At 70.3% G+C, this 56,171-nt stretch carries 50 protein-coding genes, 1 tRNA gene and 1 pseudogene (2 of these 52 running past the window's edge); 36 read left to right on the top strand and 16 right to left on the bottom strand.

Going from position 1 to position 56,171, the window contains the following annotated elements:
- Together upp and PSEJ35_RS0100500 are read right to left on the bottom strand one after the other, a co-directional pair.
- Window positions 1–134: the 5' end (the start) of a uracil phosphoribosyltransferase gene (gene upp / locus PSEJ35_RS0100505; protein ID WP_028916069.1), read on the bottom strand. It extends 499 nt beyond the left edge of the window; only the first 134 of its 633 coding nucleotides appear in the window; its start codon is at window positions 132–134; its stop codon lies off the left edge, out of view.
- A 110-nt stretch (window positions 135–244) separates the two neighbouring features.
- Complete coding sequence (locus PSEJ35_RS0100500; RefSeq protein ID WP_028916068.1) at window positions 245–1,741, bottom strand: aminotransferase class III-fold pyridoxal phosphate-dependent enzyme; 1,497 nt, start codon at window positions 1,739–1,741, stop codon at window positions 245–247.
- A gap of 135 nt (window positions 1,742–1,876) precedes the next feature.
- Between PSEJ35_RS0100500 and PSEJ35_RS0100495 the strand changes: the two genes are divergently transcribed.
- The 6 genes from PSEJ35_RS0100495 to secF all read left to right on the top strand — a co-directional run bounded on the left by PSEJ35_RS0100495 (window position 1,877) and on the right by secF (window position 7,994).
- Complete coding sequence (locus tag PSEJ35_RS0100495; protein WP_028916067.1) at window positions 1,877–2,308, top strand: Lrp/AsnC family transcriptional regulator; 432 nt, start codon at window positions 1,877–1,879, stop codon at window positions 2,306–2,308.
- A gap of 67 nt (window positions 2,309–2,375) precedes the next feature.
- Window positions 2,376–3,407, top strand: coding sequence for a tRNA preQ1(34) S-adenosylmethionine ribosyltransferase-isomerase QueA (queA, locus tag PSEJ35_RS0100490; RefSeq protein ID WP_028916066.1), 1,032 nt, complete (start codon window positions 2,376–2,378; stop codon window positions 3,405–3,407).
- Between the two features lie 76 nt (window positions 3,408–3,483).
- Window positions 3,484–4,632 carry a tRNA guanosine(34) transglycosylase Tgt gene (gene tgt, locus PSEJ35_RS0100485; protein ID WP_028916065.1) on the top strand — a complete coding sequence of 383 codons (1,149 nt, stop codon included), beginning with the start codon at window positions 3,484–3,486 and terminating at the stop codon, window positions 4,630–4,632.
- 140 nt (window positions 4,633–4,772) lie between these two features.
- Window positions 4,773–5,114 (top strand): preprotein translocase subunit YajC, encoded by a 342-nt coding sequence (gene yajC, locus PSEJ35_RS0100480; protein WP_028916064.1) that lies wholly within the window; start codon window positions 4,773–4,775, stop codon window positions 5,112–5,114.
- 56 nt (window positions 5,115–5,170) lie between these two features.
- Window positions 5,171–7,012: a protein translocase subunit SecD gene (gene secD, locus PSEJ35_RS0100475; protein ID WP_028916063.1), complete on the top strand. Its 1,842-nt coding sequence runs from the start codon at window positions 5,171–5,173 to the stop codon at window positions 7,010–7,012.
- 16 nt (window positions 7,013–7,028) lie between these two features.
- A complete protein-coding gene (gene secF, locus PSEJ35_RS0100470; protein ID WP_028916062.1) occupies window positions 7,029–7,994 on the top strand; it encodes a protein translocase subunit SecF in 966 nt (321 codons plus the stop codon).
- Between the two features lie 892 nt (window positions 7,995–8,886).
- On the opposite strand, the gene PSEJ35_RS0100465 is transcribed toward secF, so the two are convergent.
- On the bottom strand, window positions 8,887–9,711 hold the full coding sequence (locus tag PSEJ35_RS0100465; RefSeq protein WP_028916061.1) for an inositol monophosphatase family protein: 825 nt from the start codon (window positions 9,709–9,711) through the stop codon (window positions 8,887–8,889).
- Between the two features lie 93 nt (window positions 9,712–9,804).
- Here PSEJ35_RS0100465 and PSEJ35_RS0100460 point away from each other — a divergent pair, with 93 nt between their 5' ends.
- From PSEJ35_RS0100460 to PSEJ35_RS0100450, 3 genes are read left to right on the top strand one after another with little or no spacing between them, the layout of a single operon-like run.
- Entirely contained in the window at window positions 9,805–10,599 is a 795-nt protein-coding gene (locus PSEJ35_RS0100460; RefSeq protein WP_051412383.1) for an RNA methyltransferase, read from the top strand.
- Between the two features lie 45 nt (window positions 10,600–10,644).
- On the top strand, window positions 10,645–11,568 hold the full coding sequence (locus tag PSEJ35_RS0100455) for a phosphate/phosphite/phosphonate ABC transporter substrate-binding protein (RefSeq protein ID WP_028916059.1): 924 nt from the start codon (window positions 10,645–10,647) through the stop codon (window positions 11,566–11,568).
- Between the two features lie 38 nt (window positions 11,569–11,606).
- Window positions 11,607–13,694 (top strand): EAL domain-containing protein, encoded by a 2,088-nt coding sequence (locus PSEJ35_RS0100450; RefSeq protein WP_051412382.1) that lies wholly within the window; start codon window positions 11,607–11,609, stop codon window positions 13,692–13,694.
- A 21-nt stretch (window positions 13,695–13,715) separates the two neighbouring features.
- On the opposite strand, the gene PSEJ35_RS0100445 is transcribed toward PSEJ35_RS0100450, so the two are convergent.
- Window positions 13,716–14,360 carry an exopolysaccharide biosynthesis protein gene (locus PSEJ35_RS0100445; protein WP_051412381.1) on the bottom strand — a complete coding sequence of 215 codons (645 nt, stop codon included), beginning with the start codon at window positions 14,358–14,360 and terminating at the stop codon, window positions 13,716–13,718.
- A complete protein-coding gene (locus tag PSEJ35_RS0100440; protein ID WP_028916056.1) occupies window positions 14,344–15,660 on the bottom strand; it encodes a hemolysin family protein in 1,317 nt (438 codons plus the stop codon). Before PSEJ35_RS0100440 ends, PSEJ35_RS0100445 begins: the two co-directional genes overlap by 17 nt.
- Window positions 15,661–15,912: 252 nt before the next feature.
- Between PSEJ35_RS0100440 and PSEJ35_RS0100435 the strand changes: the two genes are divergently transcribed.
- Both PSEJ35_RS0100435 and PSEJ35_RS0100430 read left to right on the top strand, forming a co-directional pair.
- Entirely contained in the window at window positions 15,913–16,539 is a 627-nt protein-coding gene (locus PSEJ35_RS0100435; protein WP_028916055.1) for a DUF47 family protein, read from the top strand.
- A gap of 12 nt (window positions 16,540–16,551) precedes the next feature.
- Window positions 16,552–17,670, top strand: coding sequence for an inorganic phosphate transporter (locus PSEJ35_RS0100430; RefSeq protein ID WP_028916054.1), 1,119 nt, complete (start codon window positions 16,552–16,554; stop codon window positions 17,668–17,670).
- Window positions 17,671–18,053: 383 nt separating this feature from the next.
- On the opposite strand, the gene PSEJ35_RS0100425 is transcribed toward PSEJ35_RS0100430, so the two are convergent.
- Complete coding sequence (locus PSEJ35_RS0100425; protein WP_028916053.1) at window positions 18,054–18,464, bottom strand: hypothetical protein; 411 nt, start codon at window positions 18,462–18,464, stop codon at window positions 18,054–18,056.
- 39 nt (window positions 18,465–18,503) lie between these two features.
- Here PSEJ35_RS0100425 and PSEJ35_RS0100420 point away from each other — a divergent pair, with 39 nt between their 5' ends.
- Together PSEJ35_RS0100420 and PSEJ35_RS0100415 are read left to right on the top strand one after the other, a co-directional pair.
- Window positions 18,504–18,878, top strand: coding sequence for an MGMT family protein (locus PSEJ35_RS0100420; RefSeq protein ID WP_051412380.1), 375 nt, complete (start codon window positions 18,504–18,506; stop codon window positions 18,876–18,878).
- 116 nt (window positions 18,879–18,994) lie between these two features.
- On the top strand, window positions 18,995–19,663 hold the full coding sequence (locus PSEJ35_RS0100415) for a rhomboid family intramembrane serine protease (protein ID WP_028916051.1): 669 nt from the start codon (window positions 18,995–18,997) through the stop codon (window positions 19,661–19,663).
- A 61-nt stretch (window positions 19,664–19,724) separates the two neighbouring features.
- Here PSEJ35_RS0100415 and PSEJ35_RS0100410 read toward each other — a convergent pair whose 3' ends face one another.
- Window positions 19,725–21,725, bottom strand: coding sequence for a M13 family metallopeptidase (locus PSEJ35_RS0100410; RefSeq protein ID WP_028916050.1), 2,001 nt, complete (start codon window positions 21,723–21,725; stop codon window positions 19,725–19,727).
- A gap of 140 nt (window positions 21,726–21,865) precedes the next feature.
- Complete coding sequence (locus tag PSEJ35_RS0100405; protein ID WP_028916049.1) at window positions 21,866–23,932, bottom strand: M13-type metalloendopeptidase; 2,067 nt, start codon at window positions 23,930–23,932, stop codon at window positions 21,866–21,868.
- A gap of 228 nt (window positions 23,933–24,160) precedes the next feature.
- On the opposite strand from PSEJ35_RS0100405, the gene PSEJ35_RS0100400 reads away from it, so the two are divergent.
- Window positions 24,161–25,534, top strand: coding sequence for an MBL fold metallo-hydrolase (locus tag PSEJ35_RS0100400; protein ID WP_028916048.1), 1,374 nt, complete (start codon window positions 24,161–24,163; stop codon window positions 25,532–25,534).
- Here PSEJ35_RS0100400 and PSEJ35_RS0100395 read toward each other — a convergent pair.
- A complete protein-coding gene (locus PSEJ35_RS0100395) occupies window positions 25,473–26,999 on the bottom strand; it encodes a CHASE2 domain-containing protein (protein ID WP_028916047.1) in 1,527 nt (508 codons plus the stop codon). The two genes, PSEJ35_RS0100400 and PSEJ35_RS0100395, sit on opposite strands and share 62 nt — an antisense overlap.
- A gap of 149 nt (window positions 27,000–27,148) precedes the next feature.
- On the opposite strand from PSEJ35_RS0100395, the gene PSEJ35_RS0100390 reads away from it, so the two are divergent.
- Window positions 27,149–28,750 carry an NAD(P)/FAD-dependent oxidoreductase gene (locus tag PSEJ35_RS0100390; RefSeq protein WP_028916046.1) on the top strand — a complete coding sequence of 534 codons (1,602 nt, stop codon included), beginning with the start codon at window positions 27,149–27,151 and terminating at the stop codon, window positions 28,748–28,750.
- 87 nt (window positions 28,751–28,837) lie between these two features.
- Here the strand turns inward: PSEJ35_RS0100390 and PSEJ35_RS0100385 are convergent, their stop codons facing one another.
- The 6 genes and pseudogenes from PSEJ35_RS0100385 to PSEJ35_RS0100360 all read right to left on the bottom strand — a co-directional run bounded on the left by PSEJ35_RS0100385 (window position 28,838) and on the right by PSEJ35_RS0100360 (window position 34,423).
- Window positions 28,838–29,638 (bottom strand): M1 family aminopeptidase, encoded by an 801-nt coding sequence (locus PSEJ35_RS0100385; RefSeq protein ID WP_232207549.1) that lies wholly within the window; start codon window positions 29,636–29,638, stop codon window positions 28,838–28,840.
- A gap of 18 nt (window positions 29,639–29,656) precedes the next feature.
- Window positions 29,657–29,764 (bottom strand): annotated as a pseudogene (locus PSEJ35_RS17370) (ABC transporter ATP-binding protein); the annotation flags it as partial.
- A gap of 106 nt (window positions 29,765–29,870) precedes the next feature.
- Complete coding sequence (locus PSEJ35_RS0100375) at window positions 29,871–30,902, bottom strand: serine hydrolase domain-containing protein (protein ID WP_051412416.1); 1,032 nt, start codon at window positions 30,900–30,902, stop codon at window positions 29,871–29,873.
- 80 nt (window positions 30,903–30,982) lie between these two features.
- Window positions 30,983–32,824: a DUF885 family protein gene (locus PSEJ35_RS0100370; protein WP_028916043.1), complete on the bottom strand. Its 1,842-nt coding sequence runs from the start codon at window positions 32,822–32,824 to the stop codon at window positions 30,983–30,985.
- Window positions 32,825–32,905: 81 nt separating this feature from the next.
- Window positions 32,906–33,721, bottom strand: a complete 816-nt coding sequence (locus tag PSEJ35_RS0100365; RefSeq protein WP_051412379.1) for a queuosine precursor transporter — start codon at window positions 33,719–33,721, stop codon at window positions 32,906–32,908.
- Between the two features lie 27 nt (window positions 33,722–33,748).
- Window positions 33,749–34,423: a DUF502 domain-containing protein gene (locus PSEJ35_RS0100360; RefSeq protein ID WP_028916041.1), complete on the bottom strand. Its 675-nt coding sequence runs from the start codon at window positions 34,421–34,423 to the stop codon at window positions 33,749–33,751.
- A 65-nt stretch (window positions 34,424–34,488) separates the two neighbouring features.
- On the opposite strand from PSEJ35_RS0100360, the gene PSEJ35_RS0100355 reads away from it, so the two are divergent.
- Window positions 34,489–35,853, top strand: coding sequence for a hypothetical protein (locus PSEJ35_RS0100355; RefSeq protein ID WP_028916040.1), 1,365 nt, complete (start codon window positions 34,489–34,491; stop codon window positions 35,851–35,853).
- Here the strand turns inward: PSEJ35_RS0100355 and PSEJ35_RS0100350 are convergent.
- A complete protein-coding gene (locus PSEJ35_RS0100350; protein WP_028916039.1) occupies window positions 35,829–36,308 on the bottom strand; it encodes a DUF4442 domain-containing protein in 480 nt (159 codons plus the stop codon). The two genes, PSEJ35_RS0100355 and PSEJ35_RS0100350, sit on opposite strands and share 25 nt — an antisense overlap.
- Window positions 36,309–36,459: 151 nt before the next feature.
- On the opposite strand from PSEJ35_RS0100350, the gene accD reads away from it, so the two are divergent.
- The 20 genes from accD to nuoN all read left to right on the top strand — a co-directional run.
- Window positions 36,460–37,353: an acetyl-CoA carboxylase, carboxyltransferase subunit beta gene (gene accD, locus PSEJ35_RS0100345; RefSeq protein WP_028916038.1), complete on the top strand. Its 894-nt coding sequence runs from the start codon at window positions 36,460–36,462 to the stop codon at window positions 37,351–37,353.
- Window positions 37,350–38,705: a phosphoglucosamine mutase gene (gene glmM / locus PSEJ35_RS0100340; RefSeq protein ID WP_028916037.1), complete on the top strand. Its 1,356-nt coding sequence runs from the start codon at window positions 37,350–37,352 to the stop codon at window positions 38,703–38,705. The genes accD and glmM overlap by 4 nt, the downstream gene beginning before the upstream one ends.
- An 84-nt stretch (window positions 38,706–38,789) precedes the next feature.
- Window positions 38,790–39,728, top strand: coding sequence for a 2-oxoglutarate and iron-dependent oxygenase domain-containing protein (locus PSEJ35_RS0100335; RefSeq protein ID WP_028916036.1), 939 nt, complete (start codon window positions 38,790–38,792; stop codon window positions 39,726–39,728).
- A 120-nt stretch (window positions 39,729–39,848) separates the two neighbouring features.
- Entirely contained in the window at window positions 39,849–40,616 is a 768-nt protein-coding gene (gene tpiA / locus PSEJ35_RS0100330; RefSeq protein WP_028916035.1) for a triose-phosphate isomerase, read from the top strand.
- Between the two features lie 18 nt (window positions 40,617–40,634).
- On the top strand, window positions 40,635–41,075 hold the full coding sequence (gene secG / locus PSEJ35_RS0100325; RefSeq protein ID WP_028916034.1) for a preprotein translocase subunit SecG: 441 nt from the start codon (window positions 40,635–40,637) through the stop codon (window positions 41,073–41,075).
- Window positions 41,076–41,118: 43 nt separating this feature from the next.
- Window positions 41,119–41,203, top strand: a tRNA-Leu gene (locus tag PSEJ35_RS0100320).
- A 321-nt stretch (window positions 41,204–41,524) separates the two neighbouring features.
- Entirely contained in the window at window positions 41,525–41,881 is a 357-nt protein-coding gene (locus PSEJ35_RS0100315) for an NADH-quinone oxidoreductase subunit A (RefSeq protein ID WP_028916033.1), read from the top strand.
- Window positions 41,872–42,444 (top strand): NADH-quinone oxidoreductase subunit B, encoded by a 573-nt coding sequence (locus tag PSEJ35_RS0100310; RefSeq protein ID WP_028916032.1) that lies wholly within the window; start codon window positions 41,872–41,874, stop codon window positions 42,442–42,444. Before PSEJ35_RS0100315 ends, PSEJ35_RS0100310 begins: the two co-directional genes overlap by 10 nt.
- A gap of 31 nt (window positions 42,445–42,475) precedes the next feature.
- Complete coding sequence (locus PSEJ35_RS0100305; protein WP_028916031.1) at window positions 42,476–43,228, top strand: NADH-quinone oxidoreductase subunit C; 753 nt, start codon at window positions 42,476–42,478, stop codon at window positions 43,226–43,228.
- Between the two features lie 8 nt (window positions 43,229–43,236).
- Complete coding sequence (locus tag PSEJ35_RS0100300) at window positions 43,237–44,541, top strand: NADH-quinone oxidoreductase subunit D (RefSeq protein WP_051412378.1); 1,305 nt, start codon at window positions 43,237–43,239, stop codon at window positions 44,539–44,541.
- Window positions 44,538–45,065 carry an NADH-quinone oxidoreductase subunit NuoE gene (nuoE, locus tag PSEJ35_RS0100295; RefSeq protein WP_028916029.1) on the top strand — a complete coding sequence of 176 codons (528 nt, stop codon included), beginning with the start codon at window positions 44,538–44,540 and terminating at the stop codon, window positions 45,063–45,065. Before PSEJ35_RS0100300 ends, nuoE begins: the two co-directional genes overlap by 4 nt.
- Window positions 45,066–45,076: 11 nt before the next feature.
- Window positions 45,077–46,447, top strand: a complete 1,371-nt coding sequence (gene nuoF, locus PSEJ35_RS0100290; RefSeq protein WP_028916028.1) for an NADH-quinone oxidoreductase subunit NuoF — start codon at window positions 45,077–45,079, stop codon at window positions 46,445–46,447.
- The gene (gene nuoG / locus PSEJ35_RS0100285) at window positions 46,444–48,687 is read left to right on the top strand and encodes an NADH-quinone oxidoreductase subunit NuoG (protein WP_028916027.1); all 2,244 of its coding nucleotides are present in this window, start codon (window positions 46,444–46,446) and stop codon (window positions 48,685–48,687) included. The genes nuoF and nuoG overlap by 4 nt, the downstream gene beginning before the upstream one ends.
- Window positions 48,684–49,775 carry an NADH-quinone oxidoreductase subunit NuoH gene (gene nuoH / locus PSEJ35_RS0100280; RefSeq protein ID WP_028916026.1) on the top strand — a complete coding sequence of 364 codons (1,092 nt, stop codon included), beginning with the start codon at window positions 48,684–48,686 and terminating at the stop codon, window positions 49,773–49,775. Before nuoG ends, nuoH begins: the two co-directional genes overlap by 4 nt.
- Window positions 49,776–49,779: 4 nt before the next feature.
- Complete coding sequence (nuoI, locus tag PSEJ35_RS0100275; RefSeq protein WP_028916025.1) at window positions 49,780–50,268, top strand: NADH-quinone oxidoreductase subunit NuoI; 489 nt, start codon at window positions 49,780–49,782, stop codon at window positions 50,266–50,268.
- Between the two features lie 7 nt (window positions 50,269–50,275).
- Window positions 50,276–50,917, top strand: coding sequence for an NADH-quinone oxidoreductase subunit J (locus tag PSEJ35_RS0100270; protein ID WP_028916024.1), 642 nt, complete (start codon window positions 50,276–50,278; stop codon window positions 50,915–50,917).
- Window positions 50,914–51,219 carry an NADH-quinone oxidoreductase subunit NuoK gene (gene nuoK / locus PSEJ35_RS0100265; RefSeq protein WP_028916023.1) on the top strand — a complete coding sequence of 102 codons (306 nt, stop codon included), beginning with the start codon at window positions 50,914–50,916 and terminating at the stop codon, window positions 51,217–51,219. The genes PSEJ35_RS0100270 and nuoK overlap by 4 nt, the downstream gene beginning before the upstream one ends.
- A gap of 229 nt (window positions 51,220–51,448) precedes the next feature.
- Window positions 51,449–53,554, top strand: a complete 2,106-nt coding sequence (gene nuoL, locus PSEJ35_RS0100260; RefSeq protein WP_028916022.1) for an NADH-quinone oxidoreductase subunit L — start codon at window positions 51,449–51,451, stop codon at window positions 53,552–53,554.
- A gap of 19 nt (window positions 53,555–53,573) precedes the next feature.
- Complete coding sequence (locus PSEJ35_RS0100255) at window positions 53,574–55,085, top strand: NADH-quinone oxidoreductase subunit M (protein ID WP_028916021.1); 1,512 nt, start codon at window positions 53,574–53,576, stop codon at window positions 55,083–55,085.
- A gap of 13 nt (window positions 55,086–55,098) precedes the next feature.
- A protein-coding gene (nuoN, locus tag PSEJ35_RS0100250; protein WP_028916020.1) for an NADH-quinone oxidoreductase subunit NuoN crosses the window boundary here: on the top strand, window positions 55,099–56,171 show its 5' portion. 376 nt of this gene lie beyond the right edge of the window; the window shows 1,073 of its 1,449 coding nt (coding positions 1–1,073); its start codon is at window positions 55,099–55,101; its stop codon lies off the right edge, out of view.

Below are 56,171 nucleotides of genomic sequence, written 5' to 3'. Positions count from 1 at the left end.
GCGGTGGCCTCGTAGGCGAGCAGGGTGCCCAGCTCGGTCACCAGCTCGCGGAAACCCTTGGTGCTCAGGTCCGCCGAGCGCAGCAGGCCGATCTTGTGCTGGACGAGCGGGTGGCGGACTTCGACGGCGGGCATGGCGGGCCTGTGGTTTTCCGGGGCGGAGTGGAAAGTCTGCAGCAATCAGGCCGCCGCGGAAAGAAAGAAGCCGGCTTGCGCCGGCTTCCTTCGTGGCACTGCGGGCGGGATCAGGCCACCGAGGCCTGCTCGCGGCGCGGGCCTTCGCGCAGGGCGCGCGCGACCATCGTGACCAGCAGGTCGAGCTCTTCCTCGTCCATGGCGAAGTGCGGGGTGAAGCGCAGCGAGTTCTCGCCGCCATGGATCACGTTGACGCCGTGCATGCGCAGCCATTCCTCGGTGGAGCCGGCGCCGTAGCACTTGAACTGCGGGGCCAGTTCGCAGGAGAACAGCAGGCCGGTGCCCTGGACCTTGGTGATCATTCCGCCCAGTTCGCCGCGCAGCTGTTCGAGGCGGGCGATCGCCTGCGCGCCGCGCTCGCGGATGTTGGCGCGGACCTGCGGGGTGAGCTGCTCGAGGGTGGCGCAGGCCACGTCCAGGCCGCGCGGGTTGGCGGTCATGGTGTTGCCGTACACGCCCTTGCGGTACAGGCCGGCGGTGCGCGCGTCCAGCGCCAGTACCGACAGCGGGAACTGCGCGGCGTTGAGCGCCTTGGAATAGGTCTCCATGTCCGGCGGGTCGACGCCTTCGAACCCCGGGTAGTCGACCAGCGACAGCGTGCCATGCACGCGCAGGCCGGCCTGGATCGAGTCGACCAGCAGCAGGCTGCCGTGCTCGCGGGTCAGTTCGCGGGCGGCGTTGTAGAACTCCACCGGCACCGAGCGGCCCGGGTCGCCTTCGCCCATCACCGGCTCGAGGAAGACCGCCTCGATGAACCAGTTGTTGGCCCGGGCGTCGGCGAAGGCGCGACGCAGCGCGGCCACGTCGTACGGCGGGATTGCGATCACCGAGTCCTCGCCGCGGTAGCTGGCCAGGTACTGCTGGTAGGTGCGGCGGGTGGAATCGGAGTACAGCGCCGGGCGGTCGGTACGGCCGTGGAAGCTGCCCTTGACCACCACGCGCTTGATCGCGGCGCCGGCGTGCGGCGCGCCGGGGTCGGTCTGCAGCTTGGCGTTGATGTCGACGATGCGCGCGGCCAGGCCAACGGCTTCGGAGCCGGAGTTGAGGCACATGAAGCGCTCGAACGGGCAGCCGCCGCGGCTGTGGCCGATCTCGCGGCGCAGCGCAGCGGTGAAGCGGCCCTGCGACAGGCTCGGGGTCATGATGTTGGCCATCACCTGCGGACGGGCCAGCGCTTCCAGCACCGCCGGCGGGGTGTGGCCGAAGCCGAGCATGCCGTAGCCGCCGGCGTCGTACAGCACCGCGCCCTTGAGGGTGACCACCCACGGGCCGCGCGCGGCCAGGGCCACGTACGGGTTCACGCTGTCGTCGGCGTAGAAGTTCACGAAGCCGCCCTGCAGCACCCGGATCTGCTCGGCCTCGTCGAGGTCGAGCAGGTCGGCGGCGTCCTCGCGCTGGCGCGCGTACTCGGCGGCGGCGGCCTCGATCGCCGCACCCAGGTCCGGGTGGGTGGCGGCGAGGCGGACGACGGTGGCGTCGTCCAGGCCCTGGGTCAGGCGCTGGCCGGCGTGGGCGCGCAGGGGGGCGAGGGGGGCAAGCACGGACATGGATTCTCCCGGACGTCTGGCACCTCGGTCGGGCGCCGGTTTGTCTATTATGTGGAAGGGATCGTCGTTTGGCAGCTATGATCCGTGCAGGAATCCAATGAATATCGTCGATTCGACGAAAAAACCGGCAGGCGCATGAAGATCACCGACGCGGACGAACAGCTGCTGTCCCTGCTGCGCGAGGATGCGCGCGCTTCCACCGCGCAGATCGCGCGCCGGCTGGGGCTGTCGCGGACCACGGTGCAGAGCCGGATCGACCGCCTCGAACAGGCCGGGGTGATCCGCGGCTACACGGTGCGCATCGACGACGCGGTGGAGCAGGCGCGGATCCGCGCCCACATCATGATCACCGTCTCGCCGAAGAAGATGGCCGCGGTGGTGAAGGAGCTGCACGCGATCCCCGAGGTGCGCTCGCTGCACTCGGTCAGCGGCAGCCACGACCTGGTCGCGCTGGGCGTGGTCGGCGACGTGAACCAGATGGACGTGCTCACCGACCGCATCGGCGCCCTCGACGGCGTGGAGCGCACCTCCACCGCGATCGTGCTGTCGACCAAGTTCGAGCGCTGAACGGCCGCGCCCGGCCGCGACGCCGGGCCCGGTACAATGGCCGGCTCCGCATCCCGCGCGCGCCGCCTTGAAGAAGTCCGATTTCCACTACGAACTGCCGGCCGAGCTGATTGCCCAGGCGCCCCTGCCCGAGCGTTCGGCCAGCCGCATGCTGCTGGTGCCGCCGGGCGACGGCGCGTTCTCGGACCTGCACGTGCGCGACCTGCCGGACCTGCTGCAGCCGGGCGATCTGCTGGTGTTCAACGACACCCGGGTGATCCCGGCGCGGCTGTTCGGGCAGAAGGAAAGCGGCGGGCGGGTCGAGATCCTCATCGAACGCCTGCTGGCGGACGGGCAGGCCCGCGCCCAGGTGCGGGCGAGCAAGTCGCCGAAGGAGGGCAGCCGGATCGTCCTCGACGGCGGCGGCGAGGCCGAGGTGCTGGGCCGCGACGGCGAGTTCTTCCGCCTGCGCTTCGCCGTGCCGGGCGGGCTGGAATCGTGGCTGCTGAAGGTCGGGCGCCTGCCGCTGCCGCCGTACATCCGCCGCGAACCGGGCCAGGACGATGCCGAGCGCTACCAGACCGTGTTCGCGCGCAACGTCGGCGCAGTGGCCGCGCCGACCGCCGGCCTGCACTTCGACGAGCCGCTGCTGGAAAAGCTGCGCGGGCGCGGCGTGCAGTTCGGCCACGTCACCCTGCACGTGGGCGCCGGCACCTTCCAGCCGGTGCGGGTGGAGGACGTGCGCGAGCACACCATGCACAGCGAATGGCTCAACGTCGGCGCCGAGCTGGTCGCGCAGGTGCGGCGCACCCGCGCTGCCGGCGGCCGGGTCATCGCGGTGGGCACCACCGTGGTCCGCGCGCTGGAGAGCGCGATGCGCGACGGCGAACTGCAGCCGTTCTCCGGCGAGACCCGGATCTTCATCTTCCCCGGCTACCGGATCCGCAGCGTCGACGCGCTGCTGACCAATTTCCACCTGCCGGAAAGCACCCTGCTGATGCTGGTCTCGGCCTTCGCCGGCAAGGACCGGATCTTCGCCGCCTACCACCACGCGGTGGAGCAGCGCTACCGCTTCTTCTCCTACGGCGACGCCATGCTGCTGTGGGGCAACCCGGGCTGAGTCCGGTGGAGGCCGGCGCGAGGCGCCGCCGCGCGGTATCGGCGACAATACGCGGCCCTTCGCCCCGTCCAGCTCCATGTCCCGACTGCAGTTCCAGCTGATCACCACCGATGGCGCCGCGCGCCGCGGCCGCCTCTCGTTCCCGCGCGGGACGGTGGAGACACCGGCGTTCATGCCGGTCGGCACCTATGGCTCGGTCAAGGGCGTGCTGCCTGGCCAGGTCCGCGACCTGGGCGCCGAAATCATCCTCGGCAACACCTTCCACCTGTACCTGCGCCCGGGCCTGGAGGTCATCGGCGCACACGGGGGGCTGTACGGCTTCGCCCGCTGGGACGGGCCGATCCTCACCGACTCCGGCGGCTTCCAGGTGTTCTCGCTGGCCCACCGCCGCAAGATCACCGAGCAGGGCGTGACCTTCGCCTCGCCGACCGACGGCGCCCGGGTGTTCCTGGGGCCGGAGGAGAGCATGCAGATCCAGAAGGTGCTCGACTCGGACATCGTCATGATCTTCGACGAGTGCACCCCGTACCCGGCCAGCGAGGACGTGGCCCGGCACTCGATGGAGCTGAGCCTGCGCTGGGCGCGACGCTCGCGCGACGCCCACGACGGGCTGGGCAACGATGCGGCGCTGTTCGGCATCGTCCAGGGCAGCGTCTACCACGACCTGCGCAGCCGCTCGCTGGACGGGCTGCAGGCCATCGGCTTCGACGGCTACGCCATCGGCGGCCTGGCGGTGGGCGAGCCGGAGCACGAGCGCAACGCCATGCTCGAGCACCTGCACCCGCGCCTGCCGGCCGACCGCCCGCGCTACCTGATGGGCGTGGGCCGGCCGGAGGACCTGGTCGAGGGCGTGGCCCGCGGCGTGGACATGTTCGACTGCGTGATGCCCACCCGCAACGCGCGCAACGGCCACTACTTCACCTCCTTCGGCACGGTCCGGATCCGCAACGCGAAGTACGAGAAGGACCTGGACCCGATCGAGCCCGGCTGCGGCTGCGTGGCCTGTGCCGGCGGCTACACCCGCAGCTACCTGCGCCACCTGGACCGCTGCAACGAGATGCTCGGACCGATCCTCGGCACCCTGCACAACCTCTGGTACTACCAGAAGCTGATGGCCGGGATGCGCGAGGCCATCGCCGCCGGCCGCTTCGCCGAGTTCCGCCGCGGGTTCTACGCCGCCCGCGGCGCGCAGCCGCCGGCCGACCCGGGGCAGGCGGCCGGCTGAACCCGGTCGCAGTCCCCGTCCGGGCAGCCGCTCCGGGGGGAACCCGGGGGCGTGGTCAGGGGTCCGAGGTCCTTGGAAAGGGGCGGTCCGCCCCTATGGCATAATCCGCGGCTATTTTCCGCACACTTGGACACAGACCGATGAGCTTCTTCGAATTCCTGATCCCGACCGCCCACGCCCAGGCCGCCGGCGGCCAGCCCCAGGGCGGCGGCCTCGGCATGCTGCTGTTCCCGATCATCCTGATCGCGATCATGTACTTCCTGATGATCCGCCCCCAGATGAAGCGGCAGAAGGAGCACCAGGCCATGCTCGGCAAGCTGTCGCGCGGCGACGAGGTCATCACCACCGGCGGCGTGGCCGGCACGGTCACCGACATCGGCGACAACTTCGTGACCCTCGAGGTGGCCGAGAACGTCCGCATCCGCGTGCAGAAGGCTGCCATCGGCAACGTCCTGCCGAAGGGCACCCTGAAGTCCGCCTGATCCTTCGTCCCACCGCTGAGCGTGGTCCCGGGGCCGGGGCCGCGCGGGGTCCCGCAATGCTCGAATTTCCCCGCTGGAAATACCTCGTCATCCTGGCCGTGCTGGTGTTGAGCACGCTTTATGCGCTGCCCAACGTGTTCCAGAGCGACTACGCCGTGCAGATCACCGGCAACCGCGGCGCCCCGCTGGACGACGCGCTCAAGGCGCGGGTCAGCGGCTACCTGCAGGAAGCCGGCGTGCAGCCGCGCTCGGTGGCGGTGGAGAACGACAGCCTGCTGGTCCGCGTCGCCGACGCCGACGCCCAGACCCTGGCCGCCGACACCCTGCGCGGCCAGCTCGGCGAGAACTACACCGTGGCACTGAACCTGGCCTCCAACGTGCCGGACTGGCTGGAGCGCCTGGGCGCCCGGCCGATGGTGCTGGGACTGGACCTGCAGGGCGGCGTGCACTTCGTGCTGCAGGTCGACCAGAAGGCGGCGCTGGAGAAGCGCATCGACGCCTACGTCGAGGACGTGCGCGTCACCCTGCGCGACAACCGCATCCGCTACACCGCGGTCGACCGCCGCGCCGACCACAGCATCGCCGTGACCCTGGCCTCCGACGCCGACACGGCGCGGGCCCGCGAGCAGCTGGCCAAGGTCATGCCGACCATGGCCATCGAAGGCGATGGCAACCGCCTGGTGGTGCGCATCCCCGAGGCCGAGCTGAACCAGATCGCCGGCTCGGCGATCGAGCAGAACATCGCCACCCTGCGCAACCGCGTCAACGAGCTGGGCGTGGCCGAACCGATCATCCAGCGCCAGGGCAACGACCGCATCGTGGTCCAGCTGCCGGGCGTGCAGGACACCGCGGCGGCCAAGCGCATGATCGGCGCCACCGCCACCCTCGAGTACCGCGCAGTGATCGACGGAAACGCCGCCGACGCGGTGGCCACCGGCCGCGTGCCGCCGGAAGCCAAGGTGTTCTATCGCCGCGACGGCCGCCCCGAGCTGCTGAGCAAGCGCGTCATCGTCACCGGCGACCAGATGGTGGCGGCGCAGTCGACCATCGACCAGAACGGCCAGCCGGCGGTCAGCGTGACCCTGAACAACGTCGGCGGCGACCGCATGTTCGAGTTCACCAGCGCCAACGTCGGCAAGCCGATGGCGGTGGTGTACACCGAGCGCATCCCGCAGGTGACCCTGGTCAACGGCGAGGAAGTGCGCAGCTTCCGGGTGAAGGAGGAGGTCATCTCCGTCGCCAACATCCAGGGCGTGTTCGGCAAGAACTTCCAGACCACCGGCCTGGAGAAGGCCGAGGCCGACGAACTGGCCAAGCTGCTGCGCGCCGGTTCGCTGGCCGCGCCGATGGACTTCGTCGAGGAGCGCATCGTCGGCCCGAGCCTGGGCAAGGAGAACGTGGAGCGCGGCGTCACCGCGGTGCTCTACGCGTTCGTGTTCACCCTGGTGTTCTTCGCGGTGTACTACCGCATGTTCGGCGTGATCACCGGCATCGCGCTGCTGTTCAACCTGCTGATCGTGGTCGCGGTGATGTCGCTGTTCGGCGCGACCATGACCCTGCCGGGCTTCGCCGGCCTGGCGCTGTCGATCGGCCTGTCGGTGGACGCCAACGTGCTGATCAACGAGCGCATCCGCGAGGAACTGCGCGCCGGCGTGCCGCCGAAGGCGGCGATCGTGGCCGGCTACGACAAGGCCGGCGGCACCATCCTCGACGCCAACCTGACCGCGATCATCGCCGGCGTGGCCCTCTACGCCTTCGGCACCGGCCCGCTGAAGGGCTTCGCCGTGACCCTGATGATCGGCATCCTGGCATCCATGTTCACCGCCATCACCGTCTCGCGCGCGATCGTCACCCTGGTGTACGCCCGCCGCAAGAAGCTCAAGTCCCTGGCCATCTGACGGGAGGAATACACGCATGAAGATCTTCCCGTTGACCCTCATCCCCCACGACACCCGCATCGACTTCATGAAGATGCGGTGGGTGGCGCTCATCGCCGCGGCCGTGCTGTTCGTCGCCGCGGTCGGCACCATCGTCACCAAGGGTTTCAACTACGCCCTGGACTTCACCGGCGGCACCGTGGTCGAGGTGCGCTTCGACCGCAGCGTGCCGGTGGACGCGGTGCGCGAACGCCTGGCGGCGGCCGGCTACGAAGGCGCGCAGGTGCAGAGCTTCGGCAGCGGCAGCGACGTGCTGGTCCGCCTGCAGCCCCGCGACGGGCAGACCACCACCGACGCCAACAACCGCACGGCGCAGGAAGTGCTGGAAGCGGTGTCGCTTCCGGACAACAAGGCGCACCTGCTGCGCACCGAGTTCGTCGGCCCGCAGGTCGGCGCCGAGCTGGCCCGCAACGGCGTGTACGCGGCGCTGTTCGTGGTCGTGGGCTTCCTGATCTACATCGGCGTGCGCTTCGAGTGGAAGTTCGCGGTGGTCGCCACGGTGACGACGCTGTTCGACGTGCTGATCACGGCGGCGTTCTTCTCCTGGACCGGCCGCGAGTTCGACCTGACCGTGCTGGCCGGCCTGCTGTCGGTGATGGGCTTCTCGATCAACGACACGATCGTGGTGTTCGACCGCGTCCGCGAGAACTTCCGCAGCCTGCGCGTGGAGCCGCTGGAGGTCATGAACCGCTCGATCAACCAGACGCTGTCGCGCACGATCATCACCTCGCTGGTGTTCTTCCTGTCGGTGCTGGCGCTGTACCTGTACGGCGGCGGTTCGCTGGAAGGCCTGGCGCTGAGCCAGATGATCGGTGCGGTGATCGGTACGCTGTCCTCGATCCTGATCGCCTGCCCGATGCTGACCTTCGGCCCGCTCAAGGTCACCAAGCAGGACCTGCTGCCCAAGGCCCGCGACGAGGCCGAGCTGGCCCGCCGGCCGTAAGCATCCCCGGGGCGCCGGCGTGCGCCCGATTGCCGGAAACCGGAACGCGCGTCGCCTCGTGGTGGCGCGCGTTTCCTTTTTCAGGGCTGGGAATGCTGCGGTGCCGGGGGCGCCCGGCGCGTCGGCACGCCAGGTGCTTGCCGCGCGGCGCCTCGATTCCTGGCATTCCATGGCTGGCTTACGGAGCCGCGCAGCGCGGGGCATGGTGCATCGCGCGGTTCCGCGTCCGCGCCTGGAATGCACCAGGGCACTGGCGCCGTGTAACGCGTCGCCACGCGCAAGCTTTCCAACCGCATCACCAGCGAGACGCTTCTGACTCCCCCCGCGCTACCGCGTCTTCAGGCGCGTTCCGGTCGTGGCTTCGTTCGATGTTTCCCTCTTCCGGCGGGAGGGCCTATCGGCCGCGTCGCTCTTGTAGAGCGGGGCTTGCCCCGCTGCTTTTCGCCGGCGTTGGGACTTCAGGCGTGGGAGTCGGGCAAGCCCGACTCTACGGGGGCTGCAGGCCCTCTCCCGCCCCGTCCCGTCGGGAGACGGGGGTGGGCTTTACGTGCGGTCGATAGAAGCCCCGGTCTGGACGTGTCGAAGGACGTCGTCCCAAGGGGGTCTGGCGCAAGCAGGCCATGGATGGCCTGCGCTCGCGCGTTGGAGCCACGGATGGCGGAACCGCGCGATGCGCCACACCCCCTTGGGGCGGCGGCCCCATCCGGAGCCCGTCCACTCGACGCCGTTGCCGTTGCGGCCGCCGTCGCCGCTGCCGCTGCCGCCGCCGCCGCCGCGTTTGCTGACGCCTCCAGGTCCTGGCCTCCCGCCGGCACCGACAACCAGCCGCCCAAAATGGAAAGAGCCGCCCAGGGGCGGCTCTTCGCTCATGCCACGTCGGCAGGGCAGGGCGTCAGTTGAACGCCGCCGCGTACCCCGTGTTGACCACCAGCTTCTGCAGCTCCTCGGCGACCTTCACGTTGGCCGCGATGATCTGGCGCGCTTCCGGGCCGCGCTCGTCCATACGCGGAGTGGCGGCGCCACGGAAATCGCAGACCTTGCCGCCGGCCTCGCGCACCAGCAGCACGCCGGCGGCGATGTCCCAGGCCTTCACCCCGGCCTCGAAGTAGGCGTCCAGGCGGCCGCAGGCGACGTACGCCAGGTCCAGCGCGGCCGAGCCGGTGCGGCGCACGTCCTCGGCCTGGACCAGCAGCGAGTCCACGCACTTGAGCTGGGCGCTGGCGCGGGCGCGCTCGCGCGGCGGGAAGCCGGTGGCGACCACCGTGCCGGCCAGGTCCTTGCGGTCGGCCACGCGGATCTTCTTGTCGTTGAGCACCGCGCCGGCGCCGCGGCTGGCGGTGAACAGCTCGTTGCGCAGCGGGTCGAAGATCACCGCGTCGATCGGCTCGCCGTTGTCGACCAGGGCGATGGAGACGCAGTAGTGCGGGAAGCCACGCAGGTAGTTGCTGGTGCCGTCGAGCGGGTCGATCACCCACTGGAAGCGGCCGTTGCGGCCGGCGGTGTGGCCGCTTTCCTCGCCCAGCACGCCGTAGTCCGGGTAGGCCCGGCGCAGTTCCTTGACGATGACCTTCTCCGCGTCGGCGTCCACCTCGCTGGCGTAGTCCATGCGCTGCTTCTGGACCACGTTCAGGGCGTCCAGGCGGTTGATGTTGCGCAGCAGGACGTTGCCGCCGAGGCGGGCGGCCTTGACCATGACGTTGACGGCGGGGGTTTGCATGGCGAAGGCTCCCGTAAGGGCTGGATCTGGGCGGACGAAGGAAAAGAACATTCCGGCGCTCGACGCCGGGCCGCGCAGTTTAACATCTGCAGCATGTCCGATCCCCTGAACGAAACCCCCGCGCCGGCAGACCCGGGCCTGGCGGCCCGCGTCCGCATCATCCTCGTCGGCACCCAGCACCCCGGCAACATCGGCGCGGCGGCCCGCGCGCTGAAGACCATGGGACTGTCGCAGCTGGTCCTGGTCGCGCCTGAGAAGCCGCTGGACGACGACGCCTACCGGCGCTCGGCCGGCGCCGAGGACGTGCTCGACGCCGCCCCGATCCACGCGACCCTCGCCGAGGCGGTGGCCGACTGCCGGCTGGTGCTGGGCTGCACCGCGCGCAGCCGCCGCGTCCAGCTGGAGCAGCTGGAACCGGACCAGGCCGCGCAGCGCCTCCTGGCCGCCGCGCCGGAAGGCCCGGTGGCGCTGGTCTTCGGCCGCGAGCGCACCGGCCTGACCAACGAGGAGCTGCAGCTGTGCCACGCCTCCGTGCACATCCCCTCCGACCCGGCCTTCAGCTCGCTCAACCTGGCCGCGGCGGTGCAGGTGCTGGCCTACGAGGTGCGCCTGGCCATGCTGGCGGCCGCCCCGGCCGCCCCGGCCGCGCCGCGCCCGGACGAGCTGCCGGCCACCCACGAGCAGGTCGAGGGCTTCTTCGCCCAGCTGGCCGAGACCCTGGAGGAGATCGACTTCCACAAGGGCCGGGCCCCGGATTCGGCGATGCGCAAGCTGCGGCGGCTGTTCCTGCGCAGCGAACTGACGGTCAACGAGGTGCGGCTGCTGCGGGGCATCCTGGCCGACGCCCAGCGCATGGCCCGCATCGCCACGGGGCGTCTGTCGCCCTGAGCGGTTTCCGGCTAGGCTTTGGGCACCGAGAAGGGGGAGTCTGCGTTGTCCACAGTGCGTAGATGGATCCAGGCGGCCTGGGTGGCCGCCCTCCTGGCCATCGTCTTGCCGGCGCATGCCGCCGAGGACGCGCACGTGCTGGTGCTCGGCCGCATCAGTGACGACCCCAACGAACACTACGACCAGCTCAAGCCGCTGCTCGACTACGTGGTCCCGCGCATGCGCGACGTCGGGATCACCGAGGGCCGGATCCTGATGGCGCGCGACGCGCAGCAGATGGCCAGCTACCTGCGCCGCAACCGCGTCGACTGGGTCACCGAGACCGCCAGCACCGCCGTCCAGCTGCAGCAGCGCGCCGCGGCGCGGCCGATCCTGCTGACCGAGCGCAACGGCGTCAGCCATTACCACTCCGTGTTCTTCGTCCGCAAGGACAGCCCGATCCGCAGCCTGCGCGACCTGCCGGGGCACACCGTCGCCCTGCAGAGCATTGCCTCGACCAGCGCCTACATGGTGCCGATGACCGAGCTGCTGGAGGCGGGCCTGTCGCCGGAGATCCTGCTGGCGCCCTCGGACATGCCGGCGCCGGACCGGGTCGGCTACGTGTTCGCGCGCTCGGAGCTCAACATCGCCTCCTGGGTGCACAAGCGCCTGCTCGACGCCGGCACGCTGAGCAACCTGGACTGGAACGACCCGTCGCGGCTGCCGGACGCCTTCCGCGGCGACTTCCGCGTCATCCACGAAACCCACCCGTACCCGCGCGCGCTGGAGCTGGTGCGCAGCAGCCTGGACCCGAAGGTCGAGCAGCGGCTGCGCGAGGTCCTGCTGCAGGCGGCCGACGACCCGGAGGCGCGCCAGGCGATGCGGCTGTTCTTCAACACCTCGCGCTTCCTGCCGCTGGACCCGGCGTCCGAGCGCGCGCTGGACGTGTTGCGCGCCGGGGTGCAGCGCGTGCGCTCGGAGGTCGAGTGAGACTGCGTTTCGGCCTCCAGGCCCGCTCGCTGGCGGCGATGGCGATGATGCTCGGCGTCGTGCTGCTGGTGCTGGTGGTGCTGATGGAGCGCCAGCAGCGGATGCGGGACGAGACCGAGACGATCGGCCGCGAGGGCGTGCGCAGCCTGATCGACACCTACCTGCGCGACCACGCCCGTTCGCTGGCCGTGCAGCTGGCCGAGAACCTGGCCAACCCGATGTACTACCGGGACCTGGACGCGATCGGCACGGTGCTGCGCGATAACGCGCGCGACGAACTGGTCAAGTGGATCCGCGTCTACGACCTGGAAGGGCGGCTGGTCCACGACGGCTCGGTGGAGATCGCCGGCTTCGGCCAGCCGATGACCGACCCGCTGGCGGCCGAGGCGGTCGCCAACACCGGCGTGAGCGTGCAGGCCGCGCCGGGACTGCTGGCCGGCTCGGCGCCGGTCATGGTCGGCAGCGAGCGGATCGGCGGGGTGCGCGTGGCCCTGGACCTGGACTTCGCCGACGGCTACGTGCAGCGCAACTTCGCCGAACTGCGCGAGCGCATGGACGCCCTCGCCGGGCGCCACCTGCGCTGGCTTGCGCTGCCGATGGCCCTGCTGGGCCTGGTCTGCTTCCTGGTCGCCTGGTACGTGCAGCGCACCCTGGTCAGGCCGATCCGCAGCCTCGCCGACGCGGCGCGGCGGATCGAGGCCGGCGACTACAGCGTCGAGCGCGTGGACAGCCGGCGCACCGACGAGGTCGGCGACCTGATCCGCGCCTTCGGCCGGATGAGCGAGAGCGTGGCCCGCCACGACCGCGAGGTGCGGCGCATGGCCTACACCGACGCGCTGACCGGCCTGACCAATCGCCTGGCCTTCCGCGAGAGCCTGGACCACCGGCTGATGCTGCTGCGCGGCTCCGGCCGCCAGCTGGCCCTGCTGTTCGCCGACATCGACGACTTCAAGCGGGTCAACGACACCCTCGGCCACGAGGCCGGCGACGAGGCGCTGCTGCAGTTCGCCAACCGCATCCGCGAGGCGGTGGACAAGTACGGCGGCGACGACGCGCTGCTGGCCCGCTTCGGCGGCGACGAGTTCGTGATCCTGATCCAGGAAGGCGACGTGCGCGCCGCCGCCACGCGCCTGGCCGAGGTGCTGGTGGCCGAGCTGCGCCGGCCGCTGGACATCCAGGACCGCCAGGTGTTCCTCGGCACCTCGATCGGCATCACCCTGTTCCCCGAGGACGCCTCCAGCGCCAGCGCGCTGATGAAGAACGGCGACATCGCCATGTACCAGGCCAAGGTCGCCGGCAAGAACGGCTTCCGCTTCTACAGCCGGGCGATGGACCACGCGGTCGAGCGCCGCGTGCACATGGAACAGGAGCTGCGCGGCGCCTGGGAGCGCGGCGAACTGAGCGTGGTCTACCAGCCGGTGTGCCGGACCAGCGACGGCCGCGTGGTCGGCGCCGAGGCGCTGCTGCGCTGGCAACACCCGATGCTGGGCATGATCGCCCCGTCGGTGTTCATCGACGTGGCCGAGCAGAGCGGGCTGATCGAGGGCATCGGCCCGCGCGTGCTGCGCGCGGCCTGCACCGAAGCGATGCGCTGGGCCAGCATGGGCGAGGGCAACGAGCGCCTGTTCGTGTCGGTCAACGTGTCGCCGCGCCAGCTGCGCAAGGGCGACCTGCCGGACATCGTCGCCGAGTGCCTGCGCGAGACCGGGCTGCCGGCCTCGTGCCTGCACCTGGAGCTGACCGAGACGGCGGTGATCAGCGACGAGCTGCAGGCCGCGGCGATGCTGGCGCGCCTGCACAGCACCGGGGTGAAGGTGTGGCTGGACGACTTCGGCACCGGCTTCTCCGGGCTCAGCCACCTGCGCCGCGTGCCGGTGGACGGGGTCAAGATCGACCGCAGCTTCGTCGCCGACCTGCAGCGCGATCCGGACGACCTGGCCCTGACCACCGCGATCATCGCCATGGCCCATTCGCTGGGTATCACCGTGGTGGCCGAGGGCGTGGAGAAGGAAGCGCAGTACAACCTGCTGGCCGAGCGCGGCTGCGACCTGGTCCAGGGCTACTGGCTCAGCCACCCGGTCAGCGCCACCGAGTTCGCCCACCTGCTGGCGCGGCGCGGCCGCTGACGCGGAGCGTCGCGGCGCGGCTCAGTCCCGCGCCAGCCAGCCGTGGACCAGGGTGGCCAGTTCCTCCGACAGCAGGCCCATCGCCACCAGGCCGCCGCCGGCCACCACCCACAGCGCCAGCAGCAGGGCACCGTCGCGTTCCAGCAGCGCCAGCGCGAACAGCAGCAGGGTGCCGGCGAACACGTAGTTGGTCATCGGCAGGGGCAGCGCCAGCAGCGCGCCCAGGCCGACCAGCAGCACGCCGGTGAAAGCATTGGCCAGGCGGCTTTCGGCCAGCAGCTTCAGGCGCGGGCGCACCAGGTGCTCGAGCCGCGCCATCCACGGCGCGATCCGGTTGCAGAAGCGGACCATGGTGCTGCGCTTCGGCCCGCGCCGGCCGATGAAGCCGGGCAGCCACGGCTCGCGCAGCCCGACCAGCAGCTGCAGCCCGATCAGCACCACCAGCGGGCCGCTGATCACCCCGGCGAAGCCCGGGATCGGGATGAAACCCGGCAGGATCGAGACGAACAGGAACATGCCGAAGGCCGAACGGCCCAGGCCCTGCAGCAGGCCGTGCAGGGCCAGCACCTGTTCCGCGTCGCCGGCGGAGAACGACTGCAGCAGGCGGGCGATGCCGTTGCCGGCCGCCGCCCCCGGATCGCCTGGCCGGTCAGTCCGCCGCCGCATCGTCGCCGTCCTGCGGAAGGCGGCGCAGCAGCAGCTTGTCGACGCGCGCGCCGTCCAGGTCGACCACCTCGATGCGCCAGCCGGCCCAGTCGAAATGCTCGCCGACGTTGGGGATCCGGCCGAAGTGCGCGATGCACATGCCGGCCAGGGTGTGGTAGTCGCCTTCGTCGGCGTCGGGCAGGGCGGCGCCGTCCATCAGCTCGCGCAGGTCCTCGGTCGGCAGGGTGCCGTCGACCAGCAGGGAGCCGTCGTCGCGGTGCATGACCAGCGCGTCCTCGTCGTTGTTCTCCACCGACTGCAGGCGGCCGACGATGGCGCCCATCAGGTCGGAGACGGTGACCAGTCCCTGGATCTCGCCGTACTCGTCCACCACCAGCGCCATCGACTGCTGCTCCTCGCGGAAGATCTCCAGCAGCTTCATCGCGTGGGTGGACTCGGACACGAACAGGGCCGGGCGCAGGTCGTGGTACAGGCGCTCGGCCAGGTCGCCGCCGATGGTGTGGATCAGCGACTTGACCTCGAGGATGCCGGCCACGTCCTGGTCGCTGCCGCGGTAGACCGGGTAGCGGGAGAACTGCTGCTCCCGCATCACCTTCAGGCTCTCTTCGACCGGGGCGCTGGCGTCGAGCCAGGCGATGCGGTTGCGCGGCGTCATCAGGCTGTCGGCGGTGCGGTCGCCCAGCCGGATCACGCGGTTGACCATGTCGCGCTCGTGGACGTCGATCACGCCCTGCTCGTGGCTCTCGGCCACCAGCATGCGGATCTCCTCCTCGCTGATGGCGCTGGCCTGGTCCTTGCCCAGGCCGAGCATGCGCAGGACCAGGCGGGTGCTGTGCGACAGCAGCCAGACGAAGGGGAAGGCGATCGTGGCCAGCCAGCCCATTGGCACGGCGACGACGCCGGCGATCTTCTCCGGCGCGGTGATCGCCAGGCGCTTGGGCACCAGCTCGCCGAAGATCAGCGTCAGGTAGGTGATCAGGCCCACCGCCAGGAACTTGCCGAGCGTCGCGGCGGCGTCTCCCAGCGAGGGGAACACGCGGGCCAGCCAGCCGCCGATGGTCAGGCCGATGGCCTCGCCGCCGAACAGGCCGGTGAGGATGCCGATCAGGGTGATCCCGATCTGCACCGTGGACAGGAAGTTCTCCGGCCGCTCGGCCAGGGCCAGGGCCCGGGCCGCGCGCCTGCTCGCCTGGGCCAGCTGCTTCAGCCGGCTCTTGCGCGAGGTCATCACCGACATCTCCGACATCGCGAAGAAGCCGTTGAGCAGGATCAGGGCAAGGACGATCAGCAGCTCAGCCATGGGGCGTGGCCCCGCAGGCTGGCGACAGGATCAGGAGGCCGCGGCGGCGCTGGGCGCGGGCGCGGCAGGTCGGGGAATGTGGGTCTTCGTCCATAGGTCGTGCCGGCGGCACGGGCGCATCTTAGCAAAGCCGCCCCGTGCAGGCCGCGTCACGGGCCGCGCGGGGGCAGGGGCAGGGTTACGGGGCCATGTGCGGCCTGTCATAATTCCGCCCGCATTTGCCGCCCCTCCCGAGGCGGCGGGACCCCGCCCATGTTTTCCCTGCAGACCATTTTCGGCTCCGGCAAGCAGTTCTTCGTCCTGCTGGACGAGGCCGCCGAGGCCGCGCACGACAGCGCCAAGGCCCTCTACCAGATGATGAAGGCCTCCGACCGCCAGCCGGCGCTGGACGCCTTCAAGCTGGCCCGCCAGCGCGAGCGCACCGCCTCGGAGAAGATCAGCAAGGAACTGGTCGAGAGCTTCATGACCCCGCTGGAGCGCGAGGACATCGAGGCCCTGGGCTCGGCCCTGTACAAGATCCCCAAGCAGATCGAGAAGTTCGCCGACCGCTATTCGCTGGCGACCCAGCACCTGGCCCACATCGACTTCGCGCCGCGCGCGGCGATGCTGGAGCAGGCCGCCGGCGTGGTGGTGGAGATGGTGCGCGAGCTGCGCAGCATGAACCTGGACCGGATGACCGCGCTCAACGAGAAGCTGCGCGCGATCGAGAACGAGGCCGACCGGCTGATGCTCGAGCTGTACCGCGACATCTACTCAGGCCGCCTGGACCACCTGCAGATGTTCCTGCTCAAGGAATTCTTCGAGATCCTGGAGAAGGCCATCGACCGCTGCCGCGAGGCCGGCGTCGTCGCCTACCAGATCGTGCTCAAGAACAGCTGACGGGCCGCCACCATGCTGACCCTCGTGCTGGTCGTGATCCTGGCTGCGCTCGTCTTCGAGTTCATCAACGGCTTCCACGACACCGCCAACTCCATCGCCACCGTGGTGGCCACCAAGGTGCTGTCGCCGGGCCACGCGGTGATGCTGGCCGCGGTGATGAACCTGATCGGCGCGCTTGCAGGCACCGCGGTGGCCAAGACCATCGCCTCGGGCCTGGTGGACGTGAGCGTGGTCGAAGTCACCTCGCAGGTGATCCTGTGCGCGCTGCTGGGCGGCATCGCCTGGAACCTGATCACCTGGTGGTTCGGCCTGCCGTCCTCGTCCTCGCATGCGCTGATCGGCGGCCTGTGCGGCGCGGCCCTGGCCGCCGCCCACAACGACTGGAGCGCGCTGATCTGGTCGCAGGACGTGGGCGACTGGACCAAGAACCAGGGCCTGCTGTGGAAGGTGTTCCTGCCCATGATCACTTCGCCGCTGACCGGCTTCCTGCTGGGCGTGCTGGTGATGATGGGCCTGTGGGGGATCATCGCCGCGATGGTCCGCGCCGGCGGCATCCTGCGCCGGCTGGCGCGGCCGCGCTGGGTCAACGCCTTCTTCGGCAAGGCGCAGATCCTCTCGGCCGCGTACATGGGCTTCGCCCACGGCCACAACGACGCGCAGAAGACCATGGGCATCATCGCCCTGACCCTGTTCGCGGCCGAATCGGCCGGCACCCTGGACGCGCTGCCGGGCTGGCTGGCGTTCCTGCACCCCGGCGGCGGCGAGCAGGACATCGCCAACTGGATCGTGGTCACCTGCGCCATCGTGATGGCGCTGGGCACGGCCTCGGGCGGCTGGCGCATCATCAAGACGCTGGGCCACAAGATGGTCAAGCTGCATCCGATCCACGGCTTCGCCGCCGAGACCAGTTCGGCGACGGTGCTGACCCTGGCCGCACACTTCGGCATGCCGGTGTCGACCACCCACAGCATCTCCACCGCGATCATGGGCGTGGGCTTCGCCAAGAATCCCCGCGCCCTGAAGTTCGGCGTCATCGAGCGGATCCTCTGGGCCTGGATCCTGACCATCCCGGCCGCGGCCGGCATGGCCTGGCTGATCTTCAAGGGCCTGGCCTCGCTGGGCTGGGCCTGATTCCGGCCGGGGCCCCGGGCTCCAGATGGGGCCTGATGCCTCGACGGACCCCGGGTCCGCGAGGGATCCCCGCGCCTGCGACGGTTCCTGCTGCTGCGACGGATCCTGCTGCTGCGACGGATCCCTGCTGCTGCGACGGATCCTGTAGAGCGGGGCTTGCCCCGCTGCTACCCCTCGGCGAAGCGACCACCGTGCAAAAGCAGCGGGGCAAGCCCCGCTCTACAGGGGCCGCCGGCCAGTCCGGTAGAGTCGGGCTGGCCCGACTCCCCCGCCCGCGATCCGACGCACGCGGCAGGGAGCAGCGGGGCAAGCCCCGCTCTACGGGGGCGGATGGCCGTCGGGGGCGACGTCGGGAACGGGGCAGGGCAGCGGCGGGAGACGCTTCAGAGCAGGTCGCCCTCGGCCGAGAGGGCGCGTTCCATGCTGTCGCCCAGGCCGCCGATCTCCAGCACCAGGCGTTCGACCTCGGCAGGGGTGAGGCCATCGTAGGGACGGTTCTCGCACAGCTGCAGGTAGGGCACGCCGTCCAGCTCGCCGATCGCCAGGTAGCCGACGCTGCTCTGCCAGTTGAACACCAGTGCGCGGCGCGCATCGATCCCGGTGGTGGGCGCGATCACCGTGCTCACCCGCAGCAGCGGGCGGCCGTCGTCGCCGTCCAGTTCGGAGACGAAGATCGACTGGTGGCGGCTGCCGCCCTCCAGCGACAGCTCGACGCAGGCCACGTAGGGTTCCTGCATGGTCAGGCGGAAACCGGCGCTGAGCAGGTGGCTGCGGATCTGTTCGAAATTGCGCATGGCACTCCCTCGCGATCCCCCGGGGTATGCTAGCCGCTGATGGCCGCCGCGTCTCGCAACCCGAAGGACGATCCCGTCGAGCGCATCCTCGCCGCGGTGCGCGCGATCCCGCCGGGGCAGGTGGCCGGCTACGGCGAAGTGGCCCGCCGCGCGGGCCTGCCCGGGCGCGCGCGCCTGGCCGCGCGCGTGCTGTCCGGCAACACCGATCCGCAGCTTCCCTGGCATCGCGTGCTGCGCGCGGACGGACGCATCGCCTTCCCCGAGGGTTCGAGCGGCTGGCGCGAGCAGTGCCAGCGCCTGCGCGCCGAAGGCGTGCGGGTGGAAGGTGGCCGGGTCAGGCGCAGCCCCGAAACCGAGGACATCGACGCGGCGCTGTGGGCGCCGCCGCCGTCGCGTCGCACGCGCAGCCGCTGAGGGCGCGCGCCAGACGGGCGCAGCGATCGCCATCCGCTCCGGCTGCGGGCGCGGATGCAGGCGCCTACGGCGCGGGCCGTTATCATGCCAGCCTGTCCCATCCGGAACCGCGACGCATGTTCTCGCGCCTGCCCCCCGTTACCCAGGCCCTGCTCATCGCCAACTGCGCGGTGTTCCTGCTGCAGTGGCTGCTCGGCACCGGCACCTTCGAAGCCTTCATGCTGTGGCCGCCGGCCGGGTTCGATCCGTTCTCGCCCGGCCAGAACTTCCAGCCCTGGCAGCTGCTGACCTACGGTTTCCTGCACGGGAACCTGAGCCACCTGCTGTTCAACATGCTCGCGGTGTTCATGTTCGGCGCGCCGCTGGAACTGACCTGGGGCCCGCGCCGGTTCCTGGCCTATTTCCTGGTCTGCGTCGCCGGCGCCGGCCTGTGCCAGCTGGCGGTGGGCTGGTGGTCGGTGAGCAGCGGCGGCCCGGCCTATCCCACGGTCGGCGCGTCCGGCGGCGTATTCGGCCTGCTGCTGGCCTACGGCATGCTGTTCCCGAACCAGCGGCTGATGCTGCTGTTCCCGCCGATCCCGATGCGCGCGCGCACCTTCGTGATCCTGTACGGCGTGGCCGAGCTGGTGCTGGGCTTCACCGGATGGCAGCCGGGCGTGGCCCACTTCGCGCACCTGGGCGGCATGCTGTTCGGCTGGCTGGTGATCCGCTACTGGCGCGGGCAGCCGCCGTTCGGCGGCCGGCGCCCGCCGCGCGGGCCGTCGCACCTGCGCCGGGTGAAATAGCGCAGGCAAAGAAAAAGGCGCGGGAATCCGCGCCTTTTTCGTGCTGCTCCGGAACGCGCCCTCAGCGCCAGATCCGCACCTGTTCCGCATCCGCGCGCTGCATCGGCTGGCCGGCCTTGCAGCCGAAGGCGGCGCCGAACGCCGGCAGGTTGGACAGCGGCACGTCGCTGCGCAGCGGGCCGGGCGCGTGGATGTCGCTGGCCATGCGCTCGGTGGCGACGTTCTCCGCGACCTGCTGCGCCCACAGCCCCGACCAGGCGCCGAAGAAGGCCTGGCGGTCGGCCTCGCTGGCCGTCGGCTGGGCCTTGGCGTAGGCCTCCCACGCCAGCTCGATGCCGGCCTGGTCGGCCAGCGCCACGTCGCGCACCAGCGCGCCGTTGACCCGGCCGTTCCTGACGCCTGGATAGGCCTGCGCTGCGTACTGCGCGGCGACGCGGGCGCCCAGCGCCGTCCAGGCGTTGGTGTCGGCCGGGGTCCACCAGTTGCCCAGTTCGCCGGAAGCGTTGACCTGGGCGCCCCGGGCGTCGATCGCGCGGTTGACCTGGGTGCCGACCAGGGCACCGTAGGCGCCGTAGGTGGCGGCCGGGCGGTCGACGTCGAACACCGGCGGCTGCAGCACCGCGGCGGTGACGATCAGGCGGTTCTGGGCGATGTCGTAGGCCAGCGCCGGCTGCTGCGGCAGCACGTCCCAGCGGCGGTCGGCGTTGCCCTTGCCGATCCGCTTCATTTCCTCGCGGTGGCGCCAGGTCGAGGCGATCAGCATGTTGCCGCCGAAGCTGCCACGGCCCATCGGCTGCACGGTGTAGTCGAGGTTGCGGCGCGGGGTACCGACCTCGATGTTGATCGCCTTGAGCTTCTTCGCCGCCTCGGCCTTGGCCGCGTCGCTGAGCCAGGTGTTGCGCTCGACCGCGGCCAGTAGGGCGTCGCGGACCTCGTCGGCGATCGCGCCGGCGCGGCGGCGTTCCTCGGAGGTGAGGTAGCGGTTGGCGTATTCGTGGCCGAGCATCGGGCCGGCGGCGGTGTTGATCGCGTCGAGCACCTGGCGCCAGCGCGGCGCCTGCGCCGCCTGGCCGGACAGCACCTGGCCGCGGAAGGCGAAGCTGGCGTCGCGGAAGCTGCGCGACAGGTACGGCGCCATCGCGTCGCCCACGCGCCAGCGCAGGTAGGCGCGCCACTGCTCGGGCCTGATCCGGTTGACCATCGCGTCCAGTTCGGCGAACAGGGCCGGGTCGGACAGCGAGACCAGGTCGTCCTTCACGCCCTGCGCCTCGAGGAACTTGCCCAGCTGCAGGTTCGGGTAACGCTTCGTTACGTCCGCCACCGCCACGGGGGCGTAGTTGCGGAACGGGTTGTTGAGGTCGACCAGCGACTGCGCCTTGCGCGCGATCGCCGTCTCCACCGCGAGCACCGCGTCGGCCTCGGCGTCCAGGCGCTCCCTGGCGGTGCCGGTGAGCGAGAGGATCTGGCGGACGTAGTCGCGGTAGCGCTGCATCACCGCCTGGGTGTCGGCGTCGGTGCGGGTGTAGAAGGCCGGGTCGGGCAGGCCCATGCCGCCCTGCATGAAGTAGCCGATGTGGCGGTCCAGCGCCTTCAGGTCCACGTCCGGGGCGAAGTTGAACGCCACCGGGATGCCGACCTGGTGCAACGCGGCGAACGCCGCCGGCACGTCCTTGGCCTTCTTGATCGCGTTGATGCGGGTCAGCAGCGGCGCGATCGGCTTCGAACCGTCGGCCTCGACCGCGGCCTCGTCCAGACCGCTGGCCCAGAAGTCGCCGAGGCGGGACTGGACTTCGTTCTGCGGCGAACGCATCGCCGCATCGAGCAGCTCGCGCTGCTGCTGCAACGCCAGCTCGGACAGCTGGGCCAGGGCGCTGGTCGCACCGGCCTCGCCCGGCTGCGGGTTGGCGGCCAGCCAGGCGGCGTTGGCCTGCGGGTAGAACGCGCTGCACCGCGCACTGACGGCCGGTGCCTTGGTCTTCTTGCGCTGGGCTTCGGCGTCGCCGGCGGCCAGGGTGAGCAGGCCGAGGCCAAGGGCGAGGGCGAGCGGACGGGGGAAATGCATCATCGGGGCTGCAGCCTCGGGGTCCAGGGGGGCGGCAGTGTAGCAAGGCGAATCGCGCTGGCTCCGTAACGGATACCCCGGAAAAAGCAGGAGGCCCGGACTTGCCGGGCCTCCTGTGTACTGCACCTCGTCGGACCTGCTTACCAGATCACGACCTGGTTGTCGCCCTGGCGGACCATGGGCTTGCCCGGCTCGCACTTGAACGCAGCGGCGAAGGCCGGCAGGTTCGACGGCGCACCGATGGCGCGGAACTGCGCCAGCGCATGCTCGTCGGTGGCGATGCGCTTCGTCTGCTCCTCGGGGGTGAAGTTGCGGCGCCACACGGTGGCCCAGTTGAGGAAGAAGCGCTGGTCGCGGGTCAGGCCGTCGGTCATCGGGTCCGGGGTGTCGCCCACGGCGGCCTTCATCGCGTCATAGGCCGTGGCCAGGCCGCCCAGGTCGGCGATGTTCTCGCCCAGGGTGTGGCGCCCGTTGAGCTTCTGGCCGTCGGCGGTGGTGTAGCCGTCGAACTGCGCGACCAGCTTGCCGGTGCGCGCGGCGAAGCCCTCGGCGTCGGCCGGGGTCCACCAGTTCTCGAACTTGCCGGTGGCACCGAAGCGGCTGCCCTGGTCGTCGTAGCCGTGGGTCATCTCGTGGCCGATCACCGCGCCGATGCCGCCGTAGTTGACCTCGTCGGGGGCGTTCGGGTCGAAGAACGGCGGCTGCAGGATGGCGGCCGGGAACACGATCTCGTTCTGCAGCGGGTTGTAGTAGGCGTTGACCGTCTGCGGGCTCATGCCCCACTCGGTCTTGTCCACCGGCTTGCCGATCTTGGACAGGTTCCAGCGGTAGTTGAACTCCTGCGCGGCCAGCACGTTGCCGATGTAGCTGTCGCGGCTGGTCTGCAGGCCGTCCCACTCGCGCCACTTGTCCGGGTAGCCGATCTTGGTGGTGAACGCGGCCTGCTTCACCAGGGCCTTGGCCTTGGTCTCCTCGCTCATCCACTCCAGGTTCTCGATGCGGGCCTTCAGCGCGGTGCCGAGGGTGGCGACCAGCGCCTCCATCTTGGCCTTGGATTCGGCCGGGAAGGCGACCTGGACGTACATCTGGCCCAGCGCCTCGCCGGCCTGGCTGTTGACCGTGGCCAGCACGCGCTTCCAGCGCGGCTTCATTTCCTTCTGGCCGCTGAGGGTCTTGTTGTAGAAGTTGAAGCTCTCCTGGGCGAAATCGTCGCTCAGGTACGGCGCGGCGCCGTCGACAGTGTGGAAGCGCAGGTACGCCTTCCAGGTCGCCACGTCGGTGTCGCCGAGGGCCTTGCTCACTTCCTGGTGGAACGCCGGGATGGCCAGCGAGAACATCTCCGGCGCGGCCACGCCCTGCGACTCGAAGAACTTCGACCACGGGAAGTTCGGGGTCAGCTTGTCGGCGTCGGCCAGCGACAGCGGGTTGTAGTACAGCGACACGTCGCGCGACAGATCCTCGCGGGACTTCGAGGCCTTGGCCAGTCGGGTCTCGAAGGCCATCACCTCGGCGGCCTGCTTCTTGGCCTCGTCGGCGGCGATGCCCGACAGCTCCAGCACCCTGGCGATGTGGGCGACGTAGGCCTCGCGGATGCCGGCCTTGTCGGCGTCGGTGTAGTACTTGCTGTCCGGCAGGCCCAGGCCGCCCTGCATCGCGTAGGCGATGTTCATGTCCGGGTTCTGGAAGTCGGCTTCGGCGCCGAAGTCGAACACCAAGCCCTGGCCCTTGGCGGCGCTGGTGCGCAGGTATTCGGCCACGGCCGCGCCGTCGGCCAGCGCGTCGATCGCGGCCAGGTGGCCGGCCAGCGGCTCGATGCCCTGGGCGTTGATCTTCGCCTCATCCATGCCGGTGGCCCACAGGTCGCCGACGATCTTCTTCACGCCGGTGGCGTTGGCATCGGCGCCGGCCTGCTCGGCCAGCTGGCGCTGCACGGCGTTGGAACGCTCGTCGAGCATCTCGAACGCGCCCCAGCTGGTGCGGTCGCCCGGGACCGGGTTGGCGGCCAGCCAGGTGCCGTTGGCGTAGGCGGCGAAGTCGGTGCAGGCGTCCTTGGTGGTGTCCAGGTCGGCCACGCTGAAGCGGTTCACGCCGGGCAGGCTGGCTTCGTCCAGGGTGTATTCCGGCGCGGCGGCGGTCTCGGCGGTGGCGGCCTCTTCCTTCTTCGAGCAGGCGGCCAGTGCCACGGCGATCGCCAGCGGCAGCAGCAGGGTCTGGGACTTGCGGATGTTCACGTTGCGGTTTCTCCGGCCCGGCGCGCGGGCATGGTGGGACGACCCCGGAGGGACGGGGTAGTGGGCCGACTTTACGCCCGGCGACCTGAGCGGAGGACTGCCGGAGGTCATGGCGGGGCGCCATGCGGGGCAAGGCCGGGAGGTCCGGTCGCGGGCGCCGGGGCGCGGTTGGCGCTAGGCTTGCCGCAAAGGCGGGAGGGCCGGATGCAGGTCGAATTCCACGGCGCGGCGGGCGAGGTCACCGGTTCCATGCACCTGGTCGAGGCGGCCGGGCGGCGGATCCTGCTGGACTGCGGGATGCTGCAGGGGCGGCGCGAGCTGGAGGCGCACAACTTCGACCCGTTCCCGTTCGACCCGGCCGGGCTGGATGCGCTGGTCCTCAGCCACGCCCACATCGACCACATCGGCCGGGTCCCGCTGCTGGTCGCCCGCGGCTTCCGCGGCCCGGTGTACATGCAGCGCGCCGGCGCCGACCTGCTGCCGGTGATGCTGGCCGATGCCGCCTCGCTGGCCGAGTCCGACGCCGAGCGTGCCAACCGCCACCGCGACCCGGAAGAGCCGCTGCAGCCGCCGCTGTTCACCCGCGAGGACGTGGCCGATGTGCTGCCGCTGCTGCGGCCGCTGGACTATGGCGTGCGCACCACGGTGGCGCCGGGCGTGGACATCTGCCTGCGCGACGCCGGCCACATCCTCGGCTCGAGCATCGTCGAGCTGTGGGGCGACGGCCGCAAGCTGGTGTTCTCCGGCGACCTCGGCCCGCGTGGCACGCCGATCCTGCGCGACCCCGAAGCGGTGGCCGAGGCCGACCTGGTGCTGATGGAATCGACCTATGGCGACCGCAACCACCGCGAACGCCAGGCCACCGTCGCCGAACTGGGCGAGGTGTTCGAGCATGCCTGGCGCGAGCGCGGCAACGTGCTGATCCCGGCCTTCGCCGTCGGCCGCAGCCAGGAACTGCTGTACTGGTTCGCGCGCCACTGGAAGGAGTGGGGGCTGGAGCGCTGGCGGATCTTCCTCGACAGCCCGATGGCCGGGAAGGTGGTGGCGATCTACGAGCGCCACCAGGAGCTGTTCGACGAGCAGTCCCGGGAAGTGTGGTCGCGCAAGCCTTCGCCGTTCCGCCTGCCCAACCTGCACTTCACCGCCAGCACGCAGGAGTCGATGGCGATCAACCAGGTCGGCAACGGCGCCATCGTCATCGCCGGCTCCGGCATGGCCAACGGCGGCCGCATCCTGCACCACCTGCGCCACCGCCTCGGCCGCCGCGAAACCCACGTGGTGTTCGTCGGCTTCCAGGCCGAGGGCACGCTGGGCCGGCGCCTGGTCGAGCGCGCGCCGTGGGTGCGCATCCACGGCCGGGACTATCGCGTGCAGGCGCAGATCCACACCGTCGGCGGCCTGTCGGCGCACACCGACCAGGGCGGCCTGATCGAGTGGTACGGGCACTTCAGCGGTCGCCCGCGGCTGGCGCTGGTCCACGGCGAGGACCGCGCCCGCGAGGCCCTCGCCGGGGAGCTCAGCGAGCGCGGCGCCGGGCAGGTGATCCTGGCGCGGCCGGGGATGCGCCTGGCGGTGTGAGCGGCTGCTGCGCCGGCTGCACCGGCTGCGCGCGCAGGGCCAGCCGCCACAGGCAGTCGCAGGCGCCGCTGCCGCAGGCGTGGACGCTGCCCAGCAGCGGCAGCGGCAGCGCCTGCGTGTCGGCCTCGTCGCGGATGGCGTCGAGGATGCGCTCGGCCGCCGCGGCCGAAGTGCCCGGCAGCAGCAGCGCGAAGCGGCCGTCGCCCAGGTAGGCGGCGACGTCGCCGGGCCGCCGCGCGCGGGCGCGCAGCAGGCCGGCCAGCCGGGTCGCCAGCGCCTCGGCGTCGCCGCCGGCCGGCACCCGCGCTTCGACCAGCAGCAAGGCGTGCGGCATGCCGCTGGTCCGGCTCGCCTGCAGCGCGGCGTGCAGCGAGCGCCGGGTGGCCAGTCCGGGCATGCGCCGGCGCGTGTTCCACTGCCGCCGCGCCTGGACCGCGGCCCAGGCCAGCAGGGCGAGGCCGAGCACGACCAGCGTGCCGCCCGGCGCGAACCAGTACTGGCGCTCGAACAACCAGCCGCAGGCGGCCAGGCTGACCGCCATGCCCACCAGCACCGCGGCCGGCAGGCGCCAGCCGGGCTCGCGCCTTCCCAGGCCGACGAACACCGTGCCGGCGGCCACGAGCATCGCCAGCAGCGCCTGCACCAGGGCGGGCGCCTCGCGCGGCGCGGCGCCCTGCAGCAGCATCGCCACCGTCCGGGCCTGGTGTTCGACCGGATACAGCGCCCCGCTGCCGTGCGGTCCCGGCACGCGTGCCTGCCGGGCAGGATCGGTGAGGCCCAGCAGGACCCACTTGCCGCGCAGGCGATCCGCGCCGATGCGCTCGTCCAGCACGTCGACGGCGCGCCAGGTCGGTGGACCTGGACGTGGATACGGGACCAGCCAGCGTTCGCCGGTTTCCCAGCGGCCGGCATCCGTGCTGGTGCCAGGCTGGACCAGGGCCAGCGGCAGCGAAGCCCAGCGGATGCCATCCATGGTCAGCATGTGCGGCAGGTGCCGGCGGATGCGGCCGTCGCGGTCGCGCTGCAGTTCGAGGTGGCCCAGGCGTGCGCCGTCGGCGAAGTCGACCGGCGGCAGCAGCGCCTCCGGCGGCTCCTCGCCGCGCGCGCGCAGCGGCACGCCGACCACCACCCGGCTGTCGAGCAGGGCGCGCGCCAGCTGCGCATCGCCGGCGGCCTCGCCGTCGGCGCCGGCGGCCAGCGGAAGATCCACCGCGAGGCCGCGGACGCCGGCCAGGCGCAGGCGGTCGATCAGGGCGGCGAGGCGCGCGTTCGGCCACGACGCCGAATCGTCGATGCCGAGCACGACCACGGCCGGCGCGCGCGTGGATGGTGGCTGCAATGCATGGTGGATCAGGTCGTCCAGCGGTGAAGCCAGGGCGAGCCAGCCGATCAGCGCGGCCGCCGTGCCGGCGACCAGGGCGGGGACGACGCGTCGGACGAGCGGACCGGCGACCAGCGGACTCATGGCCGGCCGCCGCGCACGCAAACGGCGAGGACGGCGGGCAGCCGGTCCCGCGCGTGGGTGGAGCCAATGCACTGCGTCGCGGCCATGCGTGTCCCCCGTCGCTGGCCCCCCTGCGCGGGCAGTATAGGCGCAGTGGTATACCTGTACAGATGACGAAGTCACACAAACGGATCGATGTACTGATCGTCGGCGGCGGCCACAACGGCCTGGTCTGCGCGGCCTACCTGGCCCGGGCCGGCCTGTCGGTGACCGTGCTCGAGCGCCGCGGCGTGGTGGGCGGGGCGGCGGTCACCGAGGAGTTCCATCCGGGGTTCCGCAACTCGGTGGCGTCGTACACGGTGTCGCTGCTGCAGCCGAAGGTGATCGAGGACCTCGACCTGCACGGCCACGGGCTGCGCGTGGTGCTGCGCAAGCACAACAATTTCCTGCCGCTGCCCGACGGCGGCTACCTGCTCACCGGCGCCGGCCGCACCGCGGAGGAGGTGGCGAAGTTCTCGCGGCGCGACGCGGAAATGCTGCCGGCCTACGAGACGCGCCTGGACGCCATCGCCGACGTGCTGCGCGCGCTGGCCCTGCAGCCGCCGCCGAACGTCACCGACGGCGGCTGGTGGAAGGCGATGCCGGAACTGCTGCGCACCGCGCGGCTCGGGCGCCAGCTGCATGCGCTGGACGAGGCCCTGCGCCAGGAACTGCTCGACCTGTTCACGATCTCCGCGGCCGAATACCTGGACCGCTGGTTCGAGAGCGGGCCGATCAAGGCCCTGTTCGGGTTCGACGGCATCGTCGGCAACTTCGCCAGCCCGTATGCGCCGGGCACCGCCTACGTGCTGCTGCACCACGTGTTCGGCCAAGCCAACGGGGTCAAGGGCGCCTGGGGCCATGCGATCGGCGGCATGGGCGCGATCACCCAGGCGATGGCACGCGCCGCGGGCGCGGCCGGCGTGGAGATCCGTACCGGCGCCGGGGTGGAGCGGATCCTGGTCGAAGGCGGACGCGCCACCGGCGTGGTCACCGCGCAGGGGGAGACGCTGCGGGCGCGGGTGGTGGTCGCCAACGTGAACCCGAAACTGCTCTACCAGCGGCTGCTGCCGGCCGACGCGGTGCCGCCGGCCACGGCCGAACGCATGCGCAACTGGCGCTGCGGTTCCGGCACCTTCCGCATGAACGTGGCGCTGTCGAGGCTGCCGGACTTCAGCGCGCTGCCGGGGCCGGGCGACCACCTGACCGCCGGCATCATCCTGGCGCCGTCGCTGGACTACATGGACCGCGCCTGGCGCGATGCGCGCGAGCACGGCTGGTCGTGCGAGCCGATCGTGGAGATGCTGGTGCCCTCGACCCTGGACGATTCGCTGGCACCGCCGGGCATGCACGTGGCCAGCCTGTTCTGCCAGCACGTGGCGCCGGAGCTGCCGGGCGGGCGCAGCTGGGACGAGCACCGCGAGGAGGTGGCCGACCTGATGGTCGCCACCGTCGACCGTTTCGCGCCCGGCTTCGCCGCATCGGTGCTCGGGCGGCAGGTGCTGTCGCCGCTGGACCTGGAGCGCGAGTTCGGCCTGGTCGGCGGCGACATCTTCCACGGTGCGCTGAGCCTCAACCAGCTGTTCTCGGCGCGGCCGATGCTGGGCCAGGCCGGTTACCGCGGCGCGATCCCGGGGCTGTACCTGTGCGGCTCGGGCACCCATCCCGGCGGCGGCGTCACCGGCGCGCCGGGGCATAACGCGGCGCAGGTGGTGATCGGGGACCTGCGCTGAGGCCGGCGGCGGTGATCGCCGCGTGGTGGCCAGCGAAGGCCAGCCTGAAGTCCGGCGGCCCTGCCGGGGCAGGGCCGCGGGCCGGCATTACTGCAGCACCGTCACCTTCTTGCGGTTGTCGCCGGAGTCGCGGTCGATGAGCTTGTTGTACGGGTCGATGCCGGCCTCGTAGGGCAGTTCGTCGACCACCAGCTCCAGGGTGGTCTCGGCCTGGTTGATACGGTGCTTCGAGAGGTAGAGCACCTTCTCGTCCGCTTCCTTGCCGCCCGGCGGCCGCGCGAACACGCCGATGTCGACCAGCACGTCGACCGGTTCCTCCGTCTCCTTGCCCTTGCCGTCGGTGGAGACCTTCTCGGCGTGGACCTTGAGGGTGACCGCGTACCTGCCGTCGTCGCGCTTGCGCACTTCGGCCGTGGTGACGCGGTGGTTCCAGAACACGATGCGCTCGAACAGGTCGCGGATGAACGGATGGTGCTGCGCGTCGGTGCGCGCGTACAGCAGGTCGAGGAAGTCGCGGGTGGTGGGGTAGGGCGGGCCCTTGAACGCCCACTGCTGGAGGAATTCGGCCAGGACCGCGTTGAGCTTCTCCTCGCCGATGGCGTCGCGCAGGGCGTAGAACACCACCGAACCCTTGCGGTAGTGGATGGCCTGCTGGTTCTCGTTTAGCGCCAGCGGCAGTTCCTGCACGCGTTCGGCGGCCCGGCTGGACAGGTAGCTGTCCAGCTCGTACTTGAGGAAGCGGCGCATCTGCCGCGGCCCGTACTCCTGTTCCATCACCATCAGCACCGAACACTGCGCCAGCGACTCGGACAGCATTGTCGCGCCCTGCACGTTGGCGCCGACCCCCTGGTGCGCCCACCACTGGTGCGCGGCCTCGTGCGCGGTCACGTAGAACACCTAGTCGATGTTGGGGCCGAGCAGGCCGAACATGCCGCGCGGGATGTCGAGGGTGACGTCCTTCAGCGCCTGCACGCCATTGGCGTAGGTCTTGGACAGCGAGCGGATCTCGAGCATTCGGCACATCCTCCAGTGACGTCGCCGGCCGATCCTGGGACCTGCAGCGCCGTCCCGCCATCGGCCGGAGGGCGGGAGCGGTGTAGGAATATTCCCCGCACGCCGCTCAGGGCGTCGCGGCCGGAGCGTATATCCGGGCGATCTCCAGGGCCAGTGGATACGGTTCCGGGCCGTTGCGGTTGGTAAGCACGACCACGGTCAGGCGCTGCCGCGGCCAGCGCACGATCACGTTGCGGAAGCCGATGCTCTCGCCGCTGTGCCAGACGCGCTCGCCCTGCAGGCGCCAGCCGAGGCCGTAGTGGGCCACGTCGTCCTCGCCGGTGGGCGTGGTGGTGGCGGGCGCGAACATCAGGCGCAGGGATTCCGGGCGCAGCAGGCGGTCGTCGTAGAGGGCCGCGTCCCAGCGCGCCAGGTCGTCGATCGAGGAATAGATGCCGCCGTCGCCAAGCACGGCGCTGGTCGGGCTCTGGTCGGTGCGGACCCAGCGGCCGTCGACCAGGCTGTGGCCGTACGCGCGGTCCGCCACCGTGTCCACGCCGTCCTGGTGGGCGACGCTGCCGGCCATGCCCAGCGGTTCGAAGATGCGCTGGCGCAGGAAGCTGGCGAAGTCGCTGCCGGAGGCCTCGCCGACCACCAGCGCCAGCAGCGCGTAGCCGCTGTTGCTGTAGCGGTAGGCGCTGCCCGGCGGGAAGTAGGTGCGGTCCTGGCCTTCGAGGATGCGCAGCACGTCGATGTCGTGGACCTGGCCCTGCAGCCCTTCGGGCAGGTGGTCCTCGTAGTCGACCAGGCCGGAGGTGTGGCTCAGCAGGTGGCGCAGGGTCACCGCGTCGGCCGCCGGTGGCAGCGAGGGCAGCCAGCGCTTCACCGGATCGTCGAGCGTCAGCCTGCCGTCCTCGGCCAGCAGCAGGATCGAGGCGGCGGTGAACTGCTTGGTGACCGAGGCCAGGCGGAAGTTCGTCCGCGGGCCGACGGGCGTCGCTTCGTCGAGGGCGGCCAGGCCGTAGCCGCGGCGCAGCACCGGCTCGCCATCGCGCAGCACCAGTACCGCCGCGCCGGGAACGTCGCCGGCGTAGTCGCGCATGAGCGCGTCGACCGCGCCCGGGTCGACGGACGGCGGCTGGACCGATGCGGCGGACATCGCCGCCAGGGCGAGCAGTGGCAACAGGCCGGTCACGCGGTTCCCCTTGGCCGGACTCCCTCCGGCGTCGCCGCCCGAGGTTAACCCGCCGGCGCCTGCCGTGTCGCGATCCAGGCGTCGATCCGCGCTTCCAGCACGTCCAGCGGCACCGAACCGTCGCGCAGCACTTCCGCGTGGAATTCGCGCACGTCGAAACGCGGGCCCAGCGCAGCCTCGGCGCGACGGCGCAGTTCCAGGATCTTCAGTTCGCCGGTCTTGTGCGCCAGCGCCTGGCCGGGCATGGCGATGGCGCGATCGGTTTCGGCCTCGGCCTCGGCGCGGCTGGCGCCGAGGTTCTCGACCAGGTAACCGATCGCCTGCTCGCGGCTCCAGCCCGCGGCGTGGATGCCGGTGTCCACCACCAGGCGGGCGGTCCGCCACAACCCGCCGTGCAGGTAGCCGAAGCGCGACCATGGATCCTGGTACAGGCCCAGGTCGCGGCCGAGCGATTCGGCGTACAGGCCCCAGCCCTCGGTGAACGCGGCCTCGCCACCGGCGCTGCGGAACGCCGGCAGCCCTTCGAGTTCCTGCTGCAGGGCCAGCTGGACGTGGTGGCCAGGGATGGCCTCGTGCAGGAACAGCGCCTCGGCGCTCCAGGTCCGGCGCGAGGGCAGGTCGGAGGTGTTGACGTAGAACACGCCGGGAGCGCCGGGCGCGGCCGGGCGCAGGTAGGAACCGGCGGCGGCCGAACGCGCGCGGTAGGCCTCGACCGGGCGGATCTCCAGCCCGGCCTTCGGCAGCAGCGAGAACTGCTGCGGCACCCTGGCCATGACCTTCGCCTGCAGCCCGCGATGGAAGCCGAGCAGCGCCTCCTCATCGGCGAATCCGAAGCGGCGGTCCTCCTGCATGTAGCGGAGAAACTTCTGCAGGTTGCCGCGGAACTTCGCCTCCTTCATCACCTGGCGGATTTCCGCCTGCAGCCGCGCCACCTCGTCCAGTCCGGCCTGGTGCAGCTGCTCCGGCGGCAGCGTGGTGGTGGTGCTCTGCCGCGCGTTCCACGCGTACCAGGCCGCGCCGTCGGGCAGGGCGCCGAGGCCGGCGGTGCTGCGCGTGGCCGGCAGGTAGCGGGTGGCGACGAAGCCGCGCAGCATGCGGTAGGCCGGCAGCAGCTGCTGTTCGATGGTGCGCCGGTAGGCCTCGGTCAGGCGTGCGCGGTCGGCCTCGCTGAAGTCGCCGGGCATGTTGCGCACCGGGTTCCAGAAGATGCTTTCCTCGGCGCTGGGGCGGATCACCGCATCCAGCTGCGGCAGGACCTTCTCCATCAGCGGCCGCGGCTGCACCACGCCGGCGGCCATGCCCTGTTCCATGTTGGCGATGGCCTGGCGGAACAGCGCCGGCACCTGGCCGGCGCGTGCCAGCCAGTTGTCGTAGTCCTGCACCGTGCGGAACGGCTGCACGCTGGCGCCGGAGCCGAGCATCGCCACCAGCGTGGCCGGATTGTTGAACGGATTCAGCGGCAGCATCCAGCCGGGGAAGCGCTCGCCTTCCAGCGCGTCGCGGGCATTGCGCACGAAGATGCGGTAGCTGAGCAGGTCCTGGCCCTGCAGTCCCTCCTCGCCGACCGCCTCCACCCTGGCCAGCCACGATGCGGTGAACTCGTGACTGCGCTGGCGGAACTCCGGCGACAGGTAGTTCGGCAGCTGGTGGTTGCCGCGGGGATCGCCCTGGAAGGTGGCCTGCAGCGGGTTCAGCTTCAGCGATTCCTCCCAGTAGCCCTGGTACAGGCGCTGCAGCTTCGCGGCCTTGTCCTCGGTCTTCGCGGGCGCGGCCTGGGTGGCGGCCGGGCGTGACGCCTTCTTCTTTTTCGCCGCATCGGCCTGCGCCGGGGCCAGCAGGGCCAGGGCGACGGGCAGGGCGAGGCAGAAGGCGCGGGACGGGGTCATGCAGGGCTTCCGTTGCAACGCGAAGCCCGGCAGAGTGCCGCATCGCGCCGGCGCAGGCCAGCGCGCCCGCTCACCTGCCGGTCAGCTTGCGGCCTGCTGGCGCAGCTCGCGTGCGCGCCCGGCGCCCAGGTAGGCGGTGATCAGGTGGCGCATCAGGTACAGCAGCGGGATCAGCGCGATCGCCGCCAGCATCTTCCACGCGTAGTTGAGCGTGCTCACCGCCAGGAACAGCGACACCGGCCACTTCTGCGGGCCGAGCACGAAGGCGATCCAGATCACCACGAAGCTGTCGACCAGCTGCGAGACCGCGGTGGAACCGGTGGCGCGCAGCCACACCCAGCGCTCGCCTGTGGCGCGGCGGATGCGGTGGAACACCGCCACGTCGATCAGCTGGCCGACCAGGAAGGCCACCATCGAACCGGTGATGGTCCACAGACCCTGGCCGAACACCACCGCGAACGCGGCCTGGTAGTCCGGCACGCCCTGCGCCACCGCGGCGTCGCGCCACCAGCCGGCCGGGGCCAGCTCGATCGCGGCGAAGGCGAACAGGAAGCCGTACACGATCAGCCCCACCGCCAGCCAGGAGATGAACTTCACCCCGCGGCGGCCGAAGAACTCGTTGATGGTGTCGGTCATGATGAACACCACCGGCCACAGCAGCGTGCCGGCGGTGAAGTTCAGCGACCCGGTCTGGCCGAACAGGTTCCATTCCAGCGGCGCGATGCCGAGGCTGTCCTCCAGGGCGAAGATCTTGACCCCGATGAACTCGGCCAGCACCGCGTTGACGCAGAAGAAGGCGCCCAGGCCGATGTACAGCCGTACCGCGCGATCGTCGAGCAGGCGCGCGGCGGGCGTGGTGGACGCGGCCTCCTGCACGGGGTCGGCTGTGGGCTTCATGGCCGGGGCAGCGGGGCGAGCCCCGCTCTACCGCTCGCCCGCGCGGGTGAAGGGCATGCTCTCCGGGGCGACCGCGCCGCCGGAAATGATGAAGCCCATGGCCTGGTCGACGGTCCAGTCGGTCGGGGTCAGCAGCTCCACGGGCACCACCTCGAGGTAACCGGAGGTGGGATTGGGCGTGGTCGGCACGTACACCGCCGCCAGCTCGCGGCCGCTGCCTTCCTCCTTCAGCACGCGGGTGACCAGGCCGATGGACTTCATCTCCCGGTGCGGGAAGTCGATCAGGACCACGCGCTGGGTGCTGCCGGGCTTGGTCTGCAGGATGTCCAGCAGCTTGCGGGAGCTGGTGTAGATGGTGTTGGCCAGCGGCACGCGGGCGATCAGGGCCTCGAACCAGCGCAGCAGGTGCTGGCCGATCACGCGCCGGGCCAGCATGCCCACGCCGAGGATGACCAGCACCGTCGCCAGCATGGCGATCGTGTTCTGCACCCACAGCGCCTTGCCCCAGTGGGCGTAGGCGGGGAACGACTCGGCGATGCGTTCGGACAGCGGCACCACCCACGGCGCGCTGATGCTCGACAGCAGCACGAACACGAACTTGATCACGACCCAGGTCAGCCAGATCGGCAGCAGGGTCAGCAGGCCGGTGAGGAACAGGCGTTGCAGCGAGGCGCGCTGCGGCGCGGAGGGGTCGGGGGACATGCCGGGATTGTAGCGCCGGCGGCTGTTATGCTGCCGGCCGGCAAGGGGGGCCGACTGGGGGATGCATGCTCCGTTTCCTGAAGTGGCTGCTCGGCGCAGCCGTGGTGCTGGTGCTGTGCGTGGTCGGGGCGTACGTGCTGTCGCGGGTCCTGGGGGCCTTGGCGGCCGAGCGCGAGGCGCTGGCCCTGCTGGACGAACCGCCGGCGCCGCCGGAGCGGGACGGTTTCGCGGCGCTGTACACCGCGTCCCACGACATCCCCGAGGCCGGGCAGGCCAGCCTGGTGGCCGAGGAAGTGCGCCGCTTCAAGGCTACCCCGCTGGGCCGCGATGGCAGCAGCGACTGGAGCAGCCTGCTGCAGGAGCGGCCGTCGCTGGTCGTGGCGCGCGACGGCGACCCGGCCTGGTGCAACCTGCGCAGTGCCGACTGCCTGGAGCAGGTCCGCGGGGCCCGTGATGCCTACGCCGGCCTGCTCGAGCGCAACGCCCGCGCCCTCGAACGCGCCGGGGCCCTGCACGGGTACGACGGCTTCCCCAATCCCTTTCCGCCGCGACTGGACATGCCCTTGCCGGGCTTCCAGGTCCTCACCCGGCTGATGACGCGCACCGCCTGGCGTTTCGCCGAAGGGCAGGCCGACCTGGCGCTGGCCGATGCCTGCCGCGACGTGGCCATGGGCCGCCAGCTCATCGAAAGCGGCGACTCGCTGATCGGCAGCATGATCGGCGCGGCCATGGTCCAGGGCAACGCGCAGCTGCTGGCGCAGATGCTGGCCGAACTGCCGCGCGAACATGCGCTGCCGGAGCAGTGCCGGCAGGCCTTCGGGCGGCCGGTCGCGCTGGAGCAGGGCGTGTGCCGGACCATGCTCAGCGAGGGCCGCTTCGTGGCCGGCGGCCTGCGCACCCAGATCAACGCCGAAGTCGCCGCCAGCGCGGTGGAGCGCGAGGTCCCGGCGTGGGCGCTGCGGCTGCTGTTCGATCCGGAACGTACCGCCGCGCGGATGGCGCCGACCTTCGCCTGGTACTGCGGCGAGGAGGCGCGCGGGCAGCTGGCGCAGGACCAGCTGCTGCGCGCGCCGCCGGCGAATCGCTCGCACCGCTCGTTCCGCTGCCTGTCCAACGCGATCGGCTGTGTCCTGGCCGACATCGCGTCGCCGGCCTACGCCGACTACGGCATGCGCATGCAGGACGCCGACGCCCGGCTGCGCACCGTGGCCGCTCTGCTGTGGCTGCGCGACCAGGACGGGCCGATCGACGCGGCGGCGCTGGAGCGGGTGCCGGTGGCGCTTCGCAGCCCGGCGCGCCCGTTCCAGCTGGACCCGGAAGCCGGCACGCTCGGCACGGAAGTGTTCTGGGCGAAGGGGGCCGGCGCCAACGGCACCTGGCCGGTGCCGCTGCCGGCCAGCCGGCTTCAGCCGGCCGCGCCCTCGCCCTGAGCAGGGCGGCGGTCCGGCTTGCGCCGCACGTAGACCTGCTTGCGCACCCGCGCGACCACGTCGCCGGCGGCGTCGAAGATCTCGTTCTCGAACCAGTGCAGGTACTTGGCGCCGCCGGCGGTGGCGGCGCGGACCTCGGCCAGGGTGTCCGGGCCGACGTCGAAGCGGGTCCAGACCGTGCCGCGGCCGGGCTTGAGGAAGTCGATCGAGCCGCTCTGGTCCCAGACGTAGTAGTCGCGGCCCAGCTGCTGCATCAGCAGCAGCATCCAGAACGGGTCGCTCATCGAGAACAGGCTGCCGCCGAAGTGGGTGCCGACGTAGTTGCGGTTCCACGGGCGCATGCGCAGCTCGACCCGGGCATGGCTCCAGTCCGGGGCGATGTCCGCCACATGAATGCCGGCAAACAGGAACGGCGGCCACAGGTTCATGCCGTGGCGCAGGACGGAAGGCTTCATCTGCTTGGACGGGCAGGATTCAACGGGGGCAGGAGAGCCTACCATACGTGCTGGTACGGAAAAGTGGGCGCGGCGCGGCCGGGCAGGGCGCTGAGCTAGACTGTCGACCTTTTCCGGCCGCCTGGCCCCTGAACGGAACCGACCTTCCCGAATGAGCTGGCTCAGCAAACTGATGCCCTCCGGCATCCGCACCGACAACGCCGCCAACCGCAAGCGCAGCGTCCCCGAGGGCCTGTGGGAGAAATGCGACCGCTGCGGCGCGGTCCTGTACCGCCCGGAGCTGGAGGAAAACCTGGAGGTCTGCCCGAAGTGCGACTTCCACATGCCGATCCGCGCCCGCGCCCGCCTGGCCTCGCTGTTCGACCCGGGCAGCACCACCGAGATCGCCGCCACCCTGGCGCCGACCGACGTGCTGCGCTTCAAGGATTCCAAGCGCTATTCCGACCGGATCAAGGCCACCCAGAAGGCCACCGGCGAGTACGACGCGCTGGTGGCGATGGAAGGCCGGCTGAAGGGCCGTCCGCTGGTCGCCAGCTCCTTCGACTTCGCCTACATGGGCGGCTCGATGGGCTCGGTGGTGGGCGAGAAGTTCACCCTGGCCGCCGAGCGCGCGCTGGAGATCGGCTGCCCGTTCGTGAACTTCTCCGCCAGTGGCGGCGCGCGCATGCAGGAAAGCCTGTTCTCGCTGATGCAGATGGCCAAGACCTCCGCGGCGCTGGGCCGGCTGCGCGCGGCCGGGCTGCCGTACATCTCGGTGCTGACGCACCCGACCACCGGCGGCGTGTCGGCCTCCTTCGCGATGCTGGGCGACCTCAACATCGCCGAGCCGGAGGCGCTGATCGGTTTCGCCGGTCCGCGCGTGATCGAGCAGACCGTGCGCGAGAAGCTGCCCGAGGGCTTCCAGCGCTCGGAGTTCCTGCTCGAGCACGGCGCCATCGACCAGATCTGCGACCGCCGCCAGCTGCGCGACCGCCTGGCCGACCTGCTGGCGCTGATGATGCGCCAGCCGCCGGCGAAGGACGGCGACGCGGTGGAGGCGGCATGACTGCAGCCCGGCGCTGGTTCGGCACCGACGGCATCCGCGGGCGGGTCGGGCAGGGGCCGATCTCGGCCGACTTCGTGCTGCGCCTGGGCAACGCCCTGGGCCGGGTCCTGGCCGGGCAGAAGCCGGGCCGGCGCTCGGTGGTGATCGGCAAGGACACCCGCATCTCCGGCTACATGTTCGAGGCGGCGCTGGAAGCCGGGCTGGTCGCCGCCGGGACCGACGTGCAGCTGCTGGGGCCGATGCCGACCCCGGCGGTGGCGTTCCTCACCCGCACCCTGGGTGCGGACGCCGGCATCGTGATCAGCGCCTCGCACAACCCGCACCACGACAACGGCATCAAGTTCTTCTCCGCCGAAGGCGAGAAGCTCGACGACGCCACCGAGCTGGCGATCGAGGCGGCGCTGGAAGGCGAGTTCGCCACGGTCGAATCCGGCCAGCTGGGCAAGGCCGTGCGCGCCCGCGACGCGGTCGGCCGCTACATCGAGTTCTGCAAGTACACCGTCCCGCGCGGCTTCGACCTGCGCGGCATGAAGCTGGTCCTGGACTGCGCGCACGGCGCCAACTACCACATCGCCCCGCTGCTGTTCCGCGAGCTGGGCGCCGAGGTGGTGGCCATCGGCGCCGCGCCGGACGGGCTGAACATCAACGCCGGCGTCGGCTCGATGCACACCGACAACCTGGCCGCGAAGGTGCGCGAGGTCGGCGCCGACCTGGGCATCGCCTTCGATGGCGACGGCGACCGCGTGCTGATGGTCGACGGGCATGGCGTGCCGGTCGACGGCGACGGCCTGCTCTACGTGCTGGCCCGCGACTGGCAGGCCAGCGGCCGCCTGCGCGGGCCGGTGGTCGGCACGCTGATGACCAACTACGGCCTGGAAAAGGCGCTGGCCGAGGCCGGCATCCCGTTCCAGCGGGCCAAGGTCGGCGACCGCTACGTGCACCAGGCCCTGGTCGAGGGCGGCGGCGTGCTCGGCGGCGAGGCCTCCGGCCACCTGCTGTGCCTGGACCGCGCCACCACCGGCGACGCCATCGTCAGCGCGCTGCAGGTGCTGGACGTGCTGCGGCGTACCGGGCGCAGCCTGCGCGAAGCCGTGCAGGGCCTGCAGATGCTCCCGCAGAAGACCGTCAACGTGCGCCTGGACGGGGCCTCGGCCAAGGCCGTGGTCGACGCCGACAGCGTGCGCGCCGCGCTGCAGGGCGCGCAGGCCGCCGTGCAGGGCAGGGGGCGCGCGTTCCTGCGCCCGTCCGGCACCGAGCCGGTGGTGCGGGTCACGGTCGAGGCCGACGACGCCGCGCTCATGCACGACACCCTCGAGCGCCTGGCCGACGCCGTCCGCCACGCCGCGGCCTGAGCCCGTTTCCAAGAACACCGGCGCACGGCGTGGCGGGAACCACGCCGCCCGCCACGCAAGCCGAAATACCCGGAGCAGAACCCCATGGCAGCACGCATTCCCACCCTCGACATCACCCGCTTCGAGACCGACCGCGAAGGGTTCGTCGCCGACCTCGGCGCGGCCTACCGCGAATGGGGCTTCGCGGGCATCCGCAACCACGGCATCCCGCAGGACTACATCGACAAGGCCTACGACGCGTTCAAGCGCTTCTTCGCCCTGCCGGAGGAGACGAAGAGGAAGTACCACGTGCCCGGCGGCGGCGGCGCGCGCGGCTACACCCCGTTCGGCGTGGAGACCGCCAAGGACTCCAAGCACTTCGACCTGAAGGAGTTCTGGCACATCGGCCGCGAGATCCCGGACGACTCGAAGTACCGCGAGGTGATGCCGCCGAACCTGTGGCCGGAGGAAGTGCCGGAATTCCGCGAGTACGGCTACGGCCTGTACCAGAAGCTCGACGCGCTCGGTTCGCGCGTGCTGGCGGCGCTGGCCCTGCACATCGGCCTGCCGGAGGACTACTTCGCCGACAAGACCAACTTCGGCAACTCGATCCTGCGCCCGATCCACTACCCGCCGATCACCGCCGACGACATCCCCAACGTCCGCGCCGGCGCGCACGGCGACATCAACCTGATCACCCTGCTGGTCGGCGCCAGCGCCGCCGGCCTGGAGGTGCGTTCGCACGAGGGCGAGTGGGTGCCGTTCACCGCCGACGAGGACACCATCGTGGTCAACATCGGCGACATGCTGCAGCGCCTGACCAACCACGTGTACCCGTCGACCATCCACCGCGTGGTCAACCCCCCGGGCGAGCTGGCCCGCCAGCCGCGCTACTCGGTGCCGTTCTTCCTGCACCCGAACCCCGACTTCCTGATCGACGTGCTGCCGTCGTGCATCACCCCGGATAACCCGAGCCGCTATCCGGAGCCGATCACCGCCCAGGGCTACCTCGAGGAACGCCTGCGCGAGATCAAGCTGAAGTAAGCGGGGATCAGGGGAGCGGGCGCGATGCCTGCTCCCCTTGCTGCTTCACGGCGAGCGGAAGACCCGCGCGACGCGGTATCCTGTAACGCTATACCAGCTATGCAGGGGGAGGGGTCGGCAATGCGTCGTAGGATCGTGGCGGGCAACTGGAAACTCCATGGCACCCGTGATTTCGCCACCGCGCTGGTGGCCGGGATCGCCGACCACGTCCCGGTACCGGGCGTGGAGGTCGTGGTGCTGCCGCCGCTGCCCTACCTGGGCGACCTGATCGAGGACTTCGAGGGTCGGGACCTGGCCTTCGGTGCCCAGGACGTCAGCCACAACGAGAAAGGCGCCTACACCGGCGAGGTCTCGGCGGCGATGCTGGTCGACGTCGGGGCGAGCTACGGCCTGTGCGGCCATTCCGAACGCCGCCAGTACCACCACGAAAGCAGCGAGCTGGTGGCGCGCAAGGTCCTGGCCGCCCTGAACGCGGGCCTGCGGCCGATCCTCTGCGTGGGCGAAAGCCTGGAGGAGCGCGACGCCGGCCGGGCCGAGGAGGTCATCGCCTCCCAGCTGGACCCGGTCCTGGCCCTGGTGGGCGCCGCCGGCTTCGAAAAGGCCATCGTGGCCTACGAGCCGGTCTGGGCGATCGGCACCGGCCGCACCGCCACCCCGGAGCAGGCCCAGGCGGTCCATGCCTTCATCCGTCGCCATATCGGCCAGCACGATGCTAGAATCGCCGATTCCCTGCCTATCCTTTACGGCGGCAGCGTGAAGCCCGACAACGCCGGCGCCCTGTTTGCGCAGCCGGACGTGGATGGCGGGCTGATCGGTGGCGCCTCGCTGGTGGCTGCGGACTTCCTGGCCATCGCCCGGGCGGCCTCGCCGGCTTCCGGGGCGGAATAGCAAGTCGAGAAGACACAGATGCTGATGCTGATTCTCAACGTGGTGTACGTGCTGGTGGCGATCGCGATGATCGCGCTGATCCTGCTGCAGCGCGGCGCCGGCGCGGCCGCGGGCTCCGGTTTCGGTGCCGGCGCCTCGGGCACGGTGTTCGGCGCGCGCGGCGCGTCCAACTTCCTGTCCAAGAGCACCAAGTGGCTGGCCGTGGTGTTCTTCGGCATCAGCCTGTTCATGGCCTGGTATGCCACCCACAGCGCCCGCCCGGTCGCCGAGCAGGGTCTGGGCCTGATGGGCGAGGTCGCCGCCCCGGCGGCCGCGCCTTCCGTCGCCCCGGGCGAGCTGCCGGCCCTGCCGCCGGCCCCGTCGGCCGAGGTGCCCGCCGCGGCGCCGGCCGCCGACGCCGCCGCGGTGCCGGCTCCGGAGCAGGAATCCGCGAAGGAGGCTGCGCCGCCGGCGCAGTAAGCGGTACAATGCGCGCCGCCGCGCCGCGGCGCACGAGTTTCAAGCCCAGGTGGCGGAATTGGTAGACGCACTACCTTGAGGTGGTAGCGACGAGAGTCGTAGGGGTTCGAGTCCCCTCTTGGGCACCATATCGCCGGCGGACCGGGAAACCGGAGCGCCAGGCAGGCCGGCTGAAGGGTCGGCCGCAAGGGAGAAAGCCCGCGTCACGCGGGCTTTTTTTCTTGGAGATGCGGCGTCGTGGCGGGCGCGCAAGCGTTTACTCCCGAACCGCGCAACCGCTACAATTCCGCTGCTGTGCACAATCGCAGCGGACACCGGCACTGGCGCCACGTCCGCGGCATTGCCGGTCGCCGGTGGCGGCGCGGCAGCGAGGACGCTACAGGCGCTCCGCGACCAACGCGGATTCGACCCAGGCCCGGTCCCCGGGCAGAGGCAAGAGAGAACCACGAGTGCTGGCCCAATACCTGCCGACCCTGTTGTTCCTGATCGTGGCCACCGGCATCGGCGTCGCGCTGATCGTCATCGGCAACCTGCTGGGACCACGCCGCCCCGACCTGGAGAAGCTGTCGCCCTACGAGTGCGGCTTCGAGGCGTTCGAGGACGCGCGCATGAGGTTCGACGTGCGCTACTACCTCATCGCCATCCAGTTCATCGTCTTCGACCTGGAAATCATCTTCATCGTGCCGTGGACCCTGGTGTTCCAGGATCTGGGCGCCCGCGCGCTGGTCACCATGGGCCTGTTCGTCGGGATGCTGTTCCTCGGCTTCGTCTACGTCTGGAAGAAGGGAGCGCTCGAATGGGAGTGATCCAAACCATCGATCGCCTGATGACCAACCCGATCCCGGAAGGGCGGGTGGACGACATCCTTCGTCCCGAAGGCGAGAACCCGCTGCTGGAGAAGGGCTACGTCACCACCAGCGTCGACGCCCTGGTCAACTGGGCCCGCACCGGCTCGATGTGGCCGATGACCTTCGGCCTGGCCTGCTGCGCGGTGGAGATGATGCACGCCGGCGCCGCGCGCCTGGACCTGGACCGCTACGGCGTGGTGTTCCGCCCGTCGCCGCGCCAGTCCGACGTGATGATCGTGGCCGGTACCCTGGTCAACAAGATGGCCCCGGCGCTGCGCAAGGTCTACGACCAGATGCCCGACCCGAAGTGGGTCATCTCCATGGGCAGCTGCGCCAACGGCGGCGGCTACTACCACTACTCGTACTCGGTGGTACGCGGCTGCGACCGCATCGTCCCGGTCGACGTCTACGTGCCGGGCTGCCCGCCGACGGCCGAGGCCCTGGTCTACGGCATCCTGCAGCTGCAGAAGAAGATCTGGCGCACGCAGACCGTGGCCAAAACCAACAAGATCGACCGCTGAACCCCCTCTTTCCGGAACCACGCCAAGCCCCATGGCCGAGCCAGCTGCTTCCTTCGCCCAACGACTGCGCGACCGTTTCCCGGCCGCGACGGTGACCGTGGTCGAGCCCCGAGGCGAGACCACCCTCGAGGTTGCCGCCTCCGACCTGCTGGCGACCTGCCAGGCGCTGCGCGACGAGCTCGGGTTCGAGCAGCTCACCGCGGTGAGCGGCATCGACTACCTCGGTTACGGCAGCGACGAGTGGGACACCGAGGACGTGTCCTCCAGCGGCTTCAGCCGCGGCGTCGAAGGCAAGGGCACCGGCCGCTTCGGCTGGGGCGAGAAGCCCAGCCAGCAGGGCCGCGACCGCATCGAGCCGATCGTCGCGCCGGAGCGCCGCTTCGCCGCCGTGCTGCACCTGCTGTCGTACTCGGGCAACCGCCGCCTGCGCGTGCGCTGCTTCGCCCCCGACGACGTGCTGCCGGTAGTGCCCTCGGTGACCGGCATCTGGGCGGGCGCCAACTGGTTCGAGCGCGAGGCGTTCGACCTGTACGGCATCGTCTTCGAAGGCCATCCGGACCTGCGCCGGATCCTGACCGACTACGGTTTCGTCGGCCACCCGTTCCGCAAGGACTTCCCGCTGATCGGCAACGTCGAGGTGCGCTACGACGAGGAGCGCAAGCGCGTCGTGTACGAGCCGGTGACCTCGGTCGAGCCGCGCGTCAACGTGCCGCGGGTGATCCGCCACGACGCCCGCTACGAGACCGCCGCCGGCGAAGCCGCGCAGCGGGAGGCCGCCAAGTGAGCGCACAGATGTCCGATAGCAGCATCCAGGCCGGCCAGGGCGCCGGCGCTCCCGCCAGCCGGCAGGAGATCCGCAACTACACCATGAACTTCGGCCCGCAGCACCCGGCCGCGCATGGCGTGCTGCGCCTGATCCTGGAAATGGATGGCGAGACCATCGTCCGCGCCGACCCGCACGTGGGCCTGCTCCACCGCGGCACCGAGAAGCTGGCCGAGTCCAAGCCGTTCAACCAGTCGATCGGCTACATGGACCGCCTCGACTACGTGTCGATGATGTGCAACGAGCACGCCTACGTGCGCGCGATCGAGACCCTGCTGGGGATCGAGGCGCCGGAGCGCGCCCAGTACATCCGCACGATGTTCGACGAGATCACCCGCATCCTGAACCACCTGATGTGGGTCGGTTCGAACGCGCTGGACCTGGGCGCGATGGCGGTGTTCCTGTACGCGTTCCGCGAGCGCGAGGAGCTGATGGACGTCTACGAGGCGGTCAGCGGCGCGCGCATGCACGCGGCCTACTACCGCCCCGGCGGCGTCTACCGCGACCTGCCGGACCGCATGCCGAAGTACAAGGAGTCGCCCTGGCACAAGGGCGCCAAGCTCAAGCGCTTCAACGAGGCGCGCGAGGGCTCGCTCCTGGACTACATCGAGCACTTCACCCGCGAGTTCCCCAAGCGCGTCGACGAGTACGAGACGCTGCTGACCGACAACCGCATCTGGAAGCAGCGCACCGTCGGCATCGGCGTGGTCACGCCGGAGCAGGCGATGGCCTGGGGCATGACCGGCCCGATGGTCCGCGGCTCGGGCCTTGCCTGGGACCTGCGCAAGAAGCAGCCGTACGCCAAGTACGCCGAGGTCGACTTCGACATCCCGGTGGGCGTCAACGGCGACTGCTACGACCGTTACCTGGTGCGCGTCGCCGAGATGCGCCAGTCCAACCGCATCATCGCCCAGTGCGTGAAGTGGCTGAAGGAAAACCCGGGCCCGGTCATGGTCAGGAACTTCAAGGTCGCCCCTCCCAGGCGGGAGGAAATGAAGGACGACATGGAAGCCCTGATCCACCACTTCAAGCTGTTCTCCGAAGGCTACTGCGTGCCGGCCGGCGAGACCTACGCCGCGGTCGAGGCGCCCAAGGGCGAGTTCGGCTGCTACCTGGTCTCCGACGGCGCCAACAAGCCGTTCCGCGTGCACCTGCGCGCCCCCGGTTTCGCGCACCTGTCCTCGATGGACGAGATCGTGCGCGGCCACATGCTGGCCGACGTCGTGGCCATGATCGGTACCTATGATCTTGTGTTTGGTGAGGTGGATCGATGAAGGCCACCGGTAACTTCGAGAACGCGCGCAACGTCGACCCGATGGTCGTGCTGAGCGACGCGACCCGCGCGCACATCGACCACTGGCTGACCAAGTTCCCGCCGGACCGCAAGCGTTCGGCGGTGCTGCAGGGCCTGCACGCGGCCCAGGAACAGAACGGCGGCTGGCTGTCCGACGAGCTGATCGCGGCCGTGGCCAGGTACCTGGACATCCCGCCGGTGTGGGCCTACGAGGTCGCCACCTTCTACTCGATGTTCGAGACCCGGCCGGTGGGCCGCAACAACGTCGCGTTCTGCACCAACATCAGCTGCTGGCTCAACGGTGCGCAGGAGCTGGTCGAGCACGCCGAGAAGAAGCTGGGCTGCAAGCTGGGCGAATCGACCGCCGACGGCCGCGTCTACCTCAAGCGCGAGGAAGAGTGCGTGGCCGCGTGCTGCGGCGCCCCGGTGGTCGTGATCAACGGCCATTACCACGAGAAGCTCACCCCCGAGAAGGTGGACGAGCTGCTCGACGGATTGAAGTGAGGGCGGCGCAGATGGCACACCACCCGAAGGTTTCCGAAGGCTACGGCCCCGTCGGCCCGGCTCCGAAGGAGCACCAGGCCGTCTACACGACCCTGCACTTCGACAAGCCCTGGTCGTACGAGAACTACCTCAAGACCGGCGGTTACCAGGCGCTGCGCAAGATCCTCACCGAGAAGATCCCGCCGGCCGACATCATCGAGATGGTCAAGCAGTCCGGCCTGCGCGGCCGCGGCGGCGCGGGCTTCCCGACCGGCCTGAAGTGGAGCTTCATGCCCAAGGGCGACATGCAGAAGTACATCCTCTGCAATTCGGACGAGTCCGAGCCCGGTACCGCCAAGGACCGCGACATCCTGCGCTACAACCCGCACGCGGTGATCGAGGGCATGGCCATCGCCTGCTACGCCACCGGTTCGACCGTGGGCTACAACTACCTGCGCGGCGAGTTCCACCACGAGCCCTTCGAGCACCTCGAGGAAGCCCTGGCCGAGGCCTACAAGCACGGCTGGCTGGGCAAGAACATCCTCGGCTCGGGCGTGGACATCGACATCTACAACGCCCTCGGCGCCGGCGCCTACATCTGCGGCGAGGAAACCGCGCTGATGGAGTCGCTGGAAGGCAAGAAGGGCCAGCCGCGCTTCAAGCCGCCGTTCCCGGCCAACTTCGGCCTCTACGGCAAGCCGACCACGATCAACAACACCGAGACCTACGCCTCGGTGCCGGCGATCGTGCGCAACGGCCCCGAGTGGTTCATGAACCTGGGCAAGCCCAACAACGGCGGCTGCAAGATCTTCTCGGTCTCCGGCCACGTCGCGCGCCCCGGCAACTACGAGATCCGCCTGGGCACCCCGTTTGCCGAGCTGCTGGAAATGGCCGGCGGCATCCGCAACGGCAACCGCATCAAGGCGGTGATCCCGGGTGGCTCCTCGATGCCGGTGCTGCCGGGCGAGGTGATGATGGGCCTGACCATGGACTACGACTCGATCCAGAAGGCCGGCTCTGGCCTGGGCTCGGGCGCGGTCATCGTCATGGACCACACCACCTGCATGGTCCGCGCCTGCCAGCGCATCGCCCGCTTTTACTTCAAGGAAAGCTGCGGCCAGTGCACGCCGTGCCGCGAGGGCACCGGCTGGATGTACCGCATGCTGACCCGCGTGGCCGAGCACAAGGCCACGATGGAAGACCTGCATACCCTGAAGGCCGCCGCCGGCCAGATCGAAGGCCACACCATCTGCGCCTTCGGCGAAGCCGCCGCCTGGCCGGTGCAGGGTTTCCTGCGCCACTTCTGGCATGAATTCGAATACGCGATCGTGAACAAGCGCTTCCTCGTCGACGACGAGCGCAACGGCACGGTGGTGCGCTCCAACCTGGAGGTGGCCGCGTGAGTGCGCAGCCCGTCAATCCGAACCTGCCGCCCGACCACGTCACCATCTTCATCGACGGGGTCGAGCTGGCCGCGCCCAAGGGCTCGATGATCATCCAGGCCGCCGACAAGGCCGGCATCCCGATTCCGCGCTTCTGCTACCACGACAAGCTGGCCGTGGCGGCGAACTGCCGCATGTGCCTGGTCGACACCGAAGTGGGCGGCCGCTCGGCGCCGAAGCCGTCGCCGGCCTGCGCCACGCCGGTGATGGACGGCCTGAAGGTCTTCACCCGCAATGAGAAGGCCCTGAAGGCACAGCGGAACGTCATGGAGTTCCTGCTGATCAACCATCCGCTCGACTGCCCGATCTGCGACCAGGGCGGCGAGTGCGAGCTGCAGGACCTGTCGATGGGCTACGGCCGCTCGGTCAGCCGCTACCAGGAACGCAAGCGCGCGGTGCCGGACGAGGACATCGGTCCGCTGGTCGCCACCGAGATGACCCGCTGCATCCAGTGCACGCGCTGCGTGCGCTTCACCGCGGAGATCGCCGGCACCTACGAGCTGGGCGGCATGTACCGCGGCGAGAACCTGCAGATCGGCACCTACGACGGCAAGCCGCTGACCACCGAGCTGTCCGGCAACGTCATCGACGTGTGCCCGGTGGGCGCGCTGACCAACAAGGTGTTCCAGTTCCGCGCCCGTCCGTGGGAGCTGATGGCGGAGGAATCGCTGGGCTACCACGACGCCATGGGCTCGAACCTGTTCCTGCACGTGCGCCGCGGCGAAGTGCTGCGCACCGTGCCGCGCGACAACGAGGCGGTGAACGAGTGCTGGCTGTCGGACCGCGACCGCTACTCGCACCAGGGCCTGTACGCCGCCGACCGCGCCACCGTGCCGCTGCGCAAGGTGGACGGGCAGTGGCAGGAAGTGAGCTGGGCCGAGGGCCTGGCCGCCGCCGCCGCGATCCTGCGCGAGAACAGGGGTGATGCGCTGGGCGTGCTCGCGCACCCGGCCACCTCGAACGAGGAGGGCGGCCTGCTGGCCACCCTGGCCGCCGAACTGGGCACCGGCAACATCGACCACCGCATCGCCAACCGCGACTTCTCCGACGCGGCGGTGGCCGAGCCGTTCGCCATGCCGCTGGCCGAGGTCGGCCAGGCCGATGTGGTCGTGCTGGTCGGCACCAACCTGCGCCACGAGCTGCCGCTGCTGCACGCGCGGCTGCGCCAGGCGCAGGTCAAGCGCAACGCCCGCATCCACGTGGTCAACCCGGTCGACTTCGACTTCACCTTCGCCGTGGCCGGCAAGCAGATCGTGCCGCCGTCGCGCTTCGCCGAGGCGCTGGGCGACGCCGCCCTGCGCGAGGCCGCCAAGGGCGCGACCCGCGCGGCGGTGGTCGTCGGCGCGATCGCCGAGAACCATCCGCAGGCTGCCGCGATCCGCGCCGCCGCGCGCGACTTCGCCGCCGCCACCGGCGCCGCGCTGTGCCGCATCCCGCAGGGTGCCAACGCCGTGGGCCTGGCCCGCGCCGGCGTGCTGCCCTCGGCGCGCGACGTGGCCGGCATGTTCGCCGAGCCGCGCGGCGCCTACGTGCTGTACGGCATCGAGCCGGGCCTGGACTTCGCCGACACCGCCGCCGCGCTGAAGGCGCTGAACGCGGCGAAGGTCGTGGCGTTCAGCCACTTCGCCTGCGAGTCGACCCGCGCGGTCGCCGACGTGATCCTGCCGATCGGCGCGCTGCCGGAGATCGAGGCCACGCTGACCAACCTGGACGGCATCGAGCAGCAGGCGCACGCCGGCGGCAAGCTGCCGGGCCAGGCCCGCGAGGGCTGGCGCGTGCTGCGCGCCCTGGGCGGCGAACTGGGCCTGGCGGGCTTCGAGTTCACCGACCTGGCCGGCGCGCGCGCGCAGCTGGAAGGCGGCCGCAAGGTCGAGGTCAAGGCCGGCAAGGCCGGCGACGTGGGCCAGGGCGGCCTGGAAGTGGCGCTGGTCCCGGCGATCTACCGTACCGACGCGGTGGTCCGCCGCGCCGCCGCGCTGCAGGCGCATCCGCTCAACACCGGTGCGCGGATCGTGCTGAACCCGGCCGACGTCGCGGCGCTGGGCGAGGGTGGGGTGGCCAAGGTCAAGGGTGCCGCCGGCACCGCGACCCTGCCGCTGGTGGCTGACGCGCGCGTGGCCGCGGGCGTCGCATGGATCGAGGGGGGCCACGGCGCCACCGCGCCGCTGGGCGCGGGCCGGGTCGAGGTGGTGAAGGCATGAACGAACTGCTGATCAACGCGGTCGGCCCGCTGCGCGAATGGTTCTACGGGCTGGGCGAACTGGGCCCGGCGCTGTGGATCGTGCTCAAGATCCTGCTGATCGCCGTGCCGGTGATCGTCTCGGTCGCGTTCTACGTGGTCTGGGAGCGCAAGCTCATCGGCTGGATGCACGTGCGCCACGGGCCGATGTACGTGGGCATGGGCATCTTCCAGGCGTTCGCCGACGTCTTCAAGCTGCTGTTCAAGGAAGTCATCCGCCCGGCCAACGCGCACAAGGTGATGTACATCCTGGCGCCGCTGATCGTGCTGGCGCCGGCCTTCGCCGCCTGGGCGGTGGTGCCGTTCGACTACCAGCTGGTGCTGTCCAACGCCAACGCCGGCCTGCTGTACCTGCTGGCGATGACCTCGCTGGGCGTGTACGGCATCATCATCGCCGGCTGGGCCTCCAACTCGAAGTACGCGTTCCTGGGCGCGATGCGTTCGGCCGCGCAGGTGGTCAGCTACGAGATCGCCATGGGCTTCGCCCTGGTCGGCGTGCTGATCGCCGCCGGCAGCCTCAACCTGACCGACATCGTCATGGCGCAGGCGGGCAACGCCGGCTTCTTCGAGTGGTTCTGGCTGCCGCTGCTGCCGCTGTTCGTCGTGTACTGGGTGTCCGGCGTGGCCGAGACCAACCGCGCGCCGTTCGACGTGGTGGAAGGCGAGTCGGAGATCGTGGCCGGCCACATGGTGGAGTACTCCGGTTCGGCGTTCGCGCTGTTCTTCCTGGCCGAGTACGCCAACATGATCCTGGTCAGCTTCCTGATCTCGATCTTCTTCCTCGGCGGCTGGCTGAGCCCGATCCAGGGCTGGGTCACGGCGGACGTCTCGCCGTGGGTCGACTGGATCTGGAAGGGCGGCTGGCCCTGGCTGCTCGCGAAGGTGTTCTTCTTCGCCAGCGCGTACATCTGGTTCCGCGCCAGCTTCCCGCGCTACCGCTACGACCAGATCATGCGCCTGGGCTGGAAGGTCTTCATCCCGCTCACGATCTTCTGGATCGCGGTGACGGCGCTGCTGGTGTTCTTTGGCGTGTTCGAGAAGGGCGCCTGATCCGATGAACAAAGTCGTCCACTACTTCAAGAGCCTGATGCTGCTGGAGCTGATCCAGGGGCTGGGGCTGACCCTGCGGTACCTGTTCCGTCCCAAGTACACGCTGATGTACCCGATGGAGAAGTTCCCGCAGTCGCCGCGCTTCCGCGGCCTGCACGCGCTGCGCCGCTACCCCAACGGCGAGGAGCGCTGCATCGCCTGCAAGCTGTGCGAGGCCGTGTGCCCGGCGCTGGCGATCACCATCGACTCGACCCGTCGCGAGGACGGCACCCGCCGCACCACGCGCTACGACATCGACCTGTTCAAGTGCATTTACTGCGGCTTCTGCGAGGAGAGCTGCCCGGTGGATTCGATCGTGGAGACACACGTGCTGGAGTACCACTTCGAGAAGCGCGGCGAGAACATCGTCACCAAGCCGCAGCTGCTGGCCATCGGCGACCGCCTCGAGGCGGAGATCGCCGAGCGCCGCGCCGCCGACGCCGCCTACCGCTGAGGCCGAGATGGACTGGATCAAGATCGCCTTCTACGCCTTCGCCGCCGTGGCCGTCGCCTCGGCCGGCGCAGTGATCAGCGTGCGCAACCCGGTCAACGCCGTGCTGTGCCTGATCCTGACCTTCTTCTCCGTGGCCTGCACCTGGCTGCTGGTCGGCGCCGAGTTCCTCGGCGTGGCCCTGGTCCTGGTGTACGTGGGCGCGGTGATGGTGCTGTTCCTGTTCGTGGTGATGATGCTTGACATCGACGTGGCCGCGCTGCGCGAGGGCTGGGTGAAGTTCCTGCCCGTCGGCGTGGTGGTCGCGGTGGCGATGCTGGTGCAGATCCTGGTGCTGATCGGGGTGAAGGGCCGCACCGCCGCGCCGTTCCCCGACAACGCCGCCGCCGCGGCCGCCGACGCGTCCAACACGAAGTGGCTGGCAGAGCACCTGTTCACCGGCTTCATCCTGCCGTTCGAGTTCGCCGCGGTGATCCTGACCGTGGCGGTGATCGCGGCGGTGATGCTGACCCTGCGCAAGCGCACCGGCATCAAGACCCAGAATGCCTCCGAGCAGTCGCGGGTCAAGGCCGGCGACCGCCTGCGGATGGTGAGCATGCCGGCGGAGAAGCCGGCGCCCGTTGCCCAGGCTGAAGGGGAGGGCCAGGCATGATTGCCCTCGGTCATCTGCTCGCGCTCGGCGCGGTGCTGTTCTGCATCAGCATGGCCGGCATCTTCCTCAACCGGAAGAACGTCATCGTCCTGCTGATGTCGATCGAACTGATGCTGCTGTCGGTCAACATCAACTTCATCGCGTTCTCGCGCGAACTGGGCGATGCGGCCGGCCAGATCTTCGTGTTCTTCATCCTGACGGTGGCGGCCGCGGAGGCGGCCATCGGCCTGGCGATCCTGGTCGCGCTGTTCCGCAGCCGCGGCACGATCAACGTCGGCGAGCTGGATTCGCTCAAGGGCTGATGCCCGAGGGCGCGCCCCGCCAACCGATGCCGGCCCCCAGGCCGGCCCCGGGGCAGGGGGGCGAAGGTAAGGGCGCCGGCGACGGCGCGGCGACAATCGATGGCACCACCACCGGCACGGCCGCGGCGATGCCACCCGGCCCGGCCGGGAGCAACTTGGAAGTGGCGGCATGCGCGGCCGGTGGCGGGACCGCCGGCTCCACGGCACGAACTGGAACTAGACGGCAACCATGATCATCTCCAAAACCCACCTGCTGCTGATCGTCCTGGCACCCCTGCTGGGCAGCATCATCGCGGGTCTGTTCGGGCGCCAGGTCGGCCGCAAGGGCGCGCAGTACGCCACCATCCTCGGCGTGGCGGTCAGCTGCGCGCTGTCGGTCAACGTGCTGTACCAGCTGGTCGCCGGCGGCGCCTCTCCGTTCAACCAGAACGTCTACACCTTCTTCGAGGTGGGCAACTACGCGGCCCACGTCGGCTTCATGGTCGACCGCCTGACCGCGATGATGATGGTGGTCGTCACCTTCGTCTCGCTGCTGGTCCACGTCTACAGCATCGGCTACATGGCCGACGACCCGGGCTACCAGCGCTTCTTCAGCTACATCTCGCTGTTCACCTTCTCGATGCTCATGCTGGTCATGAGCAACAACTTCCTGCAGCTGTTCTTCGGCTGGGAAGCGGTGGGCCTGGTTTCGTACCTGCTGATCGGCTTCTGGTTCAAGCGGCCGAGCGCGGTGTTCGCCAACATGAAGGCGTTCCTGGTCAACCGCGTGGGCGACTTCGGCTTCCTGCTGGGCATCGCCGGCGTGCTGCTGTGGTTCGGCACCCTGGACTACGCCACCGTGTTCGCAAACGCCCCGCTGCTGCAGGGCCAGGAAGTGCAGATCTTCGCCGGCCATTCCTGGCAGATCGCCACCATCATCTGCATCTGCCTGTTCATCGGCGCGATGGGCAAGTCGGCGCAGGTCCCGCTGCACGTGTGGCTGCCCGACTCGATGGAAGGCCCGACCCCGATCTCGGCGCTGATCCACGCCGCGACGATGGTGACCGCCGGCATCTTCATGGTCGCGCGCATGTCGCCGCTGTTCGAGCTGTCGGAGACCGCGCTGAACTTCGTGCTGTTCATCGGCGCCACCACCGCGTTCTTCATGGGCCTGATCGGCATCGTGCAGAACGACATCAAGCGCGTGGTCGCGTACTCGACCCTGTCGCAGCTGGGCTACATGACCGTGGCGCTGGGCGTCTCGGCCTACTCCGGCGCGGTCTACCACCTGATGACCCACGCCTTCTTCAAGGCGCTGCTGTTCCTGGCCGCCGGCTCGGTGATCATCGGCATGCACCACGAGCAGGACATGCGCAAGATGGGCGGCCTGCGCAAGTACATGCCGGTCACCTACTGGACCAGCGTCATCGGCACCCTGGCCCTGGTCGGCACCCCGTTCTTCTCGGGCTTCTACTCGAAGGACACCATCATCGAGGCGGCCGCGCACAACGCCCACCACAGCCACCACTGGATCGCGACCTACGCGTACTGGGCGGTGCTCGGCGGCGTGATCGTGACCAGCTTCTACAGCTTCCGCCTGCTGTTCATGACGTTCCACGGCAAGGAGCGCTTCCGCGACGCCCATGCCGGCCATGGCCACGGCCACGACGCCGCGCACGGCGACCACGCGCATGGCGACGACCATGGCCACCACGGGACCCACGAGCCGCACGAGTCGCCGTGGGTGGTGACCGTGCCGCTGGTCCTGCTGGCGATCCCGTCGGTGCTGATCGGCTTCTTCACCGCCGGCCCGATGCTGTTCGGGACCGACTGGAAGGGCCACCACCTGGAGGCCTTCGTGCCGGGGCAGCAGGTCACCTTCTTCACCGGCGCGATCGACTTCGCGGACCCGGCGCGCGACACCATCGCCCAGGTCGGCGCCGAGTTCTGGCACGGCCCGGTCGAGTATGCGATGCATGGCATGACCATGCCGGCGTTCTGGCTCACCGTCGCCGGCTTCCTGCTGGCCGCCGCCCTCTACCTGTGGAAGCCCGAGCTGGCCGCCTCGGCCCGTCGCATCTTCCGCCCGGTGGTGCGCGTGCTGGAGGAGAAGTTCGGCTTCGACCACCTGTGGATCAAGGGCTTCGCCGGCGGTGGCGTGATCCTCGGCCGCATCTCGCGCTGGATCGACACCAACCTGATCGACGGCGTCGTCGTCAACGGCAGCGCCCGCCTGGTCGACCTGGGCGCGGCCCTGCTGCGGCGCACGCAATCCGGTTACCTCTACCACTACGCCTTCGCGATGATCATCGGCCTGATCGCACTTCTGGCCGTCATCATCCGGTTCTGGCGCTGACCGTACGGAAGAACGAGACGTGGCAAACACGCACCTGCTGAGTGTCCTGATCTGGCTGCCGGTTATCGGCGGCGCGCTGATCCTCGCCCTGGGCAGCGCCCGGGCGGCGGCGGCGCGCTGGCTTTCGATGGCGGTGGCCGTGGCCACCTTCCTGTGGAGCCTGCGCCTGCTGACCGGGTTCGACTACTCCAACCCGGGCATGCAGTTCGTCGAGCAGCACGCCTGGATCCCGGCCTGGGGCATCCATTACAACCTGGGCGTGGATGGCATCGCGATCGCGCTGATCCTGCTGACCACCCTGGTCGGCGTGCTGGCCCTGGCCGGCGCCTGGGGCGTGGTCAACAAGCGCGTGCACCAGTACGTGGCCTCGTTCCTGATCCTGCAGGGCGTGACGGTCGGCATCTTCGCCGCCACCGACGCGATCCTGTTCTACGTGTTCTTCGAGGCCATGCTGATCCCGATGTTCCTGATCATCGGCGTCTGGGGCGGCCCGCGGCGCATCTATGCCGCGATGAAGTTCTTCCTGTACACCTTCCTCGGCTCGGTGCTGATGCTGGTGGCGCTGGTCTACCTGTACCTGAAGGGCGGCAGCTTCCAGCTGGCCGACCTGTACGCGCTGCCGCTGACCGCCAGGGAGCAGACCTGGATCTTCTTCGCCTTCCTGGTCGCCTTCGCGGTCAAGGTGCCGATGTTCCCGGTGCACACCTGGCTGCCGGACGCGCACGTCGAGGCGCCGACCGCCGGTTCGGTGATCCTGGCGGCGATCGCGCTGAAGATCGGCGGCTACGGCTTCCTGCGCTTCAACCTGCCGATCACCCCGGACGCCGGCCAGGAATGGGCGTGGCTGGTGATCGCGCTGTCGCTGGTCGCGGTGATCTACGTCGGCCTGGTCGCCCTGGTCCAGGACGACATGAAGAAGCTGGTCGCGTACTCCTCGGTCGCGCACATGGGCTTCGTCACCCTGGGCACCTTCATCGTGTTCACCCTGGTCCGCGACTTCGGCTCGATCGACGCCGCGCGCCTGGGCCTGCAGGGCGCGATGGTGCAGATGGTCTCGCACGGTTTCGTCTCCGGCGCGATGTTCTCCTGCATCGGCGTGCTGTACGACCGCATGCACACCCGCCGCATCTCCGACTACGGCGGCGTGGCCAACGTGATGCCGCGGTTCGCCGCGTTCGCGATGCTGTTCTTCATGGCCAACTCGGGCCTGCCGGGCACCAGCGGCTTCGTCGGCGAGTTCATGGTCATCCTGGCCAGCTTCCAGAAGCACCCGGTGATCGCGGCCCTGGCGGCGACCACCCTGGTGATCACCGCGGCGTACACGCTGTGGCTCTACAAGCGCATCTTCTTCGGCGAGGTCGGCAACGCCCACGTCGCGGAGATGAAGGACATCAACGGGCGCGAGGCGCTGGTGCTGGGCGTGTTCGCCGCCGGCGTCCTGCTGCTCGGCGTCTGGCCCAAGCCGCTGACCGACCTGATGGAACCGTCGATCGCGCAACTGGCGACCCAGATCGCCACCAGCAAGCTGTAAGGATCTACCGAAGATGACCACGTCCCTCGCGATGCCGTCCGCCGCCGAACTGCTGCCGCTGCTGCCGGAGCTGGTGCTGATCGGTGGCGCCTTCGCCCTGCTGATCGTCGATCTCTTCATCTCCGCCCGGCACAAGGTCTTCACCCACTTCCTGTCGGTGCTGCTGCTGGCCGTGGTGCTGGCGATGCTGGCCACCGGCACGGGCGGGCAGGGCACGGTGATGAACGGCATGTTCGTCCGCGACGCCGCCGCCGACGTCATGAAGATGGCGATCGTGCTGATGAGCGGCCTGACCCTGGTCTACGGCTGGAGCTACCTGCGCGAGCGCAACCTGTTCCAGGGCGAGGTACCGGTGCTGGTGCTGTTCGCCACCGCCGGCATGATGATGCTGGTCTCGGCCGGCAGCCTGGTCATGGTCTACCTGGGGCTGGAGCTGCTGGCGCTGAGCTCGTACGCGCTGGTCGCGCTGGACCGCGACAACGGCCGCGCCACCGAGGCGGCGATGAAGTACATCGTGCTCGGCTCGCTGGCTTCGGGCCTGCTGCTGTACGGCATGTCGCTGGTCTACGGCGCCACCGGTACCCTGCAGCTGGACGGCATAAACGCCGCCATCGCCACCACCCACGAGCGCACCCTGCTGCTGACCGGCACCGTGTTCATGGTCGCCGGCGTGGCCTTCAAGCTCGGCGCCGCGCCGTTCCACATGTGGCTGCCGGACGTGTACCAGGGCGCCACCGCGCCGATCGCGCTGTTCGTCAGCTCCGCGCCCAAACTGGCCGCCTTCGGCATGGCCTGGCGCCTGCTCGAGGTGGGCGTGGGTCCGCTGGCCGAGGAGTGGAAGTGGCTGCTGGCCGGCCTGGCCGCGGTGTCGCTGGTGATCGGCAACCTGATGGCGGTCGCCCAGTCGAACATCAAGCGCATGCTGGCGTACTCGACCGTCTCGCACATCGGCTTCCTGCTGATGGGCCTGGCCGGCGGCGACGAGCGCGGCTACGCGGCGGCGCTGTTCTACGCCATCGCCTACGCACTGATGTCGACCGCGGCCTTCGGCGCGATCATCGCGCTGTCGCGCCAGGGCTTCGAGGC

It is taken from the genome of Pseudoxanthomonas sp. J35 (assembly GCF_000513995.1).
Classification (GTDB): Bacteria; Pseudomonadota; Gammaproteobacteria; order Xanthomonadales; family Xanthomonadaceae; genus Pseudoxanthomonas.
The sequence above is the reverse complement of the archived record's forward strand: the minus strand, read 5'-3'. Positions and strand labels throughout refer to the sequence as shown.

Bases quoted from the DNA above. Each gene is read 5' to 3' on its own strand.
- PSEJ35_RS0100415 (WP_028916051.1), top strand. From the start codon at position 18,995: ATGTTCTCGCGCCTGCCCCCCGTTACCCAGGCCCTGCTCATCGCCAAC.
- PSEJ35_RS0100350 (WP_028916039.1), bottom strand. From the start codon at position 36,308: ATGAAGCCTTCCGTCCTGCGCCACGGCATGAACCTGTGGCCGCCGTTC.
- secG (WP_028916034.1), top strand. From the start codon at position 40,635: ATGCTGATGCTGATTCTCAACGTGGTGTACGTGCTGGTGGCGATCGCG.
- PSEJ35_RS0100400 (WP_028916048.1), top strand. From the start codon at position 24,161: ATGCAGGTCGAATTCCACGGCGCGGCGGGCGAGGTCACCGGTTCCATG.
- secF (WP_028916062.1), top strand. From the start codon at position 7,029: ATGAAGATCTTCCCGTTGACCCTCATCCCCCACGACACCCGCATCGAC.
- PSEJ35_RS0100355 (WP_028916040.1), top strand. From the start codon at position 34,489: ATGCTCCGTTTCCTGAAGTGGCTGCTCGGCGCAGCCGTGGTGCTGGTG.
- PSEJ35_RS0100495 (WP_028916067.1), top strand. From the start codon at position 1,877: ATGAAGATCACCGACGCGGACGAACAGCTGCTGTCCCTGCTGCGCGAG.
- PSEJ35_RS0100335 (WP_028916036.1), top strand. From the start codon at position 38,790: ATGGCAGCACGCATTCCCACCCTCGACATCACCCGCTTCGAGACCGAC.
- PSEJ35_RS0100410 (WP_028916050.1), bottom strand. From the start codon at position 21,725: ATGCATTTCCCCCGTCCGCTCGCCCTCGCCCTTGGCCTCGGCCTGCTC.
- PSEJ35_RS0100425 (WP_028916053.1), bottom strand. From the start codon at position 18,464: ATGCGCAATTTCGAACAGATCCGCAGCCACCTGCTCAGCGCCGGTTTC.
- glmM (WP_028916037.1), top strand. From the start codon at position 37,350: ATGACTGCAGCCCGGCGCTGGTTCGGCACCGACGGCATCCGCGGGCGG.
- yajC (WP_028916064.1), top strand. From the start codon at position 4,773: ATGAGCTTCTTCGAATTCCTGATCCCGACCGCCCACGCCCAGGCCGCC.
- PSEJ35_RS0100270 (WP_028916024.1), top strand. From the start codon at position 50,276: ATGGACTGGATCAAGATCGCCTTCTACGCCTTCGCCGCCGTGGCCGTC.
- PSEJ35_RS0100370 (WP_028916043.1), bottom strand. From the start codon at position 32,824: ATGACCCCGTCCCGCGCCTTCTGCCTCGCCCTGCCCGTCGCCCTGGCC.
- PSEJ35_RS0100450 (WP_051412382.1), top strand. From the start codon at position 11,607: ATGGCGATGATGCTCGGCGTCGTGCTGCTGGTGCTGGTGGTGCTGATG.
- PSEJ35_RS0100300 (WP_051412378.1), top strand. From the start codon at position 43,237: ATGTCCGATAGCAGCATCCAGGCCGGCCAGGGCGCCGGCGCTCCCGCC.
- PSEJ35_RS0100360 (WP_028916041.1), bottom strand. From the start codon at position 34,423: ATGTCCCCCGACCCCTCCGCGCCGCAGCGCGCCTCGCTGCAACGCCTG.
- nuoI (WP_028916025.1), top strand. From the start codon at position 49,780: ATGAACAAAGTCGTCCACTACTTCAAGAGCCTGATGCTGCTGGAGCTG.
- PSEJ35_RS0100310 (WP_028916032.1), top strand. From the start codon at position 41,872: ATGGGAGTGATCCAAACCATCGATCGCCTGATGACCAACCCGATCCCG.
- nuoE (WP_028916029.1), top strand. From the start codon at position 44,538: ATGAAGGCCACCGGTAACTTCGAGAACGCGCGCAACGTCGACCCGATG.
- accD (WP_028916038.1), top strand. From the start codon at position 36,460: ATGAGCTGGCTCAGCAAACTGATGCCCTCCGGCATCCGCACCGACAAC.
- PSEJ35_RS0100445 (WP_051412381.1), bottom strand. From the start codon at position 14,360: ATGCGGCGGCGGACTGACCGGCCAGGCGATCCGGGGGCGGCGGCCGGC.
- PSEJ35_RS0100420 (WP_051412380.1), top strand. From the start codon at position 18,504: ATGGCCGCCGCGTCTCGCAACCCGAAGGACGATCCCGTCGAGCGCATC.
- PSEJ35_RS0100465 (WP_028916061.1), bottom strand. From the start codon at position 9,711: ATGCAAACCCCCGCCGTCAACGTCATGGTCAAGGCCGCCCGCCTCGGC.
- nuoK (WP_028916023.1), top strand. From the start codon at position 50,914: ATGATTGCCCTCGGTCATCTGCTCGCGCTCGGCGCGGTGCTGTTCTGC.
- nuoF (WP_028916028.1), top strand. From the start codon at position 45,077: ATGGCACACCACCCGAAGGTTTCCGAAGGCTACGGCCCCGTCGGCCCG.
- PSEJ35_RS0100500 (WP_028916068.1), bottom strand. From the start codon at position 1,741: ATGTCCGTGCTTGCCCCCCTCGCCCCCCTGCGCGCCCACGCCGGCCAG.
- nuoH (WP_028916026.1), top strand. From the start codon at position 48,684: ATGAACGAACTGCTGATCAACGCGGTCGGCCCGCTGCGCGAATGGTTC.
- PSEJ35_RS0100375 (WP_051412416.1), bottom strand. From the start codon at position 30,902: ATGTCCGCCGCATCGGTCCAGCCGCCGTCCGTCGACCCGGGCGCGGTC.
- nuoL (WP_028916022.1), top strand. From the start codon at position 51,449: ATGATCATCTCCAAAACCCACCTGCTGCTGATCGTCCTGGCACCCCTG.
- PSEJ35_RS0100430 (WP_028916054.1), top strand. From the start codon at position 16,552: ATGCTGACCCTCGTGCTGGTCGTGATCCTGGCTGCGCTCGTCTTCGAG.
- PSEJ35_RS0100435 (WP_028916055.1), top strand. From the start codon at position 15,913: ATGTTTTCCCTGCAGACCATTTTCGGCTCCGGCAAGCAGTTCTTCGTC.
- PSEJ35_RS0100395 (WP_028916047.1), bottom strand. From the start codon at position 26,999: ATGAGTCCGCTGGTCGCCGGTCCGCTCGTCCGACGCGTCGTCCCCGCC.
- tpiA (WP_028916035.1), top strand. From the start codon at position 39,849: ATGCGTCGTAGGATCGTGGCGGGCAACTGGAAACTCCATGGCACCCGT.
- secD (WP_028916063.1), top strand. From the start codon at position 5,171: ATGCTCGAATTTCCCCGCTGGAAATACCTCGTCATCCTGGCCGTGCTG.
- PSEJ35_RS0100440 (WP_028916056.1), bottom strand. From the start codon at position 15,660: ATGGCTGAGCTGCTGATCGTCCTTGCCCTGATCCTGCTCAACGGCTTC.
- PSEJ35_RS0100390 (WP_028916046.1), top strand. From the start codon at position 27,149: ATGACGAAGTCACACAAACGGATCGATGTACTGATCGTCGGCGGCGGC.
- PSEJ35_RS0100460 (WP_051412383.1), top strand. From the start codon at position 9,805: ATGTCCGATCCCCTGAACGAAACCCCCGCGCCGGCAGACCCGGGCCTG.
- PSEJ35_RS0100305 (WP_028916031.1), top strand. From the start codon at position 42,476: ATGGCCGAGCCAGCTGCTTCCTTCGCCCAACGACTGCGCGACCGTTTC.
- tgt (WP_028916065.1), top strand. From the start codon at position 3,484: ATGTCCCGACTGCAGTTCCAGCTGATCACCACCGATGGCGCCGCGCGC.
- PSEJ35_RS0100365 (WP_051412379.1), bottom strand. From the start codon at position 33,721: ATGAAGCCCACAGCCGACCCCGTGCAGGAGGCCGCGTCCACCACGCCC.